Source organism: Vibrio sp. KUL70 (assembly GCF_059725515.1).
This window is the reverse complement of the sequence record NZ_AP045835.1, coordinates 1,095,080-1,152,750: the sequence shown is the minus strand read 5'-3', so window position 1 is coordinate 1,152,750 and position 57,671 is coordinate 1,095,080. Positions and strand designations below refer to the sequence as shown.

Below are 57,671 nucleotides of genomic sequence, written 5' to 3'. Positions count from 1 at the left end.
GTATTTCACGCGGGCGCACCATTCGCCAAATGATGGTTTCAATTAGTATCGTTGCTCCCCTCGTCACCTGTTTCTGGTTCAGCATTGTTGGCGGCAGTGGCTTAGCGTTTGAGTTAGAAAATCCAGGCGTAATTTCTGATGCATTCGAAGGTTTCAACCTTCCGGCTGTGCTGCTCGCTATTACTGCGCAACTTCCATTCCCGACTCTGATCGCGATTCTATTCCTTATCCTCACTACCACGTTCATCGTCACAACAGGTGACTCAATGACCTACACAATAAGTGTCGTGATGACAGGTACAACGGAGCCGAATGCAGCAGTACGTACCTTTTGGGGAGTTGTTATGGGTGCGGTAGCTATTGCACTTATCTCTATGGGTTCTGGCGGTATCTCTGCTCTGCAGTCGTTCATTGTGATTACCGCTGTTCCTGTATCATTTATCTTACTGCCATGTTTATGGCACGCACCTAAGATAGCGACGCAAATGGCAAAAGAGCAAGGCATCGCTTAATACCAACGCCGCCTAATCTAGGTTTCGTGTTTCGAACAAAAAAGCCACTCGCGTGATTCACCTGAGTGGCTTTATCTTATCTGTTCAATTGTTTCAACATCACAAAACAGGCGCGTTGTGGTTAAGGAAACAACACATCTTTGAGGGTTAGACATTGATTTTAAAGGGTGTAAATATGATCAGCGTAGCGCTTGCCACCAATGGTGTAAGCGTCTGGCACGACCTCTTTGAGTGAAAAACCACTTTTCAGTAACACTTTCTCAGACCCAATATTGCCCTCTGTTACAATGGCTTGAAATGACGTAATCCCTTGCTCTTTGGTTGCCCAGCTAATGAGAGCCTTTAAAGATTCGGTACCAAAGCCGAAGCCGTGAAACCGCGGCAAAATCAGATAACCAACTTCCGCAACACCCTCGACCATACGAAAGCCCGTCACACCGATCTTCTCGCCATTCTCTTTGTTTGTGATAGTAAGGCAAAGCCAATGTGTCGAATCTTTATTCCAAGCAGGCAATCGCGATTCGAAAGCTTCTTTAATATCGGCAGGCGATGGCTCATCGAAACACAGTCGGATCACCTCTGGCTCACGATTTAGAGACTGAAAAAGAGCCCAGTCTTCGGTTGTGATTTGAGCCATATTGAGTCTATCTGTTTGGATGATCATTGCGTCCTGTCCTTTTTGAATCACGATTAACAGGCAGAGTAAGCCTACTCAATTTCATATGCAACCTATAACATTTTTATTTTCTATATATAACAGATATTTAAACCCTCTCCTCGGCAACGCATGCTAACCATCTATAGGGATTAGTCAGTGTGAATTTCGCGCTTGAGCGTCTCTTTGATGGGCACGTATTGATAGACATCAAAAATTTGTAGCTAGATCGAGAAAGCCTCAACAAGTGGACCTTGCTGAGGCTTTTTGAACTTTGGGTATTTGCACAACTAACGTGAAGTTAATTGGTCGCTCATCTCTTTAAAAGAAAAGCTACTTGGTCGTATTAGTAAGAACGTAATCTGGACCCGCTGTTTCTGCTGTCACAATCGCAAGTTTAGAGACATCCGCGCCTCTACCTCGGTAAGCGTTGATGCCGTTTTCAACCGTTACTTTTGGCAGTTCAACTGAGTAGCTTCCGATCAATTCAGATTCAGTTACCTGACCAACGTACGTCTCATCACTGTAAGTTGCTCCAACCAATGGGAAATCTTGTGTTGCGCGAACACTCACAAACTCAGGTGTTTTTGAGTTATCAACCACGTTGTTGTTGAATGCGATGTCAACACCAGCATAAATACCCTCGACTTCTGCGTTGTTGAACAGGCTCACACGGTGGCTCTGATTTCCATAAACAATACCCCACTCAGTATCGACCAGAGAGTTGTTTTCAATGGTGATATTTTTCGGTGTCCATTGCTTATTAAGTTCCTTACCTTTCACCGATTGGTCAAGCTGCTCGCCGTTCGCTACATCAATAATGCCCGTATTAATTACAATACCACCACGCAAGTCTGCATTGCCCTCAATCACACCATCACGGCCACGAGTATTGGTAATGTAATTGTTACGAATAACATGATCTTCATCGTAGATACGAACACCGCCCGTTAAGCGTTTTTCGTTCCCAAGAATCATGTTGTTTTCAACGGTATTACCCTTACCATGACGAAGTGAAATGAGCGCTGTACTTTGGAAAATGGTGTTGCCTGCGATTGTGTTGTCACCCGATTTTATAGAGATAAGCTCGCGCTCACCATCCATATCAATCATTAGGTTGTTTACAAACTTAGAGCTTGAGTCCCACTGTGAAGACTTAGAGTCACCAATTCGGATCGCTTCCCAGCTATTTCCGTTGTAACGAATGGCTTCTTTGATATCGAATTCATTGAACTGATTCGGTTTCTGATCCATGAAAATATTATTCGCAATCAAATGATTATCTGGCGTGTCATCTTTTTGAACACCAATCAATGTACCGCGCTTTTGCTTACCTTCAAAACGGTTGTTGATCACTTTTCCATCTTTGCCCCACAGCGAAACCCACAAGAATTTAGGGTACTCAGAGCGGCGCTCATCTGGCTCGTACGTGTAATCATGGTTGAAATAGTAAAAGGTCGAATTTTGAAGGGTGTTGTTATTACCCATCATACGAACCGCACCAAAGCGCTCGTTTGGACCACCTTCGGTAAACACTAAACCGTCTAAGGTAATATCATTACCTTTTAGTTCGAATTGAACCAAACCAGTGAGCCACGCCGCACCCGCCTGCTCAGCTCTAATAGTAATATTGTTTGCAGTGATCGTCACTTGACCCAGATTTGTGTACTTTCCATCAGGGATAACCACTTCATCACCATCTTTCAAGTTTTCAAATTGCGCTTGTAGGGAAGCGACTTGCTCTTCTGATGCTACTGGAAGTGTGTTGCCATTCACCTCAACTAAACGATCACTGTTCAAAAGGTAGTTTCGATCGATGTCATTAATCACTGGAGCGGATTGATCTGCTGCACTCAGCACTAGTGATGTGTTCTCTTGAGTCGTACAGCCCGTAGCAAAAGCCAATGTAAGCGCGCTAACAATGCTTACCGAAACGAATTTTTTCTTCATCTTACTTCTCACATTAAATAATGGATTAACAAATTAACCGCCACCCAGACGGGTAAATCTTCTAATTACACTGCTCTTGTGGCTTTTTATTACTGCTTCTTTTTGAGAACAATATAGATAGATGACAAGATAATTTGTACTACAATACTTCAAATGCGTGACGACGATCCTGCAGTTTTAGAGTTGATTTATTGGCAATAGAAACCGCCTAACTGAATGGGTGATAGGACATGCAAAATCTCAATAACTGAGCTCTAAACTACACATTTTCTTACATTTAGACCAGAACGAAATACTTATTAATAAATTGATAGGATCTATCAAGACAAGCTTTTAAATAACTTAACTTGAGTGTTGGTCATGTAAATCCCCCACTTTAGTTTTGTATTACAAATAAAAGAGAAAAACCTACAACAGATACCCACTTTGTAGTCGCTATACGTGAAAAAGTCAGCCCTGAACGGAAGAAGTACAGAGAGAAATGGGGTTACACAACGATTTATACTGCTCTTGGCGTGATGTTAAAGTGGCGTTTGAATTCACGACTGAATTGGGATGGGCTGGAATAACCGACTCGACGAGCCGCATCGCTAATACGCACGCCTTCCAGTTGAATCAGCTCTTTGGCTTTGTTAAGCCTTACTTTCTTAAGATACTGAAGTGGTGATTCAAAAGTAACGCTACGAAAAGCACTATGAAAAGCAGAAACACTCATGTTTGCTTCTTCAGCGAGAGATTGAACGGTAATGGTTTGATCGTACTCTTCATGTACCTTAGACAAAGCTTTCGCCACACGAGCGTAATGTCCATCATGATGAGCAAGATCAAACAGAACACGCCCTTCTGATCCCGTGAGTGCACGGTAAACAATCTCGGTAACGATAGCATCACCAAGAATATTAGCTTCTATGTCGCAATGGAGCATTTTCACCAATCGCTTAAAACTCTCTAACATCGCCTCTTCCATCGGTGTGGACTCTAAACCACTCGCGTTTTGTTTGTGCTTGTTACAGTAGCTTTCTAAAAAGCCTTGGTCTTCGAGCTTTTTCACCAAGCTATGTAGCCGTTGGGAGTCAATATTAATCGATAAACCTAACAAAGGTTCATCATCAACAGGCAGTGCTTCACACTCTAACGGCATTGGCACACCGACAACCAAATAATCGCCTGCTGCATAAGTAACTGGCCTGTCACCTATGTAGATGTTCTTCTTACCTTGCCCCAACATGATGATGCCAGACTGATAGGTGAATGGCTGACGATGATTACCACGACTGCTTCTGTACAGCCAAACACCTTCGATACCCGTTTCTCTGATCCCCTCTAGATCATCCCAACCTTTATATTCAACGTAGGATTGTAGTAACTGAGCGAGAGTCTTCATAGATGGTTATTTCCCGTGCTGGTTGCGAGCCGATATCAATTAGAGAATAACAAGATTGTAGAAATAGGCAATTTATTTGGAGGATTTACTCTTCATTACACTAATTCACTGTACTAATATGCAAATATAGAAATTGAGCAATCAATCAGGATAACAAGTTCCGATTTACACAAGGATACAATGATGCAATTTACATACGTTAACCCAACTGTGATTCATTTTGGTAAAGGCCAGATCAACGCAATCAGCCAAGCTGTTGATACAGATAAGAAAGTACTTGTCATCTACGGTGGCGGTTCAATTAAGAAAAATGGCGTTTACGACCAAGTTGTGAACGCTCTAAAAGATCACTCTTGGATCGAGTTTTCTGGCGTTGAAGCCAACCCAACCAAAGAAACACTAGACAAAGCGGTTGCTATCGTTAAAGAGCAAAACGTTGAATTCATTGTCGCTGTCGGCGGCGGCTCAGTAATTGATGGCTCTAAATACGTTGCTGCAGCAGCAAAATATGACGGTGACGGCTGGGACATCCTAGCGGGTAAACACCAGATAACTGAAGCAACACCAATCGGTGCGGTACTGACACTGCCTGCAACGGGCTCTGAATCTAACAAGGGTGCTGTAATTACTCGCAAAGAAACGCAAGAGAAACTGTCATTTATGCACTCTTCTGTTCAACCTAAGTTTGCGGTAATGGACCCAGATGTCATGAAGTCTCTTCCAGAGCGCCAGCTTATCAACGGTCTGGTCGATGCATGGGTACACGTATGTGAGCAGTACATTACGATGCCAACAGAGGCGATGGTTCAAGACGGCTATGCAGAAACGCTACTAAAGAACCTACTTGTACTTGGTAAGCAATATGATGAGCGTGATAACGACTCATGGCGTGCAAACCTAATGTGGACAGCAAACCAAGCCTTGAACGGTCTGATTGGTACTGGCGTTCCTCAAGACTGGGCAACACACATGATCGGCCACGAGTTCACAGCGCTTTGGCATGTAGACCACGCGCGCTCACTAGCCATTGTTCAGCCTTCACTTCTACGTAACCAGCTAGAAGTAAAACGTGGCAAGCTGGAACAAATGGGTCGTAACGTGTTTGGCCTTGAATCTGGCGCAGATCTAGCAGAGCGTACCATTGATGCAATCGAAGCCTTCTACCACAGCTTAGACGTCGCAACTCAGTTCGACGGCTATGAAGCAAGCAAAGAAAGCGCAATTGATAACGTTATCGCTCAACTAGAGTCTCACGGTTATGTAAAACTAGGTGAAAACCAAGCGATTACTCCTGAGAAAACGCGTGAAATCCTAGAATCAGCGATTGTGTAGGCTATTATTTTAACGCACGCGTTGGGTTAATTCATAAAAACAAGTTCGTTGATACAAGGCGCGACAACGTTTTTTAATCAAACTGAATCAAACGCAGATTTCTTACGTTTCAGAAAAGCAGCTCCCAGTTTGGGCGCTGCTTTTTATTTAGCCGAATGATCTAACGAAATTCTCATAAGCTCTTAATTTTATGTGCAATCATTTTTTTATGTTGTTAAGTTAATTCATTCCGTAACTACAGATGAACTGCAAATTGAACGCAACTTCTCAGATGATTAAGTTTACGTCACTTAACAAGTGGTATGGTGATTATCATGCCCTAAAAGACATTGATTTAGCTCTCTATATCACTTGCTTATATTGCTCGCTCTTTCATCTAATCGTTTCCCCGTATCAAACTTTGTCAGCATTGCACCAGATAACGAATCCTGTTCGGATTCTGTATACATATTATTTTTTAAAAATGGAGTTATATAAAATAACAAATATTATACAAAGTAGAATAATAGGCAACCAGGTATTTATTAAAAGAAGTGATATATTGTCTGTACCCCGTATGAGTCCTGTCGTCTGGACAAAACTATCGACCTTAGACAATGACAAATAATCACCCCAAATACTGACCAAACCTAAAGTCTGAATACAAGAAATAACGAAAAGAATGGTGCTTTGCCTCCTGTTTATCCTCTCCATCTTTCTTTGATACGATCTTTCTATAAACTCTTTAAACGAAGATACATAGTTATTTATCTCATCTAAGGACTCCTTTATTGTCCAAGCTGATTCGATTTTTGAAAATACTGATTCACTATCAGATTCAAAGTACATTTTCATATCTTGGTTATGAATTCTAACCAACTCAAATTTATTTATATATTCATCTATTATGTGAATATTGCTATCATTTGAAAAGTCTCCCAACAGTACCTTCCTATTTAAGTCATCCATCAATGACGTAAATTGATGAACTGCACTCCATATAAATTGAGCATGATATAGTATTGGAAAATATCTATAATAGTCATCAAACTGACTTGATATTATAGTATGAAATCTACCATGAAAAGCGAACTCTACTTCACTGTTATTTAATAATGTTATTTTGTTGTTTTCAACCCTCTCAGCCATTTGATTAGAGTTTAAAATTAAGTTTCTATATTTCGATTTATTAACCTCTGATATTCCATCAACCATCAAAGATATATTCCCGGTGTTTTTATATATCTTGGGAGATTCATCTCTACTTAAATTCTTTTTGAATATTGATTCAATTTTATCTAAACAAACTTTTCTTACTTCTGAAGCCCAGTCTCCTATTTGACTAGAACTAGATTCTTGAACTAGGAGGTTTCTAACTGTGTTGTAGAAATTGTGTCTAAACTCATGGTCATAATAATTATCAGAGAACAAATGTTCTATACTTTCTTCATTGATATTAAAAGCAAATTCATAAATGAGAGTAAAACTAGACAACCGCTCATCGAACATTAGTGAAAAATTTACGGAGTCAGTATCTAAAAAATCAACTAGAGAGTACTGATCAAAAACTTTGAAACGACTTGATTTTAAATCATCCAAGAGAAGCTCTGATTTAAACTTAACTCCTGATATTATAGAGTTAAAATGTTTCGCACGAGAGTGAGTTTCCAAAAAACTCACAACCCAAGGAATAGAAATTTTTTCGTAAGACTTTACTCTCACTTTTCTGTTCACTAAGTGTTTGAAAAGCTCAACTGGTATGTCTATTGGTTGAACGCACATTATAGTAAATCTGACCATATTATAAGTACCTACCCTGAGAACCGTTGATGTAGTCGCTAGGAAGATTTTCTAGTCTGTAATCTAAAAACAACTCTTCATCTTTTTCCACATCAACTTTTGTGACAATAGACATTTTATCTTTGTTTATTTCTAAGTTTGGTTTTCTATTGTGATTTATATATGAATACTTAGTTCTTAATGGTCTTACAAGTAATTTTTCTTTTTCCATATAATTACATTCCATGAAGAAATAGTCACTATACCCAGGGATATTTTGGGAAATGCTATTTTTTATAATATCCCATTGATTTAAGGTCATTACCTGACCATCCAAAAATCCTAGCGTAGTCCCTTTATTTATCTTCTTCTTCGAAAACAATCCAAAGCCATGTACGCTCGATTTGGATATATATGTTTCAGATATATTATCCAATGTATTGCGAATGACAAATTTTAAATCATTAGTGACACTCACTATATACCCCTTTTTACCATCTTCAGGCTTAGATCAAAAAACAACAATCAGCATATTAAAACAAAGTCAATTAATTGTTAATTGACTACATAGGCATCTGTGAGCTTAAACACCTCTTTTACTTATTAAAAATGAAGGCTAGGTATTGCTTCAGCTAAAGAACCCTGTACGCGTGACAGGAAAGGCGAACTGGCTGGTTTTCAAATTGACGTGGTGAAACACCTAGGCGACAGGTCTGATCGCAAAGTGAAATTTGGCTTATTGTAGGTGCGGTCTATTTTGTCCTGTGCTTTGCCCTATCTCGCCTGTTTAAATGGATTGAATTTCGCTCTCGCGCCTATCTTAATCGCTAGACAAAAAAATGGCCTCAAGCTAATCGCTCAAGGCCATTTTGCCACAATTAAATTAACGTTCGTTTAGTGCCCAAGCCAACTCAATACTGATACCTATGAGGATAAATCATATTGAGTGAACGTTAACCTGCTTGCATGTATCCTTCTGATTATGCGCGACTCGTTTTGGTCGCACTGTTTCAAAACCCTACGCCGTTAGAACTGGTACGCGGCAGACAGTTTGTAGTTACGACCCGGTTCGTAATCGTCTAGCACAAAACCACGAGCTGTACCTGAACGTGACGCATGAGAGGTGTACAACTCATCGAACACATTATCTATACCGAACGTAACCGATAAACCCTCAACACTATTTGGCACCCATTGAGCATAAAGGTTGTGTACATCGTAGCCTTCTTTGATTGGCGCACCATCAGCCACGTTTGTTTCATCCTTAACAAGGATCGACGTCCAACCGAAGATTGTCTCTAAGGAATCCGCTTGATAATCCAACGTTAGCGCTATGCTGTCACCCATATCAATGCTTCGGCCATTACCACCCGGTACATAGCCACCTGTCTCTTTGTTTTTCGTATCTGAACGCGAGTAAGAGAGCTTACTATTGAACATATCGTAACTATAAGAAACGCTCGCTTCGAAACCTTTAATTTCAACATCGCCCAAGTTGTAGATTAAGTAGGACGAAGTAGCACCTTGATATGCCTCCGCAATATAGTCATCAATATCGGTTTGGAATACCGTCACATTTGCACCCAAGAAGTGATCTTCGATGTATTTGCTGAATCGAACGCCACCCTGCGTGTTCAGGCCAGTTTCAGCTTTAATATCTTCAGCGAGATACGCCACATCTTGGTAAGCGATAAAGCTCTCTAACAGCTCTGGGCCTTTAAACAGTGAACGTGCACTTGCGAACACGGTCCAGTCTTGTGTTACCCCCCATTCGGTTGCCAACGCCCATGTCACATCATCAAAATTATCAGTACCGGTTTCTGCTTTACGTTTATAATCATCAAAACGTAGACCCGCTGTTACAGAGAAATTGTCTGTGAAATAAAATTGGTCTTCTGCAAACAGCGCCGTAGAAATAGCAGACTCATCCATGAATTTACGGCTTCCGTAGTAAGAGCTTGACGTCTTATCCATGTAATCAAAACCATAGGTCACTGTATTGTCGAAGCTTGCGATACTAAAGTCAGATTGAATTTTTGCAGTCAAACCAAAGTTCTGGTTTTTTGCTTTGTTTTTCGATTGACGGTTGCCAGGCCATGCTGGAGCCATAACGGATTCGTCACGAACGATCTCTGTCATCGTGTTATAGAGTGTTACGTCAGCTTGATGCGTGTCGCCGCGCAACTCGTAGCCCAACGTGACCGTGTCACGATCATATTCCGTTGGGATGAGCTTATCGCTCGACAAGCCTTCGTTTGCACCACCAGACATGTCAGGACGCGGGCTATAGTCGCCACTATCTCTATAAAGATCATAAGCTAATTCAAAACGATGTAGATCACTCGGCTCATAGCCGATTTTACCTAGAACGTTATAGACATCACCTGCCGCGCCAAAGGTCTTGTTGCCGTCTCCGTCTTCGAAGTCATCACGTGTTACAAAGTTGCCATACAACATCAGATCAATGGTATCTGTTGGGGTGCCATAAACCGTTAATGAACCTTGTTGGCTGTCATTTGTCGCATAGCCACCATAAACGCGAGCGCCAAAGGTTTCATCGTAACGCAGCAAGTCCTTCGCATCTTTCGTTTCAAAGTAAACCGCACCACCCAGTCCATTTTGAGTCACTGAATTGTTACCCACCTGAATGTCAGCAGACTTTAGAATATCTGGGTTCAGAGTGAGGTTACCGATATGGTGGAACATATTCGCATGTTGAGACGCACCATCTAAGCGAATATCGAGATCCGTTTCGCTTAAACTACGTATCGTTATTCGTTGATTAACAGAGTGCGTGCCCCCAACATCAACACCAGGAATATCACGCAGTAGGTCAGACATATGATCCGCCTGTTTGAGTGACATGTCTTCAGACACCATAGACTCGGAGTTACTCGACACCTTAGTTCCCCAGACAACCACCTCTTCAAAGTGTGATGTTGAATCTTCGGCAAAAGCAGGGCTAGCGATAGCCGCGCCGATTGCGAGACATAATGTTGATCGCTTAATGGTCAAATGGATTGGGCTTTCCATAAATTCTTTTCCTAGATATAAATGATAATAATTCTCATATATAATATGAGGCGAGTTTATAAATGGACAGACGATTCACTTATGCAAAATCGCATAGGTGTTATGAGGAAAAGTCAAATGGGTGAAGTAGTTTCAAAACGAGCTAGAATTGGCAAAGTCACGTTGACAAAAAAATTAGAGCAAACAGAAAAGCAGATTATTGTCACACAGGGCCAACCTAAGCAGACTTCACTTGCTGAAGGGACCTTTCTTTCTTATCAATACAATGACCAGATCTTTGTGCATGGAGGGCGTTGTGTAGAGCTCGTGGATACTAAAATCGTCTCAACGGCGCATGCCGCTGTCTTAGTCACGATACTCTTGGAGGGCAAATTATCGTTTGGTTATGATGATCTGGAGTTCAGCCTTGACGCATCAGAAAAACCGCAAGGTGTTGTGGTAAATCTCGCTAAACCTGCGAATTTCCGCCGTGCCATGGTCGCCAATAATCATCTGAATAAGATTAATATCTTAGTAAAACCACAATGGCTTGAAGCTCGAATGAATGAAGACTGCACTAGTCGCGAATTTATTAAATCGCATACGGCAAACTACCCTCTAGAAATCACCGATCAGATCTTCCAGCTTGCCCAAACATTAACCACAAGTTCTACACCAGATGATTTCCACCAGAAACTGCATATAGAAGCCTTAACACAACAATTGTTGGCAAGTTCACTTTCACAACTTACCCTATCCTGCTGCCAAGTTTGTCAAAACCGTCCAGAGAAATTAGGCTTGGCAAACAGCTCAAGTGCAATACGAAACAGAAGTAACGATGAACGTATTGAGGCGATGATCAGCTATATTGAAATTCATTTGGATCAAGAGCTCAGCTTAGAGACTCTAGCGAAGAAGTTCTCAATGAGTGTTTCTAATATCCAAAGACGGTTCAAGCAGTCTTACAACATGACGATCAACGGATACATCCGCTTCAGACGACTTGAAATCGCGCGTCAACACCTGGAAAGAGGACTCGTATCAATTACCGAAGCCGCATACGAAGCAGGCTATCAGCATCCATCCAATTTCACTAACGCGTTCAAGAAGACTTTCGGCATGCCACCTCATGATATTGCTGCAAGAACATCGTAAACACCCGTTCAAAAACGACAAAATTAGAACATGAATGCCCGTATAAAACAGGCACCATGAGTTTTGATACTTATCTTTCCACTTTTGGGGAGTAGATTGAATAGGCGGTGATCTGCCCCGCGACAATAGCCGAGAACATAAATAGCGCTGACAAACCAATGCTCGGAATTGGCAATATGGACTGCTCAAAGACCGATTGGCTAGCACTTACCAATACACGACTGCCCGGAACCAGAATGATGATACCTTGGACAATATAGATTGAACCGGTGAGCTCCATCTTTTTGGCAATCCAAGTACCATATAGCGTGATCAATACGGTCGTCACCCAAGTGCCAACAACCCAACCACTATCGAAGCCTAGGTAGAATGGTCCCCACATTCCAAGTACTGCGACAGGCAAACCCAGCAGAATATCTTTTGGTCGAGCGTTGAACATCACACCAATGGACACTGAGATTAACACCAGACCGGATATATGCATCCATGTGGGCACTTCGTTGATGTATGAGATCGACACCGCTTGGCCCCATAATGCCTCACCAATGTTTAACCCCATGACAATGCCGACGAAAAGCTTGATCAAGGTTAACGCGCTCTGCCCTAATAAACTCGTCCCCGAGACCAAATCGTTGAACGCTAAACACTCTAATGAGTTAGCGATCGACAATCCCGGTACAAACAGTACAATCGAAGCAATACACAAAGCCCATACAGGAATCGGCAGCCCAGTGCTAGCGAGGAAGGCAACAAAAATACCGGTAATTAACGCAGCAATGAACTCGACTGCAATGGCGCGTCGCCCATGACAAATTTGCTGACACAACCACACCATCAAGCCTAACAGAACAGAAAAGCCCACGGCTTCCAAAGTACTGCCGACTAACATTAAGTACGCGGGTGGAATCCCCATGTTCGCTAGAGCTGTGACAAACTTCGAATAGCCTACGGGTTCTGGAACGGGTTCGCTGCTCGGTTGGTTAATACGAATGATGGTGTTCGCTAACAGACTCAAGTTAATTGAAGCAGGTTTAAGACGCTTCAAAATAACCGCATTATTATCATCAGGAAACTGGTAGTTAATTGCCGTTGGTGTCGCTTGGATCATCACATCAACACCATGTTTTTGGGCGTAGTGTTGTGTGTACTTTTCAAGTTTATAAGGAGCACAGCCACTGCGATGTAGAGTGTCGCCGATTTCAACAATTTTGTTAATTCGATACTGGGAAGGCATGGACGTTATCGAGGTGAATAAATATGGTGCAAATGTAACAAACGTGGGTCGAATTGACGAGCAATTTGGTAGCACTAGTCACTCATTTTTATGCTTTTTCTCAGTATAAAAATCACATTATACAAAGCCCCCTTCTGAAATGGTGACCAATTATATCAATGCCATATAGTTTGCTGAACCAATCCAAATAAAACCCTAATAACAAATGAGAGACTATTACAGTCGTAGTAAAGAGTTGCTCACCCTAGTTTGTAACAATGATTGATAACTGCGCTGAAGTTGCGAGTTGAAAAACCACTACTACCAAAACTCTCTGACCGATAAGAACCTCTTGTTTTCAAGCCTTTTCTGATCTCTTTTTCAACACAGACTCGAATGGGTATTACTTGCTAAATTGTGTACACAGTAGATCATAATGGACAAAAACAAAGCGTAACGGTGATTATGCGACCACTTAACATAAAAATTGGGAAAAAAAGGTTTCGTTTTCAGTCAGATGTGGCATTATCATTCTCGTTAAGACGATGTGCGTGCATCGTATAATGGCTATTACCTCAGCCTTCCAAGCTGATGATGCGGGTTCGATTCCCGCTGCACGCTCCAACTCTTACTCCTGCTTAGTCTTTCTCAATAAGACGATAAGCGTGCATCGTATAATGGCTATTACCTCAGCCTTCCAAGCTGATGATGCGGGTTCGATTCCCGCTGCACGCTCCAACTCTTTGTAAGTAAAATCCCAATTTAACTGTTTGTAGTGAAACGCTTTAGTGCGTGGTTTTGTGTGTCTGGAAGCCAGTTATTTTTGCCCATGAAGTCATACAACCATTGCTTAATGGATGACTAAATAAAATAGATAACGGCCTCATGAAGCAAATGATGGGCTGTCGACAATTATTGCCAAAAAGACCAATAAATAACATCCGGAATTTGTTGACCAATCTAGTATTACACTACTATTTCTCAATATGGGTGGAACGATTACCCGTCTCTGATAACTCGTATAAGGAATCCAGATGTTTAGTTCATGGATGAACAATGACCAATATATTTTAACCCTAATTCTCACGGCCATTGTTGCTATGTTCTTGTTCAGCTCTTGGCGTCACGACATGGTCGCATTTGCAGGACTAACAGCCACTGTTATTTTCGGGCTGGTTGCTCCTGACCAAGCTTTTCTTGGCTTTGGACACCCTGCTGTTGTGACCGTTGCGTGTATATTAATATTGAGTCAAAGCTTACAAAACTCCGGGGCGGTAGACATACTTGCACGTAATATCTTGCCTGAGAATGCAGGTAGAACCGTCAGTATTTTTGTTTTGATGGGCCTAGGTGCTTTTTTGTCTGGTTTTATGAACAATGTCGGCGCGATGGCTTTGTTAATGCCGGTCGCGATTCAGTTGTCACAAAAGCTACAGATGTCCCCAGGCCAAGTATTAATGCCTCTCGCCTTTGGTACGATTCTCGGAGGAATGACTACTTTGATCGGCACACCACCAAATTTGATCGTTGCCGGTTTTAGAGAGGAAGTCGGGATCGGCAGTTTTTCAATGTTCGATTTTTCACCTATCGGGATTTCTGTCGCGTTCGCTGGAATTTTATTTGTCGCGGCAATTGGTTGGCGTCTTGTTCCTGCAAGAGCTAAGGCTGAATCTGATGGATTTGAATCAGGGGCCTACTTGACTGAGTTACATGTAGGGTCAACAAGTAAAGTGGTTCGTTTGACCATAAGAGAGATCAAAGAACTCATCAAAGACATAGATGCGCAAGTTACGGGCATAGTTCGTAACCAAGTAAAAATTATCGCACCTAACCCAGGAAGAAGAGTACTGTCAGATGATATTTTAATTGTTGAGGCCGAAGCTGATTCGTTAAACGAGCTTCTATCAGTTTTAGGGCTCAAACTGTTGCACGAATTTGAAAACAAACAGGAACATGGCGAAGAAGTTCTCACTAATTCTGTTCAAAAGACGACATCTAAAACATCTAGTGATGACAATGATAACGAGACCAATGAACCTGATAGTGACAAATCAGACAGTGAACAAGATGAAGTTAGTTTGTTTGAGTTGGTTGTGAAACCATCATCTGTACTTTGTAACAGACGTGTTGGCGATTTAGAGCTACAAGCTAAATATGGGGTTAATTTACTTGCGTTATCTCGTGAAGGACACAAAAAGACACATCGCCTCAGAGCTCAATCCATCTTATCTGGGGACCTACTTCTTTTACAAGGCAATCAAGAGTCTGTAATGGCTTTTGCTTCTGATTACGGATGTGTTCCTTTAGCACACAGAGACCTGCGATTACCCAACAAACGTAATGCGCTGATATCTAGTACAATTATGTTGATTTCGATTGTAGTCGCAGCAATTGGTTTATTGCCCGCTACAGTCGCATTCTCAATCGGTGTCGTCGCCTCATTGGCGCTTAAAACGATTGCGCTCAGAAAGGTGTACGATGCCATCGATTGGTCTGTCATTGTACTTCTCGCGTCACTAATCCCAATTGCAACTACAATACAGACCTCTGGTATGGCGGATATCATCGCTCGTTTTTTACTAGACACGATCGCTCAAGGAAACGCTGTCGTTACATTGGTTCTAATCTTGATTGTGACGATGTTTCTGTCTGACCTAATGAACAACGCTGCTACTGCCGCAGTAATGTGTCCAATTGCGATTGGAGCCGCAACAGCGTTGAATGTCAGTCCTGATTCATTTTTAATGGCTGTCGCGATTGGAGCATCTTGCGCATTTTTGACACCAATCGGTCACCAAAACAACACCCTAATCCTCGGTCCAGGTGGGTTCAAGTTTGGCGATTACTGGAAGTTGGGACTACCGTTAGAGCTCTTAGTTATCGCCATCTCGGTTCCTCTATTATTGCTTATTTGGCCACTTTGACCCCCGTAACTAATGCCGTGTCGACGATTTAATATGATAAGTAACTACAAATCAATGCCTTACCGGATTTACTCTTAATTTATAAACACATCTCAGCGGAGAACAGCCTTTATCCTAACCTCAGATTGATATGAGACCACACTCGCAACATTGGCAGATTTCCGCTTTGTAGCGGCATTTCATAATCTCAATCAATCTACCGATTTGAACCTTGTGTTAGTGTTCGCGCATCAAAAGCAATGTCGTAATAACAAAAATGTTAAAAAATAAAGAGTTAAGCGTAGACGCCATTACAGTGGTGCTGACTAAAGTTGAAAATGCGAACAAGATTGAGCTCAATACGCTAAAAGGTTACGTCGCACAACAACCTACACAAGCGATCCGTAACTTCCAGGCATTGAGTGAAGCTGAGTCTATTGACGATAAGTTGAAAAAGATCATGACCGATATGCCTGATCTTAGCGACGAAGCGCACCATGTACTTGAAGCTTCTATCTTGCTTTGAGGTACAAACTCAATATCAAGAACAAAAGTGAAATTCTAGTCGTATCGACAAACGAAAAAGAGCAATCACCGTTAAAAAATCGATGGCTGCTCTTCATTGTTCAATGCGTACGTGATGCGAGTAACTTGAATAACAACAAACCAGAACCTTAATCTAGATTGAGGTCAATGCGCCCCAGCCAATAAACAAAGGCCGAGCCAGACCTACTTAAATTGCCTCGCCTCAAAAGCTCTCGGTTCTTCTCTGTTTCTCTCTCGCTGACCAGCAATGATTCTGTTTTTGCTCATCCCAACCTTGATCTGATACCAAGTCTCTAACATGAGTGCCTTGCCAGGACTTGTCCACCACGTTTTCTGGTACAATTTTTTGCTTGCGGCAATTGCGTCTGGGCTTCGATTAACGCACTCCAACGCCAAATTGTATGCTTCCATGTAAGGATCTGACGAGAGGTGAGTAACCAAACCGTAGCTTTTCGCTGTCTGGCTATCGATCACCTTTGCCGTCATTGCCATTTCCAATGTATGGTCTTGGCGCATCACTTCTCGAAAAGCAAGCGAGCCTCCCATGTCTGGGATCAATCCCCACTTACCTTCCATTATTGAAAAGTTTGAATCATAGCTCGCGATACGGAAGTCCCCACCACAGGCTAACTGCAAACCACCTCCCCAACACTTACCGTGAATAGCGAAAATGACGGGGCATGGAATCTCTCGCCATCCGGTTGAAAAGCGTTGTGCTGCATTCGCTTGGGTAGGCCACCATTTGAACAGCAGCTTTAATGCACCCATTTTACTCGTGAGTAGTGATTTAACATCGAGGCCAGAGCAAAAATCACTTCCGTTGGCAGTCACAATCACTGCTCGAAGAGTTTTATTTTTCTTTAGTTCTCGAGTGAGCTGGTTCACTGCCATAAACATATCCATGTCTATGGCGTTCAGTTTATCTGGTCGATTGAGGGTTACTGTCGCGATATTGTTGTCATCTATAGTGCAAGTTACACGATCTTGATTAGGCATAATGTAAGACATCCGATGTCATGGGCTTACTTTTAGAGTAAACATTTTATTAACATACTCAAATATCTATCGGTAAATTTGATACCTAATCAACGTATTCATGTTGATTCACATAAAAAGCAGTACCTAAGTTCTGCTAAGTACTAAATCATCACAATCACATGAGTCTTTAATCACGCCTTGCTTTTAACAAGAGGAAGATAAAGTAACTACCACCGATGACAGAAACCAAAGTCCCTGCGGCCAATTGATCGGGAAATACCACAATTTGTCCTAGCCAGTCGGCAAACAACATCAAGGTGGCACCAATGAACATAGACAATACAATTTGCTCTTTGACCGTTCGAGCGCCAACAATTGCCGCAATATGCGGTCCCAAAAGACCAACGAATGCAACAGGCCCCATTGTTGTTGTCACCACACCGCACAGCACCGCGACCAGACACAACAGCACTAAGTAAGCGGTTGAGATATTTAGTCCTCGGGCTGAAGCGAACTGACGCCCCGAGCCAATTAAAGTAACCCAACGACTTAATGACAAAACCGCGATAACGACCAGTGAGATGACTAAAGCAAGAGTTAACGCAGACTCAGGTTTCACACGATAAGTCGAGCCAGCAAGCCACGCCAACAAAGTGTATTTACCCTCTCCCACTCGTGTTAATGAAAACTGAACCAAAGCCTCTAATACAGCGGTTAACGAGATCCCGGTTAAGATCAAGATGGAAGGCGCGTATTGATGTTTCTTTCCGAGAAAAAGTAAAAGAGCAAGAGCGCCTAAACTACCCGAAAACGCGACCCAAGGACTTAATGTATGGATTGAATGACCAAACAATAAGCTGCTCAAAATCAACGCTAATACCGCCCCCGACGATACCCCTAGGATATCTGGGCTCGCAAGCGGATTGTAAACCAGTCGCTGGAGGATCACCCCAGCCACCGCTAGACCACCACCAGCAAAAATAGCCGTCAGCATACGTGGCCAACGAATTGACCACTCAAACGCATCTGGAACCTGAAAGTAGTGTTCGCTAGATAGCGGATGTGAAAAAGAACTCAATCCAAGCAGCACTATCATTACCGTACCTATCGCAAGATAGACGTTAGCACCCGTTTGCTTTGCTCCTTTCGGCATCGAAAAGAACATCTGATCTTGTGCGGTTAGCTGCTTTCTTGCAATTAAAATCAGCGCGGGAGCACCAATAACGGCCGTCGCTGTACCGGTCGGGATAATATCTAATGACCATTGCCCCATGAAGATAGCAAGACTATCCGTTGCGCACAGAAGTAAGGCGCCTAATAACCCACTCGCGTATAACTCATGCTTCGCCTTAATAGCACCAAGATAACGAGCAATATTTGGTGCAATCAAACCTATAAAACTGATCACCCCGACTGTAGTAATTGATACAGAAACCAGCCAAACACCGATAAACATCAACAAAAAGAACGTGGTACCGATGTTTAAACCACGAGCCGCGGCACCTTCAGTTCCGATCGATAACAACGTCAATACTCGCGGTGCAAATAGGAATATAGCAACAATAGGTAGAAGTTTAGGAAGCAGCCACTCAACTTGCTCCCAACCATTCTGGCCGAGATCGCCCGCACCCCAAATAAATAGATTTTGTGCATATTGGTCGTTGAGCAGAATAATCGCCGTCGCAAATGCGCCAAGTAGCAAGTTGACGGCCATACCGGCCAATACTATCGGCAAGCCGCTCATGTTTTTCAGACCCACAATCGCGACAATCAGCCCCATCGAGGCCAAAGCACCCGACAGTGCGAAGAAGACGGAATACTGCCCAACTAACATTGGCGCAAAGACATTGAGCAGCACCAGCCCAAGCCAAGCACCTGCTGATGTACCCAGCGTCAATGGTGACATCATTCTGTTTTGAGTTAATTGCTGAAATAGGCTACCAATAGTACCTAGAGAGCCGCCCACCAATATCGCCATCACCAAACGCGGTAAATTGACATCAATAAACCCCATCAGCTCAAATGACTGCGCATATAAGTCTTGTAGAGCCGACCAGCTTCCTGCCGCCGCTACCTCATTCATTAATAAAGATACCGGCCCAAAATCGCTCTGCCCTAGCCACAAATGAATGGTGGCTGCGAACAACAATACAGCCACAACAATTAACCCGTTATATTTCATTACTTCTCAGCGAGCTCCAGCATTGATTCAGCTATCGCTTCCGCGTTGTAAAGAATTGACATCGCACCGCCATAACTCCAACTTGGTGCGACTGAAGCAACTTGTTTGTTCTTCACAAACGGCATGCTCTTCCATACTGGTGAACGATTTAGCTTCGCCGTGTAAGGGAAAGGTTCGAAGTACAGTGCAATACCATCTTTTACGTGCTTAAGCTCTGTGATTCGTTTCTGAGTGATACCCCATTGGCTTGCTGGTAATTGAATCGCATTTTCGAAGCCCAACTGCTGTAAAGCGTATTGTGGGATAGAGTTATCACCGTAAATGAACACCGAGTTGGTGCTCGCGAAGCGAAACGAGGTTACTTTCGGTTTGTCTGCCGGATATGCTTTATCGAGCAGGCCTTTAAGTTCAGCGATTCTTTCATTCATCGCTTGCAGTTTTTGATCAGCCACTTCTTCTTTACCAAGGACATGACTGATTTTCTTGAAGTTATCGATCGCTGCGCGCGCGTTATTGTGAGTTTCGCTGTATGTCTTATAGTAGAGAACAGGTGCAATTTCAGATAAACGGGATTCGAGATCTTTCTGCGGTGAAGCGATCAAAATCACATCTGGCTTTAGCTGCTTAAGAACGGAGAAATTCGGTTCTGTGCGTGTCCCAACATCTTGCACCCCTTCTGGGATGGGAGGCTGAACAACCCACTCGTTGTATCCAGCGATATCTGGCACGGCAATAGGTGTCACTCCGAGCTCAATCACCTGCTCTGCAATATCCCAGTTGAGTGCGGCAATTCGTTCAGGCTGTGAAGGTAAGGTTTTAGCGCCTTCACTATCTTGTACTTCAAACTTGGCGAATGCTTGTCCTGAGCATAGGAAAGCCATAATCGATAAACCAATTCCTACTTTGGAAAGTCGTAAGCCTTTATTTATTAATTTCATTTTGTTCTCTATCGGTTTTAGTTGTATGTTTGAATCGAGTAGGAGGAGGCCTCACGGCCTCCGTCCTCTCACACCACCGTACAAGCGTGTATCGCATACGGCGGTTCCAAGGTAGACTAACTTACGTTAGCTTAAGTCCACTATTTAACTTTAACGCCAATGTGGCTTGTCTCTCTTCGCTAGCAACAGATCCGTTTCCGACTTCACCATCATTATTAGCGGAGTTGTAGGGGTTCTACTTTTGACTGAGACTCCATACACACTGAGAATCTGTTAACTGTAGCCTTAAAACCTTGGTTCAGGCCTTCCCCACATTGTAGGTACTATGCCCTCTGCTGACTTCTTATCAATCTTCGTCTAGCATCACTGCTAGCCTAGTCTCGCGGACAATTGATAAGACCTCCCGAGGTAAGATGTCACCCTTTCCCATAGCTCTGCCTGATTTACATAATCACACTTCTGTTCGAGACTTTGGGCTATTCTATCTGTTGCTAGGTTACCCAAGTTGATTATGCCTACTATCAGATTTCTGTTCGTCAAAGCTATGTTTTGCCATTTGCTTCCTTCAGATTCCACCTCACGATGGACACCCTTGCATAGGCTAACGCTTCCTGCTCGACAAGGCGCGTAGAGGACTTTCACCTCCTAGGTTGACACCATGCTCGGCGCACAACGACAAAAGCAGCCTTCTCAGGCTGCTTGATTGTTTGGGTTACTTTAACCCTTTAGAATTCGTAGTTAACACTCAGCTCGACAGACTGCTCTTCGCCGAACCAACAATTACTATTGTCGTAACAGGTGTAATACTCTTCATTAAATAGATTGTTGACTAAGAAGTTTGCAGACGCTCCTGAAAGAGAGTCTGACATCATGCCTAAATCGTAACCAATCGAGATATCAACAACAGTGTAAGATGGCACCATACCTTGAGTATTCGAAGCATCCATTTGCATCTCGCCCATGTATCGGGCACCAGCACTAAAGCGTGTTCCCGACAAAACTCCATCATAAACGTTGTAGTTCCCCCATAACGTGGCTGCGTGTTCAGGGACATAAATAGGAGTCGTACCTTCAAGAGCTGGATTTACATCTTCTGTCACTTCCATATCCAAGTAGGTATAACTTGCCTGAATATCTAGCTCTTCAGTAACAAACCATCGTCCTTCAAGTTCCAGACCTTGTGAACGAACTTCACCCAGCTGAATTTTAGCTCTGTATGAAGGATCTGAAGGGTCAGCAACAATGGAATCTTGTTTAGTGATATGGAAATATGATGCAGTGAACTGCTTGTCCATATCAGGAGACAGGTATTTCACACCGACTTCTACTTGTTCACCTAGCTGAGGTTTCAGAGATTTACCATTAATATCTGTACCAGCAGCTGGCTCAAAACTTGTTGCGTAACTTACAAATGGTGACAAGCCATTGCTTAACTCATATAGCGCCCCAACACGATAAGAAAACTGATTATGATCGGCTTCATCTTTACCATCGTAGGTTGGTAAATCACTTTGTTTATCATCCATCGCTTTAAACATGTCATAACGACCACCCGCGAGTAAAACTAGCGCATCGTAACGAACTTGATCCTGGAAATAGAAACCTAGCTGCTCTGTCGAAATATCATGTGTTTCACGATAACTCTCTTGGAGGTTGTCACGATCCAAAAGATCATTGTTAGGGTTATACACATTGAAGCCGTAGAAGCCTGCACCAGGATTAACGGTATACTCTTTGTAGAGAGAGTCCCCATCTAACTTAATGTAATCAACACCAAAGAGAAGGTTATGCTCTAGCCCACCAGCCAAAACAGTACCTGAAACTTGATTATCAATTGCGAAGCTTTGTGACTCTTCATCGGTACTGTATACATTTCGAATCATCGCGCCCGTAGCAGGGTTAAAATTTGTCGAACGATGATATGTATTCTCTTGATATAGAGAAGCATCGGTATAACGAGCATTTTGCAAGAACGACCAATTGTCATTAAATTGGTGATTGATTTTGTAACCCACCATAAGTACTTCACGCTCGAAAGTACTCCAATTTTTATCCCCCATCGACACAGATGGATCATGATATTTGATCGCTTCTAATGGCATCGCAGAGTTTGTTCCCATTGCAGGATCATTCTGATAATAAAGGTTGAAATTAATCAGTGTGTTATCGGATGCTTGCCAATCCAAAGAAGGCGCAATTACATAACGCTCTTCTTCAGCGTTATCTACTTGGCTGTCTTGTTTGCGCGCCAACGCTATCAAGCGGTATGAAAGATCGCCGTCACCAATCTGTCCGGTTGTGTCAATCGACGCTTCCATTAGGCTTCGTGAACCTGTCGAAACACCAACCTTAGTAGAAGCCTCACTTTGTGGCGTTTTGGTAATCATATTAACCATTCCGCCAGGTGGCATTGCACCGTATAAAACCGATGTTGGCCCCTTAAACACTTCTACTTGTTGAATTGCGATGGGATCAATCTGTGGTTGTAAGTTCCAACCGGTCAGGAATGGCAGTACCAAACCATCGTAGTAGCTTTGATTATTAGTAAAACCTCGAATCGAGAATGTGTCGTACATCGTCACTGACGCACCCTTCTGCTCTGTAACCACACCCGGCGCATAACGCAGTGCTTGGTTGAGTGACTTTACACCACGCTGCTCAAGCTGCTCCCCTTCGATGACTGTAATACCTTGTGGGGTTTCTTCCGGCTCCAAAGCAGATTTTGTCGCAGTATTACGATACGCCTTGCCGAGGATCGTTACTGTTTCTACATCTTGCTCAGAGTTTGCTTTCGACTCTTCTGCATATGCTGGAGCGGATAAAGCACTAATGAGCGCGACAGTTAATGCGGAATACTTGAAATGAGTGTGGGTGTTCATGAGTCCCTCAGATACCAATGCTTAAGTTAAATAATAATAAATCTCATTTGCATTGTATGTATCTAAAGGCGTGATAGTTAACAATTTGGTGCAAATATCTATAAAAAAGGTCAATTGCTCAGTAAAAAGCAATTGACCCTTCAATAAATATGGTCAAATTTTGGGTTTCCCCATAAAAAATCAGAGATTGATTAGGCTTTTACTATGGGAACCCAGTACTCCATCTCAGCATCTAGTGACTGTGACTGATAATCCTTTGGATAGACTTCTAGTTCGTAGCCGTCAATTCCGCGATAACCTGAGGATGGAAACCAATTAAGAACAAACCAAGACAACGTATTAGGCAAACCTTGAATAGGTCCTTTATGTTTCACCACTGCATAAGTCTGCTTAGGTACGGTGAGTATCTCTAGTTTTTCTGAAACGACGCTCGGTAGGGTTGGCATAGAGACATTTTCATCTAACACGACACCAGCCCAATATTTCAGGTTCGTGCCGTCAAAATTAGCTTGAGTGATATCGACCACCCCAATAAAACGCAGGTCTTGTTGTTTAGGCAATACCACTTCTTGTTCAAGGCGTGACCACAACTGTGGCACCTTTTGAGAAAAATCCTGCGTGAGAGAAAACAACCCACTGATTTCTGTGCTCATGCCTTTGATCAGGAAAGCATCCTTCTCATCAATTTTTACCTCTACAAAACGAGCGCAACTCCCTTTTTCTAAAGCAGTAGACAACTCCGACACCTCAATAGGCTTTTTTAAACCAACCCTTTTGCCGTTTTTTCGATATTGGCTGGGGCTAATCTCGAACATCTGCTTAAACGCTCTGCTGAAGCTAATCTCTGAGTTGAACCCCAGAGCAATCGCGATATCGATGACTCTTTGGTCTTCATCTAACAACATTTCGCCGGCTCTGCTCAACTTAAGTTCTCGAACATAGTTCGCTACGGTCATTCCTGTCTCTGACTGAAAGACGCGCTGCAGTTGCCAACGAGACCAACAGCTCTGGGTCGCTATCTCTTCTAAAGAGAGTGGGCTACTAAGGTTATTGTGAATAAAACCGAGAACCTTACTAATTCGCTCAAATGCAGGGGTATTCTTATTCAACGTTTATACTTCTTCGTCTTGAGTGGGTTATAAATCGACACGTTATATTCGCCTTGCAAATATTAGTATCATTAACCTCGATTCGGGTCACGCACCGTTTGTTACTGATTCCAAAAGATCCATTTCAAACGACGTCAATGCACCAATTTGTATGGTGAAGTGCGCTTTGTTTGGTTATGATAACGAAATTGATTATCATTTATTACGTTCTTATGTTGGCTCAAATTCACGACATTGTCACCCGTAAAAAAGCCCCGCCTCTTCATCAAAAAGTATTCTCCCTTTCAAAAGAAGTCACCCCTTTCTTAAAAGGTAGCTTCGGGCCCATTAACGGCAAGAGTATTGTGATCAGCAATCCAGAAAGTCACATTGAGATCAAACGTGTTTATGATATCTTGGCCAAAAACCACCCTGAAGCGGGGAATCCATATTGGTTGACTCGCACTTGGGATTTACTCAGCTGGCAACCTATATACGTCTCCTTTATTTCCATTTATGCGTTGCACTCACTGCCTGATATCCAGAATATTGGTCAATCACGCTTAAAAGGGTTTATCACTGGCTACCGTTTTAGCACGGATGCACACCAACATGGTAAGCCTGAAACCTTGATCCCCGAAGCCGGTAAAGCGCTACTGGCTTTATCCGAGTTCTACCGAGAGCAAATTAATAGCTGGACACGCATTCGTCCGGGCTTTACACAGCATTTGCTGGCTGATCATCTTCTAGCGGCACTCATTAAGGTTCAACGTCACCATAATGAGTTCAGCAACGAATATATACGTGAGCAAGCGAGGCTGTGGTTAGAGGCTTGTGAGCTACCCGATCGCCATTTAAGCAGCCTTAAAACCGATCCTGAAACGGGAATGTTGAAGTTGATCAGAACGAGCTGTTGTCTCGTCTACAAGTGTGACTCTCGTAAACTGTGTGATGATTGCCCTCGACATCCAGATAATAAACGTCGAGCAGCTAAATCTACAAAATAACAAGCGGCGTAGAGCGTCACCCCAGCAAAAGTTATTTATATTCCAGTTTTTTTGTTGAAGTGATTCACGATGTTCTCAGCATTGTAAATGCATGGACACCGTGTATGAGTAATTCATGAAATCAGATAGGCAGTAGGCTATCCATTTACCTGCTGCGCTTCTGGGCTATTAAAACCACGAGTGATATTAAAGAGTGTAATTAAAGTAAACACAGCAATCACAATTGACAGGTGCCAAGTTTGGCCTAACCCCAGTTTAACCAACCCCATACTCACTAACGACGACACCACCATTTGCCCTCCCCCAGACATCGCTGCCGCCGCACCCGCATTCTTTTTGTATGGAAGCATCACGAGAGCTTGAGCACACGGCAATGCAATACCGTTACCAAGGATCATCAATAACTGTCCAAGCATCAGGTATAAAGGCTCTAGAGGGCACACAAACAGCCAAACAGCCGCGCAGATATGAAGAACAGGGGTAATCAGCAGAGTTTTCTTACTGCCGAAAATAGGTCTAATGCGGCTACACAGACTGGTGCCTCCTAGCATACCCAACGCAGGTATCACAGCCCACATTGCGTATTGATCCGATGTCATGCCAATTTGATTCTGCATGATAAACGGCATCACTGAAACGGTTGTAATCATCAGACTGAAGTTGAGCCAGCCGATACTGGCAAAGCTGATGAAGTATCGGGAACTCAGTAGTTCCTTATATTGAATCGCCATACGCTTCGGTGAAGGGATCTTCGAAAACTGATTGACCGTCTCCTTGAAACGAAAAGCGATCACAAACCACACTAAACTCACGTAGCCAAGCAGCGAGATAAAGACCATACTCCAGCCAAAATGGAAATTGATAAATCCACCAATCACCGGAGCAATCAACGGTGTAATCGACGCTACCATAGCAATATAAGACATTGCTATGGGTAACTCAGAACCCGAATATCTATCACGGGTTGTCGCTCTAGCTAATACCGCGCAGCACCCCGTTCCTAATCCTTGCAAGAAGCGGCCTAGTACAATATTCGAGAATGAGTGACTCAGGAAAATAATCACGAGCAGTCCCATCAAAGCGATCAGGAGGCCGGTCAATAACACTTTTTTACGCCCTAAAGCATCGGAGATTGGGCCATACAAGAATTGTGAAGGTCCAAAGCCAAGCAGATAGACACTGACCAACAACTGAGCCTGCTCCAGTGACACATCAAAGTCTTTGGCAATCCAAGGTAGTGATGGAAACACCAAGCCCATGCTAAGTTGACCAACGCTGATGATCAAACAAGCGAGCAAGATAGTTTTAAATTCAAAACTGGACTTCATGGTTGCGCAACCTAATTTTGATAAGTGTAACTAGAGCGATAGAAACAATGCTTGCATAACAAGCCATCGTGTCAGCATGGTTGTTAAACATCGTGAGGAAAGACGAGATAACATACGCCACCGAGTTTATTCATACAATACTGTTTACATTTATTTTCGAAATAGTCACTTTTCACAAACCATAGTAACGCTACACTAAAAGACAGGGACTATTTGGAGAAACCATATGAAATTAACTCATTGTATTACCGCGGCTTTGAGCTTCGCCATTGCGTTGCCCAGCCAAGCACTTCAAGTGGAGAAGATCACCGATGGGTTATTGATTCCTTGGGGGCTTGCGTATGTTGACGACAAAACAATGTTAGTGACCGAACGCGAAGGAGTCATTAAACAAGTTAATCTAAGTACCGGCGAGCAAAAAACGCTTTTTCGTCTGCCTGACGTTTGGGCTAAAGGTCAAGGTGGCGCTTTAGATATTGCTCTATCTCCTTTTGAAAAAGACAAGATTTATGTCACCTACAGTAAAAAGCAACAAGGTGATGCCGTTACTGCTCTCGCAAGTGCGACCTATAACGGAACACAGATTACCGACTGGCAAGACGTGTTCGTCTCTCAATCCCTAACGGATACAGGTCGTCACTTTGGCAGCCGCATTACTTTCGATAGCAACAGTCTCTATTTCTCTATTGGTGATCGCGGTGATCGGGACAACGGCCAAGACACGCAAACCCATGCGGGTTCTATTTTGCGGCTAACCCCTGACGGACAGGTACCCAAAAACAACCCTTTTGTGAAAAACAAAAACGTGCTGAATGAAATTTGGAGCTACGGCCACCGAAACCCACAAGGTCTTTTCTATGATCAAAAAACCAACAAGCTTTGGTCGATTGAGCATGGACCACGCGGCGGTGACGAGATCAACCTGATAAAGAAAGGCGCAAACTACGGCTGGCCAATCACATCTCACGGTAAAGAGTATTGGGGCCCCATTAAGGTTGGTGAAGCAAAAACCAAAAAAGGGATTGAGTCACCTATTAAGGTTTATATTCCTTCTATCGCTCCGGGCAGTTTAGTGCTTTATCGAGGTGATAAATTTCCTGAACTTAATGGCAAGCTATTGTCGGGCGCATTGAAGCTCGCTCACATTAACGTTGTCACTCTGAATAAGAACAACCAAGCGGTAGCCGAAGAGCGGTTGTTTGAAGATATGGGAGAGCGAATTCGCGATATTGAAGTCACACCAGAGGGTGATATCTACTTTAGTACCGACAACGGCAATTTATATCGCATAATCCACTAGGTTTGTCGCTAGGGTAGGATATTGTAATCATTTTGATGTGATATCTGCCTTGGAGATTCGTTTAGATAAAGGTGTAAATTGTCTAGTTACTCCAATAATTCTCGTTTCTGATCTGTTTTATGCCTCACATTTCACCACTACTATTGACATAAATAACTGTTGAATTAGTGCTATGACTCCAGTTTTTAATCAAAAATCACACTTATTTGTCACAAAAAGTACAACAAAACACCATGCCACTGTAACTCCATGATATCTAAGGAATGGAAAGTTTGACTGCCCCCAAAGTTCTGCAACCTTTAGCACAGTTCCCATTGACACAGACCCTGTTTAATTTAGACTCGATTTCGGCTAGAAAGAAAGTTCTTTGTATATAAACATATCGTTGGATTACTAGTAACTCCCCGTTGTGTTGTACGCAATAGCAATAAACTTTTCCACGCTATCGGTGCCGCAATAGGCTCAAATAAAAAATAATTTAGGATATCATCATGTCTAACACAGTTACTGGTACAGTAAAATGGTTCAACGAAACTAAAGGTTTCGGTTTCATCCAACAAGAAAACGGTCCAGACGTATTTGCACACTTCTCTGCAATCGTTGGTGACGGCTTCAAAACTCTTGCTGAAGGCCAAAAAGTTGAGTTCGTAGTATCTCAAGGTCAAAAAGGTCCTCAAGCAGACAGCATCAAAGTAATCTAATTGATCGCTTAACGCATTCCTAAAATAGCCAGCCGATGCTGGCTATTTTTTTTACCCAAAATTCATTCAGTTAAGGTAAGATAGAGCCCAATTTATCATACCAGACTCTGCTAATGGCTCTTAAACCTACAATCTACAAATTTCGTATCTCACTCACAGACATGAATCGAGACTACTACGACTCGTTCAACCTCACTATCGCACAACACCCTTCTGAGACAGAACAACGCATGATGGCTCGTATCATGGCGTTTTGTATCAATGCATCACCAGAGCTTCAATTCACTAAAGGTTTGTCGACCATTGAAGAGCCTGATCTATGGCAAAAGTCTCTTGATGATCAGATCTTAGAGTGGATCGATGTTGGTGAGCCGGATCCTGAGCGCGTTAAAAAAGCCACTCGCTTAGCAAAGTCAGTCAAAGTATTTAGCTTTAACACCAAGTCGAATGTTTGGTGGGAACAAAACCGCGGTAAGTTTGGCTACTTGAACGCTCAAATTGTTCGCCTGAGCAATGAAGGTATCGAGCAAATGGCTGAAATGACGGAACGTACGATGGATTTGTCAGTGATGCTAACGGGCAATTCAGCCTTTGTGAACAGTGATACCAAGTCAGCTGAAGTGACCTGGGAAGAGCTACAAAGCAACGAATAGTACCCGTACGATGAGTAAACTCGAACACTGTTTATCAGAAGCAGGCTTTGCACAGATCCAGGCCCTAAAAATTGGGTTTGAGCACGAGTCGAAAGACTTTATCCAGAGCAATCAGTCATTGTTCAAACATGCGTGTGAAAACAAACCTGACAACTCCAGTATTCAAACCCTACTTGGCTTGCTGACGAAAACGCACATCGATGCCAGCTATGAATTTAGCTCTGACAAAGATGCCAGCGAAGCGATGCAGCAGGTACTAGAAGAGACGGTTGGCCAAGAGCACAGTCAGAAATTCAGCCACTCAAGTTCAAAGAAGCTGCAATTCATCACTCACCTTTGGTTATTTGTTCAAGGTCGTATGGGAATGGATTACAGCCTAGCGAACGATCATGCAGCCGCGACAGCTGCCCTACTTTGTCGAATCGTAAGACAAACCGAAGATGAGATTCGTGTCTCGTTTATGGGTAGCTTCTACGATGGATTGAGCATCTATCAAGCTCAGAATAAACCATCAGGTTTAATTCATACTCTTAAGCGTTTGTTTAACCTGTCTTAATCACTTCAAACTCAAATGAAAATGCGCTTTACTGCCTGTTGAGCGCATTCATTTCAAATCATGCCTTCGTAAATGATTCCCTACGATGCTTATTCCTCGTTTTCGCTTTTTGGAGAATGACGTAGAGCGAATACAAAAAACCCCGCAGACTGCGGGGCTTCAAATATTTCTTGTCGATTTAAGTAGTGAAATCAAACTTATCTAATCAATCGTAGATTAGCGTAAACCGTGCAAGAACTCATGACGAGTTGCTGGGTTTGACTTGAAAATACCGCCCAGTGCCGTTGTGGTCGTTTCACTGGTTGCATCCATCACGCCACGAGACTTCACGCAGTAGTGAACTGCATCCATTGTTACCGCAACATCATCGGTCTCAAGCAGAGTTTGAAGTGCAACTAAAATTTGCTGAGTCATGCGCTCTTGAACTTGTGGGCGCTGAGCAAAGAAGCGAACAATACGGTTGATCTTAGAAAGACCAATGATTTTTCCACGAGGAATATAAGCAACCGCCGTTTTGCCATCAATCGTCACTAAATGATGTTCACAAGTGCTGGTTACCGTGATGTCTTTCACACGTACCATTTCACGAACGCCCATTTTGTTTTCGATCACGGTGATTTTAGGGAAGTTGGCGTAATCCAAACCAGAGAAGATTTCATCGACATACATTTTAGCAATACGATGTGGTGTTTCTTCCAAGCTATCATCGGTTAAATCAAGTTCTAGAAGAGTCAGAATCTCACGCATATGGTGTTCGATTCGTTCCTTTTTCTCTTCACGGCTTACCTGATTCGGGCTCATTGGTGTTTCTAACCCGCGGCTCGCTAGCGCATCTTTAACCAACTTCGCTGATTCGCTAAGACCTGACATTGAACTTCCTCTTCTATTACCCCTTTTGGATGGCAGACAAGGATACTCGGAATTTTGAATAATTACACCCATATTTTAAGGGAGGTCATTATTTACGGGCCTCAAACTATGCTAAAGTGGCATCAATTTCGTTGATACCGATGTACCAACAAACAAATCAAAATAATAACGATCAAAGGAATTCAATTATGGGCTGTTGCGACGCTCCGGGCTTAATGCCAATTGAAGAAGCACTTGATAAGCTGCTATCACCAATTACCCCAATTCAAGATACACTATCACTGCCATTGGCAGATGCTCTAGGTTACGTTCTTGCTGAAGATATTCTCTCACCTATTTTTGTTCCTCCTTTTGATAACTCAGCAATGGATGGTTATGCCCTTCGTCTAGCAGACCTAGAAAATGGCAATACTCTCCCACTCGCAGGTAAATCATTCGCGGGTCAACCTTTTGAAGGCGAATGGCCACAAAACACCTGTGTGCGCATTATGACTGGCGCTAAGATTCCAGAAGGTTGCGATGCGGTCATCATGCAAGAAAATACGCGTGAAACCGAAAACGGCATCGAAATTCAACAGACTGACATCAAGCCGAACAACAACATTCGTCCAACGGGTGACGACATCAAGCAAGGTGACGTTGTACTGAGTAAAGGCGAACGTCTGACGCCTCGTGATATTCCAATGATCGCGTCTTTGGGTATTAGCCACATTCAAGTGCTGCGCAAACCTAAGGTTGCTTTCTTCTCTACTGGTGACGAGCTTAAACCTCTAGGTCAACCATTAGAAGATGGTCAGATCTACGACAGCAACCGCTACGGTATTAAACCACTGATTGAGGCTTTCGGCTGCGAAGCCATTGATTTAGGCATCATTCCTGATTGCCCTACTACGCTGAAGCAAACATTCGAAAAAGCGCAAGAGCTCGCTGATGTTGTCGTAACTTCTGGTGGCGTGAGTGTTGGCGAAGCGGACTACACCAAAGACATCCTTGAAGAGCTTGGGCAGATTGGTTTTTGGAAATTGGCAATTAAACCGGGTAAACCCTTTGCATTTGGCGAACTAGAGAACGCTTGGTTCTGTGGCTTACCAGGTAACCCAGTATCTGCGGTTCTGACTATGTACGTACTTGTACAACCTATGCTCGCTAAATTGGCTGGCAACACCGCTTGGAAAGCACCTGAGTCGATTCCCGCGACAACACGTTCTGCATTTAAAAAAGCGCCGGGACGTACCGACTATCAACGCGGCATCTACACTATCGAGAATGGTCAGTTTGTTGTCGAAACAACAGGTAACCAAAGCTCAGGCGCGTTCCGATCAATGAGCCTCGCGAACTGCTTTGTGGTACTTGAACGTGAGCGTGGTCGTGTCGAAGCAGGTGAAACTGTTCAAATCCAACTGTTTAATTCAACACTCTACTAACGAGGCTTGTTAATGGAAATTCTGTCTGATGCGGAGATGCTTCGCTACAACCGCCAGATCATTCTTAAACAGTTCGATTTTGAAGGGCAAGAAGCCCTCAAGCAAAGCTCTATTCTAGTATTAGGAGCCGGCGGCTTAGGCTGTGCAGCGTCCCAATATCTGGCTACAGCGGGTATTGGCAAGCTCACGCTCATCGATGATGACGTAGTAGAGCTATCTAACTTGCAAAGGCAAGTGTTGCATACCGATGCTGACATCGGAAAGAAGAAGGTCGAGTCGGCATCTGAATCACTTAAACTGCTGAATCCTCACTTGACGGTAGAGGCAGTCGACCGACGTCTGTCAGACGATGAACTAGATGGCCTGATTCGATCTCACACATTAGTGCTGGATGCGTGTGACAACGTAGAGACGCGTAATCAACTCAATCGATTGTGCTACCAAGCAAAGGTTCCATTGGTCTCTGGTGCAGCGATTCGTATGGAAGGTCAAATCAGTGTATTTACCTACCAAAACGAGAACGCTCCGTGCTATCAATGCTTAAGCGCGCTATTCGGATCGGCTGCACTTAGCTGCGTAGAGGCTGGCGTTATGGCACCGGTTGTAGGTATGGTCGGCGCTGCACAGGCTTTGGAGGCCATTAAAGTGATCGCGCAATTTGGCTCTCCAAAAGAGGGGAAGCTGCTGATCTTAGATGCGATGTCACACAGTTGGCGCGAGATGAAATTGATGAAAATGCCGACCTGTACCGTGTGTGGTGTCTCCAAATAAACATCACACTACAACGCACTTCCTATTAAGAGCTTCATCCCTGGATTTGAAGCTCTTATTCTATTCACTTCCCCTTATTTTCATTTTGAAAACTCTCTACGCGACTTGGCCTATCTCGACTCCAATTCAATTCTCATTTTGAGAAAGCCAAAAAATGAAAACACAAACCTAATAAATACAATAACTTAAAAATGGCATAAGAATTGATACTCATACGTTATCTTCCATCACAAGGATGCTGCTATGAGAATTCCAACGTTAAGTTTGCTACTCGGTGCACCGCTTCTAGCCCAAGCTGCGCCTTTCGATACATGCCCAAGTCAGGCGTATCTTTTCCAATCTACACCGGTTCAAGTATACGGCGTTAACCTAGTCACTGGGTCGACCACGCTATTACAGTCAGATACAGGTATTAACGCTAACATTAATGGTGTCGGCTTTAGCTTTGACGACCGCTATATCTATGGCTATGACACGACCAATAAACGCATCGTTAGGTTAGGCTCAGACTTCCAAGCCGAGGTTGTTAACACCAGCGGTCTGCCAACCGACCACACTTTTTATGTCGGTGATGTTTATAACAGCACTTACTACCTATACCGAACCGGAAAAGGCTTGTTCACGATTGATCTTACACCGCTCGCGTCAAACCCCAACGCAGTCCTACCTGTTGTGAAAGTATCTGATGTTGCTACGGTTAAACTCACTGACTTTGCGTTTCATCCGAGTGACGGCAAGCTTTACGGAATCGACAACAATTCTGGTGTGCTCTACTCCTTCGATCCGAACACCGGCGCTACAATATCAATTGGTGATACCGGAGAAACAGGAACCTTTGGTGCCGGCTATTTCGATGTCAATGGCAACTACTATGTTTCACGTAACCAAGACGGCAAAATCTACCGTGTAAATCTATCACCAGATAACTCTGCCAATATCGCTGCCGGTATCGTGCCTGCCATTGAGTTTGTATCTAACGGCCCTAGCTCTAATCAAAATGATGGTGCACGCTGTGCCAATGCTCCAGTGATTAATGAAGATTCAAATATCGACTTCGGTGATGCACCAGATAGCTACTTGACACTGCTGAGCAGTAATGGACCGCGACATGAATTAGACGGTGTTACATGGCTTGGTAGCGAAGCCCCAGATGGCGAGCAAGATGGTTTCGAATCGCCACAATCTGATGAAACAACCGGCATAGACGATGAGTGGACTAACGGCGGTATCGGATTTGTTACCGCTCTCGAAGCTGGTCTTGATTCCAAAGTCATGATTGAAGCGTCAACTACAGGTTACCTATCCGCTTGGATCGATTGGAACCAAGATGGCAGCTTTGATGGCGAGAACGAAAAAGTGTTCTCTGACTATCATCTCTCCACTGGTGAAAACGAGCTATTCCTAAATGTCGATGTTAGCGCTTTGACGGGTACAACATGGGCTCGTTTCCGTTTCAGCCAACAGACCAACCTAGAGTATTACGGTGGCTCTACGTCCGGTGAAGTTGTTGATATTCAAGTCGATGTACTGAATGACGGAGCTACCGCTCGATACTTCCCAAGTGCATCGGGGTACGCCACGCTCGCTTATGAAGATAATTGGCCTTACAAAGCTGACTACGACATGAATGACGCTGTACTTCGCTATCGCATTACAGAGATCGTAAAAGATGGCAAAGTCGTCAAATCAACGATTGATGGTCGCTTAGTAGCGGTCGGGGCGGATTACCTTAATGGCTTTGCTGTACGTCTTCCAAACTTAGCGCCAAGCTCTGTAAGCACTGGTAACTCTTACATGAAAGAGAATGGTGTGTTCACGACTCTCAATATGGAAAGCGGTCGCAGTGAAGCCATTTTTGTTGTCGCTGAGAACCTGACTGAAAAAATCGCCACCAGCTGTGATTTCTATCGCACACAAAATGGCTGTAAAGACGATGAACAATTTGCCTTCCAAATTGGTATTTCATTAGAAGGAGAAGGCGTTGACGCGAACGCTTGGACGGATATGCCATACGACCCATTCATCTTCGCGACTCCCGGTCATTACCATGGTCCAAACTTACCTTTACATCCAGGTCGTAGTTGGGAAGTTCACTTAGCTGACCAAGCCCCCACCGAAGCCTTCGATAGTGCAAACCTATTCGAAACTGGCCTAGGTGTTGATGACAGCAATCCAAGTGAAGGCAAGTACTTCAAAACTGCAGAGAACCACCCTTGGGCATTAATGATTACGTCAACAGCCGAGTGGGAATGGCCACAAGAACGTGTAGACATCGTAACGGCATACCCGCAATTCAAGACGTTTGCAGAGTCTGGCGGCGAAGAGGCCACAACCTGGTTCCAGTCTCCTGAAGCTGGCCAATGTTACGACTTGAAATCTGAGGAGTAATCATGATGAACAGACAAATGAAAGCCTCACAACCACATATTAGCGACAACAACACAAACTCATCGGCACAGCAGAAGCGTCTACAACAAGGAAGCGGAGTCATGGTTAAACAAGCATCATTAATAATACTACTCGCCACCACTACATTAATCTTTGGTTGTGGTGGAGGTGGGGGCGGCGGAGGTGGCGGTTCAACGGCTGCGCCCGCTCCGGCAGTGGCAAGCACGATGTCCGACTTAACCGTACCCGATGGTTTTGACTACAACCCAGTCGAGCAGCATGACCTTAATATCGACATCAGTCATATATCGACGAACCGTTCATTCGTATCTGTGTACAGCCGCTATTCTGAACGAAGTGACGCGACTTTTAAGCCAGACTATTCAAGCCGATTACTAGCGGGGTCATTAAACAACGGACAATTTAGCTCTTCATTTACCGCTCCAATCAGCGAGGAGAACATCCTGATTGAGATCTGGTTCTATGATGGTCAAGCGCCGCTTCAGCAAGTGGTTTCATCAGATGTGATGCAAGTTACGTGGTAGAGACCTAACCAAATACGAGCGAGCTCATATGGGCTCGCTTTTTGTTGTTAGTTATCTCACGAACTTACTCGGAGAAGTTCGTAATTGAGTATAATTGGCGTATCTTAAAACTAACCGCACATAGTCTAGGAACCCAAACAACTCTATGAAACAGATAAAGTTAGCGTTTGTTATTCTAGGTTTGGGGGTTGTAGTTTTAGTGGCGTTAATTCAGTTAACCGCCCCTTCCTCTGTTCCTGTAGAAAAGCGAGCGATCGTCATAGCGAATACCATTACCCAATCGCTTGATGGCCACCGTCGTTACTTAACCTTAAAACTTGGTGATGAGCCAAGCTTTCGATTGTCAGTCCCTGCAACTCTTGAATGCCCCATTGATTCTATAGTGATTATTGATGCATTATTGAATCAAACTACTGGGCAACAAAGCTATAAATATCAGCACTGTATTGCCGCAGACAGCACCCAATAGCTTGCCCGAAGTTCATCTTTTTTAAATATCTCAAATTAAACAATAACAACACAGGAAGTGGAGTACTATGACTCAACCTCTGATCACACCCGCTCAGTTGCACGAGCTGCTACAACAGCAAGACATTATTCTTCTCGATGCCAGTATTGAATTTCAAATCCCAGGCGAAACAAAAAAAATTACGGACCAGTTTATTCCGGGCTCAGTGAGATTCGACTACGACAAAGACTTCTGTCATAAACACACCTTGCTTCCGCACATGTTCCCTACCGAGAAACACTTCAACGAACGTGCTCGAGCGCTTGGCATAAACAATAACAGTACCGTTGTGGTGTATGACAATGCAGGTACGTTTGCCTCACCACGCGCTTGGTGGATGTTCTTAGCTATGGGCCATACCAATACTCTGATTCTAGACGGTGGTTTACCTGCATGGATAGAGAGTGGCTTCGAGACCGTTTCAAACTACACAAGTGCCGACACTTTGGGTGACTTTGAAGGCACCTTAGATGAACAGTACTTCATCGATGCTGATCAAGTAAACGACTACTCGAAAACGCAACAAGCCAATATTCTTGATGCACGCTCTCAAGCTCGTTTCGACTCAAAAGTACCAGAGCCTCGTCCGGGACTAAGAAGCGGTCACATTCCACACTCTGTTTGTCTCCCATTTTCTCAAGTCATGGAGCAAGGGCGTTTAAAATCAGAGCAGGAACTCAAAACGGTCTTCAGCGATTTAGACATTCACCAACAGTTACCTATGGTCTTTAGCTGTGGTTCCGGGGTTACAGCTTGTATTATTTTGCTCGCTGCGAAAATGGCGGGATACCACAATCCCATGAGTGTTTACGACGGTTCATGGACAGAATGGGGATCCAATGAAAACCTGCCGATCGAAGTGACCAAATCATAAAAGTCAGCTCAAAAAGTCATCCCACTCAACCAAATAACAGATGATTTTGATCGAAATTATACTCAATCAATATGTGTTTTGTTACTATACAACAGAACAGGTACGGTGCTCTTTTTTATAATTTCGATTCAAGGTTTCTCAAAATTGGCCGTTACATGAGTGTTATCTAGATCCAAAGGCGTTGTATGGCTGTATTCAAAAAAAATATCTGGACGTTGTACGTATTAATCGTACTGCTGACTTTGATACTTTTTTCTGCGTTTGGGATTATCAAATGGCAAACTAACCGAGACGACTTTACGCGCCAGCAGCATATGCAACTGGAACTGTTTTCGAACTCTATCGAATCTCTTCTTACTAGCCAAGAAGCGCTACTGGAAGTCGTCGGCCATCAACTACTCCAACAATCCGATTTTACTCGTACAGCCGCAATCCAGATCCGTCCTATCTTGGACAAGCTACTTGACACTCACCCAGCCATCGCCGCCTTCGGCTTGATCAATCCTCGAGGAGAATATTTAGCCGTTAGCTCGAATTTGCTGCTGGCTGAACAACCCAATCTTCTCAACTATGACTACACACGCGACTCATTTTTGGAAGCGATTGAAAGCCAAAAAATGGTTCTAGGTCGAACCTACTTTCAAGACTCCTTAGGCACACTGGTTATCCCTATTCGTAAGTCAATTTCCATCAACGGCACTGATGTAGCCGCGGTAATGACGGCTGGGTTAAAGCTCAATAGCACCATCCTATTTAAAAAGAACGTTAATACGGCTGAATATAATAGTTTAAGCCTACTACGTGACGATCTATATCAACAATTCTACTCAAAAGATGTGGTTTCGCTGAGACCCTACTCGACTCCCGTTGATCGGAATATGGTCGAGCATATCAACAATAGCTTTGCCAAGTCGCACAAAATCACGATCCAAGATGCCAAGGAAAGTGGAAAAATTTATTCAACAATCGTGGAGCAACAGGGCAACAATAGCATCGTAACCAAGAGGTACCTAAACGATTACAAACTTTGGGTTATCGGTACAACAGAACTTGCTCATGTCGATCTAGTATTTTGGGAAGAATTTAGTATCTACATTGCCGTTTTCTTGCTGCTACACGCTGGCTTTTATGTATTGGTAAAATCGATTTCAAAGAGCGAGCTTCGCACACGCAAGCAACTTATCTACCAAGCGAATCACGACCCGCTGACCTCTTTACCTAATCGATTCTATATGCGTCAAAACATCAGCAAGTGGCTTGATGATGAAAAACATCCGTTTACTTTGCTATTTATCGATATCGACAACTTTAAGAGTGTGAACGACACGCATGGCCATGATTTCGGCGATAAGATTCTCAAACAAATAGCCCTACGCCTTAGTCGCTTCCAATCACGCTTAAGCCTCGTAATAAGAGACGCAAGTGATGAGTTCTTATTCTTAACCCCTCTTTCCAATGAGAGAGAGTTGCAACGCTTGGCGGAACGAATTATTGAGGTGTTATCGAAACCTTATGACGTAGACGAATCACAGTTCCTGTTAAGTTGCAGTATCGGGATCGCTCAGTTCCCACAGCACGGCACAGATCTAGATAGTCTTCTGCGTTCGGCTGATATCTCAATGTATAAAGCGAAACAGCAGCAAAACTCGTACAGCATGTTCACTGCGGAGATGCAGGAAACTCACCTATACAAAATGAAGGTTGAGCAAAAACTGAGAGTTGCTGTTGAGAAGCAGACCCTCTTTATGGTGTTCCAGCCGCTTCTACGAGCAAATGGCACTGTTCATGGCGTTGAAGCACTGGTGCGCTGGATCGATGATGAGCTGGGATTTGTGCCGCCTGACGTCTTCATTCCCATCGCTGAAAAAACGGGGTTAATGCCTAAATTGGGTGAGTTCATCATTGAATCCAGTATTCAGCAGATTGCACACCTGCATCGGATCGATAAGTTTAAGCTGGGTTTATCAATCAATATTTCTGTGCGCCAGTTTATGCACGCTTCATTTACAGAACACCTATTAGCGACGCTTGAAAAATACCAGTTCCCAAGTGACTATCTCACGCTGGAGATCACCGAGAACTTATTTATAGAAGATGTACAACAGGTACGCCCTATATTTGAATCACTCTATGACAAAGGCATTAAGATCTCACTGGATGATTTTGGTACGGGGTACTCTTCTCTGAGCATGTTGAAGGCATTACCTATCTATGAATTGAAGATCGATAAGAGCTTTATTGAGAACATTAACTGCGATACCCAATCTCTGACGATGGTTCAAAACATCATCGCCATTGGTAAAAACTTTGGCATGGTGGTACTGGCAGAAGGCGTCGAGACCAAAGAGCACTTCGATGTCTTAAAGGCTTGCCACTGTGACTTAATGCAAGGCTATTACTTTGCTAAACCAATACCATATGAAGAGCTTAGCCAATACCTAAAGCGATATACACCTTCAGTTGAGGAAGAGTGCGAAGCATAAAAAATGGAAGCCGACGCTTCCATTTTTGTTTATTTTACCCAAGTAAGTCTGATCGAATGTCGCTAACTAAATAAACCCACAAATGAGTTACTTAGCACTTCCACCCTTTTCTGCATATTTCATCTGCTCATCCAAGTTGAGAACAGTCAATGCGTTGCTTACGCTGGTTGCAATCACATCCACAACACCAGTACGAAGTGCACCAAGCAGTGCAAGCGGCTTACTATTCTCAGCAGCAATAGCAATCACCTCTGCAATCGGGCGAAACTCTTCCAAACCCAAGCCGATAACACGGTCACTCATTACCGTATTCGCTGCTTTACCGTGTACATCGAAGAAATCATAACCTGCAAAATCACCAACGACACCTTGTAGCAAACGAGATTGAACCACCTCACCCGCTGTAAACCAGCCTAGATCCACCATGTAGCTGTTTTCACTCATATCACCAATGCCGACTAATGCTACATCAGCTTTTCGGGCAAGGTCGAGAGTTTGCTTAACGGTACTATTTTCCATAAAGGCGGTTTTTTGTGCTTTGTTCTCGGCATAAGCGGGGGCATACAAGGTTTCCGATGAACCACCGTACTTTTTCGCTAACTGACGGCAAATATGGTCGGCATTAAACATCCCCCCTCTTGGGTGAATACCTCCGATACCACATACGAACTTACAATCACGTGGCGTAATTACACCAGTGTAGTGCGCCACAGACGATACGTTACGCCCCTGGCCTACTGTCACTACCATGCCGTTTTTTAAGGTACTGGTTAGGTAACTAGATACTAAACCTGCGACTTGTTGTCGTTGTTGCTCTTCATTCGGTTGATCCAGCGCAACAAGTGCGCGCTTAACACCAAAGCGCTCAATTAAGCGCTGCTCAATTTTGGCACTAAACACCGGGTGGTACTTTACCGTAATTTCTACGATACCTTCGTCTCGCGCTTGCTTGAGCATTCGACCAACCTTTGCACGAGAGATTGAGAACTTTTTCGATATCTCTTCTTGTGTCGCACCGTCTTGATAGTAGGCAACCGCCACTTCAGTGAGAAGATCAGTATTTTCTTCCGACACATCTTGAATATTCTTACTCATATACCACCCAACAAGTATTTAACAATTTATTCACCTAAATAAGCAGCAAATGCCCGATAGCAAAGCAACTGTCGCATCAGTTTACATCATGAACATTTGTAATGGTAGAAAACAAATACTCACATAGAGCTTTGTCATCAAAGAGTCATTAAACGGCTCAACACACAAGCATTAAACGTTTGCTTTCAGACCCCGTGTTTATTGGAGTAAATTATATTTGATTAAAGTCACTTTACTGCACTACTTCCCATTGACTTTAGCGCGAGATCGGATAAATATGGCTTCATCATTTACTCAGCCAACGAACATATGTTCGAAGCAAATGTTCGTCAGCTCGAAATTTTAAAATTAATGAACAACTGAACCAATGATTTGGTGATGAGTCGTTTATTAGCTAGCTTGCAAATGCCCACATCTCCCCTCACACGAGATGTTATGCGATAGATAGGATGATCAAAATGAGCAACAAATTAGAGCAACTTCGTAAACTAACGACAGTAGTAGCAGACACTGGTGAAATTGACGCAATCAAAAAGTATCAACCAGAAGACGCAACAACTAACCCTTCTCTGATTCTTAAAGCGGCTCAAATCGCAGAGTATGCACCGCTTATCGATGCTTCAATTGAATACGCTAAAGCACAAAGCTCTGATAAAGCACAACAAGTTCAAGACACTTGTGACATGCTTGCAGTAAACATCGGTAAAGAAATCCTGAAAACAATCCCAGGCCGTATCTCTACAGAAGTTGATGCGCGCCTTTCTTACGACACTGAAGGCAGCGTAGCGAAAGCTCGTCAGCTAGTAAAAATGTACAACGATGCTGGCATCACTAACGATCGTATCCTAATCAAACTGGCTTCTACTTGGGAAGGTATCCGCGCTGCTGAAATCCTAGAGAAAGAAGGCATCAACTGTAACCTTACTCTTCTATTCTCATTCGCTCAGGCTCGTGCTTGTGCTGAAGCTGGCGTATTCCTAATCTCGCCATTCGTTGGTCGTATCATGGACTGGTACAAAGCGAAAGAAGGTCGTGACTTTGAAGCTTCAGAAGATCCAGGTGTAATCTCAGTAACTGATATCTACAACTACTACAAAGACTACGGCTACAACACTGTTGTTATGGGTGCAAGCTTCCGTAACATCGGCGAGATCCTAGAACTTGCTGGTTGTGACCGTCTAACTATCGCTCCTGCTCTTCTAGCTGAACTAGAAGCGGCTGAAGGTGAAGTTGTAGAGAAGCTAGTTGACTCTAAAGGCTCTAAAGAGCGTCCTGCTCCAATGACTCACGCTGAGTTCCTATGGGAGCACAACCTAGACGCTATGGCAGTTGAGAAAGTTGCAGAAGGTATCCGCAACTTCGCCGTTGACCAAGGCAAACTAGAAGACATGATCGCAGCTAAGCTGTAATCACACAGAATAAAAAAAAGGGGGAACGTTTGCGTTCCCCTTTCAATTTCCAATTTCAATATTTAAACACTGGTAGTAATTATGGATCGTAAACATTTAGCTAATGCTATTCGTGCTCTTAGCATGGACGGCGTACAACAAGCAAACTCTGGTCACCCTGGCGCACCTATGGGTATGGCTGACATTGCTGAAGTTCTTTGGCGTGATCACCTAAACCACAACCCATCAAACCCAGAGTGGGCAGACCGCGACCGTTTCGTTCTTTCAAACGGCCACGGCTCTATGCTGATTTACTCTCTGCTTCACCTAGCAGGCTACGAGCTATCAATCGAAGATCTTAAGAACTTCCGTCAACTGCACTCTAAGACTCCGGGTCACCCAGAGTACGGTTACGCACCAGGTATCGAAACAACAACTGGCCCACTAGGTCAAGGTATTACGAACGCGGTAGGTATGGCGCTGGCTGAGAAAACTCTAGCAGCACAATTCAACAAAGAAGGCCACGACATCGTTGACCACTTCACTTATGCATTCATGGGTGACGGCTGTCTGATGGAAGGTATCTCTCACGAAGCATGTTCTCTAGCAGGTACGCTTGGTCTTGGTAAGCTGATCGCTTTCTGGGATGACAACGGTATTTCTATCGACGGTCACGTTGAAGGCTGGTTCTCTGATGATACGCCAAAACGTTTTGAAGCTTACGGCTGGCACGTAATCCCAGCAGTAGATGGTCACGACGCTGAAGCGATCAACGCAGCGATTATCGCCGCCAAAGCAGATCCACGCCCTACTCTAATCTGTACTAAGACTATCATCGGTTTTGGTTCTCCAAACAAATCTGGTTCACACGACTGTCACGGTGCACCACTAGGCGCTGAAGAAATTGCAGCTACACGTAAAGAACTTGGTTGGGAGCACGGTCCTTTTGAAATTCCGTCGGAAGTCTACGCAGAGTGGGATGCGAAAGAAGCAGGCGCAGCTAAGGAAGCAGCGTGGAACGAGAAACTTGCAGCTTATGAAGCAGCACACCCTGAGTTGGCAGCTGAATTCAAACGCCGCGTAAACGGTGAACTTCCTGCACAGTGGGAAGAGAAAGCAAACCAAATTATTGCTGATCTTCAAGCTAACCCAGCAAACATCGCATCACGTAAAGCGTCTCAAAACGCACTAGAAGCGTTCGGTGCTATGCTACCTGAGTTCCTAGGCGGCTCTGCTGACCTTGCACCATCTAACCTAACTATGTGGTCTGGTTCTAAGTCTGTTTCTGCTGAAGATCCAGCGGGTAACTACATCCACTACGGTGTACGTGAATTCGGTATGACGGCGATCATGAACGGTATCGCTCTGCACGGTGGTTTCGTACCATACGGCGCTACTTTCCTAATGTTCATGGAATACGCTCGTAACGCAATGCGTATGGCTGCTCTGATGAAAGTTCAGAACATTCAAGTTTACACGCACGACTCTATCGGTCTTGGCGAAGATGGCCCAACTCACCAACCAGTTGAGCAAATGGCTTCTCTACGTCTAACTCCAAACATGAGCACATGGCGTCCATGTGACCAAGTTGAGTCTGCAGTCGCTTGGAAACTGGCTATCGAGCGTAAAGACGGCCCAACGTCTCTAATCTTCTCTCGTCAAAACCTTGCACAGCAAGAGCGTAGCGAAGAGCAAGTAGCTAACATCGCGAAGGGTGGTTACATCCTGAAAGATTGTGAAGGTAAGCCAGAGCTTATCCTTATCGCTACAGGTTCTGAAGTTGAGCTAGCGGTTAACGCTGCGGCTGAACTGACAGCTGAAGGTAAGAAGGTACGTGTAGTATCTATGCCTGCAACTGACGCATTCGACAAGCAAGACGCGCAGTACCGTGAATCTGTACTTCCATCTGACGTAACAGCTCGTATCGCTGTAGAAGCTGGCATCGCTGACTTCTGGTACAAGTACGTTGGCTTCGGTGGCAAGATCATTGGTATGACAACATTCGGCGAATCTGCACCAGCAGGTGAGCTATTCAAGATGTTCGGTTTCACTACTGAAAACGTAGTAAACACAGCGAAAGAGCTTCTAGCTTAATCTCTACATCTGGATACTAAAACGCCCCGCTACAGTTAGCGGGGCGTTTTTTATTGGATCTAAGTTAAAAGGTAAAGGCGAGGTTGCCGCCGACACCAAATTGGTTATCACCAGCATAACTCCCGGCAATATCTAAACTAACTAAATCCCCAGGACTAATGCCAATACCAGCAGTGATTGAATTATCTAATGTATCTTCTAGATCAATTTCATACCCTGCACGCAGTTGTGCCCAACCCCATGCATTACCTTCAACACCAAAACGTAAAAACTGAGTATCATCGGCCAATTTAGCAAAGCGTTCTTGCTTCGTAACATCCCAATCGACAGTTGCAGTAAATAACTCCAATGCATAGGCACCAGAGAGCGTAATCTGTGTATCTAGGTTATAAGTATCAGTGCCATCGAAAGTTTTTACTTCTTGTGACAACAAGTCTTTAATTGCAATGCCCACACGGTAATTATTGAGCATGAGCACAGCACCTAAATCGACGTTGAAAGCAGTCTCGCTTACTTCGCTTTGATCATAATCTTCGAGATCAAAGTCATCAATGTTTGCCGAGTCTTGGTATGTCATCAACTTCTGATATTTAGGCGTAATACCAAAAGAAACGTCATAACCTGCGAGGTTGACTCGCTTCGCTAACGCTAAACCAAATTCGGAATAACCAAAGGCCACCATATGTACTTCCGAATCTGCTACCCTCTGAGCGGTTGTGCTACCCGAAGTATCTACATCCGGTACAGCAATCACTTCTGCATAACCGCGAGTGAAGAGGTTTGCTGAAAGAGCCTTAATTGGGAAAGCAACAGCTAGACCAGCTCCTGCCGTTACCGCAACAGGCGAGTTTCCTTTAATTTCGTTCAACAGGCGATCAACTTCAGGGTCATTGACACTCCCTGGGTTTTTATCGATCGCATCTTGTAAGTCGTCGATCAACGACAATGTTTCATCGGTATCTTTAGCGGTTAGCCCAACTGAAGGTACTAATAGTCCAAAGTCGTCTTCTTCTCTATGAACGGCAACAAGTGCAGGGTTATAGAATGGAGCAAGAAGAAAGTCTGCGGACGTTACGCCTGTATTCCCCATACCATTGCCTCGTCCATCTGCAATGATATTAGCCGAACTAGCAGAGAATGCTGCTAGCGATAGAGCCACTGCTAGTGACGTTTTTGCCATATTTTTCATTTTAATATTGTCCTTTTTATTATGTTCGCATTAGCACAAATAAGCATCAATGCGAATAAAATGTTAACTCATAAAAACAATATATGTAAATGGATTATGTATATGCGTTCTATTGATCGAGTTTTCCTGACTAAAGAAAAGCCCCGCGAGTGCGGGGCTTGATATTCTATGGATGCCAAACTGAGCTATTGTTACTTCTCTTCAAAACGCTGCGCAAGCATGTGGAACTCCCCGACTTGATTCTTAAGATCATCTGAGTTCTCTTTAACTGAATGTGTCGCCGCTTGGTTTTGTTCCGCCGTCGAAGCAATAGACTGAATATGCAGGTTCACATCGCTAGTAAGCTGACGCTGTTGGTTAGCAGCATTCTCAACAGACTGCATCAATTGATTCATCTGTCCCATTAACGTCTCAACCTCAGAGAGTCGTTCAGAACTTACCTGAGCAGATTCACCACATTTTGCGGTTTGCGCTTGGTTATCCAAGATATCACGCTGCCACCCTTCAATGGTGTGTAGCATAGTTTCAATGCTCTCTTTGATCTGTACCGTCGCTTTCGAAGTGCGACCTGAGAGCGCACGAACTTCATCGGCTACCACAGCGAAACCACGCCCCTGCTCGCCCGCACGCGCCGCTTCAATGGCAGCGTTCAAAGCCAACAAGTTAGTCTGTTCAGCAATACCACCAATCTCTTCCATCATTTTACTGACGTTCTGAGCTTGGTCGCTTAACTGATAAGTCGTTTGAGTCGCCTTTTCAGCCTGTACATTCAAACTATCAAGGTTGCTGTGCGTTTGGTCGATGCTCTCTTTTGCACTTGCACATGTCTTGAAGGTGATATCTACGACCTGGTGCGCTTCTTGAGTTGTCGATGACACTTCATTCGCCGTCATTTCTACTTCAGCTGTCGCTTCACGCACTTCAAGGATGTCTCTGGTTTGTTGATCAAGCGCTTCCGTTACTTGATAAGAAGTCGCGCTCAAGTTATCTGCCAAATCTTGAATTGGCTTCGCTGAATCGGTCATTCGACCTAATACAGTACGAATACGAGCCGAAGCCAACTTAAGATGGAAATCGGCAACCGAAAACTGGCTATTGCCCGAATACACTAAACGACTAACACTATCAAACTTAGATTGAAGCTTTTTAAGCTCGCGCGGTGTATCGATAAGTTCTTGTCTAAATAACAATGCGAGTGCAGAAACAGGCAGTAAGCTACACAACCACTGTGCTGCCTGACCTAGATCCATCATGTTCGATAGCACTGGAGCCGAAAGCGAGCCTAGAAGAATCGCATAGCGAACACTGTCACTGATTTGTAATGACCACTGGCGACCACTCTTCTCAGCCTTTAATAAACCTTGGTAAGCTTTATCTGCAACTTGTACCCATTGAGCTTTAGGCTTCACACGAACCGACTGGTAACCACTAATTACACCATCATCGTAGATCGGCGTTACGTAAGCATCTACCCAGTAATACCCTCCAGACTTGGTTTTATTCTTAACAATACCACGCCATGCCTTACCTTGTTTAAGGTTAACCCACATGTCGGCAAAGGCGGCTTTGGGCATTTCATCATGACGAACAATATTATGATTTTGGCCCAAAAGTTCATCTTGTCCGTATTCTGCAATGCGACAAAACGCCTCATTGCTATAAGTAATCACGCCTTTTAGGTCGGTCGTCGATACCAACTGATCAGTATCGTTTAAAAGTGTTTCCCGTTGTTGAGAAGAGAGGCTGGCAGTCATTATCCGTTGCTTATTAGTATTTATAATTTTAGCAGGCGAATATAAACAATTATTGAAATTATGACAAAATATGAACGTCACATTTTAGATAAATGACGGGACTTTATTCGTTTCTTACCGCAATCGCTCACAAATACAACAAAGCCTCAGATTCAACCCGAGGCTTAATAGAAATGATCACAGGACTATGCGTTGTGACTTTATTACACAAATAGACTATGCATAACGACAAGGACCAAGATGATCTTCAGGCAGCGTCTTGTACCTTCTGTGTAACCACATCCAAGCACAGATGTCTTTTAGGATTATGCGTTCGATTTCTTGGTTCATAACTTGCGCTGCAACTTCTGGCTGCTTACGTGGGAATTTATCGCTGAAATCTTCGCTGATCTGTAGCTCATAGACACCACCTTTTCTGACACTAACTCCTGACATTACTGCGCACTTAGTTGCATCAATTAAAAACCCTGTGCCCGCTGTCGTTGAAGCTTTATCGACACCAAAGAATGGCACAAACACAGAAGCGTTTGCTCCATAATCATGGTCAGGTAGATACCATAAGCGATTGCCTGATTTAAGCACTTTGAGCATACCTTTTAAATCAGAACGATCGATCATTTTATGCCCTTTACGCGTTCTACCATAATGCTGAATAAACTCATAGGCAGCATTACTGTGCGGTCGATATACACCGTAACCCGGTGCAAATAGGCTAAAAATTCGGGCTGTCATTTCTAGATTAAGAAAATGACCACATGCCACCAGCACACCGCGCCCATTCTCTTCTTGCTCAAGAATGAGGTCTTTCCCCACTACACGCATGTGACGCTTCACTCGCCAATCAGGCCAGAACCAAGCCATGCCGGTTTCAATCAAAGCCATTCCTGCGTATTCAAAGTTTCGTCGAACTAATTTCTCAACTTCTTGAGCAGACAACTCAGGAAATGCTAATTCAAAGTTACGTCGTGCCACCTTCGCACGCTTGCTGATAATCAACCTTGCAAGCTGACCAACGCCCTCTCCGATAAAGACCAAGACTCGATAAGGTAGAAGATTTACTAATAAAGCTAAAAAGCCAAAACCAAACCAGACACACCAATATTTTGGCAACAACAAAGACAACGTTAACTTTGGACGATCTACTACTTTCATTACGCCTCCTTGAATAAAAGCAGCGTAATTATACATACGATTCATAAAAAAAAAGTAAATATCGAATAAAGCTATGTAAAGAAACTATCGAATAGGAAACTGCAACCTACACATCCAATACAATATGTAGAAATTATGAACTTTTGGCTCTATATCAGATAGGTCACGATAAAAAATCACAATCAAAGTGCTCGTCCAAACCGAGCGAGCACTTCGCTTAAAAGCTTGATGTTTACTGCGTTACTGATGGGCTGCTTGCTTTCTTTGCGCTGAACGCAAACACCATGATCACCAGCAACACAAACGGCAATACGTAGATATTAAGCATTTGCCAACCAACCGTAGATTCAAGCCAACCTGAGAGAAGTGCCGTAACACTAACACAGCTAAAGACCACAAACTCATTCAGAGCCTGTGCTTTAGATTTGTTCTTCGCTTGGTAAGATTGGCTAAATAACCCTGTCGCCGCAATAAACATAAAGTTCCAACCAACCCCGAGCAACACTAGCGCCGATCTGAAGTGCCAAATTGACTCGCCGTGTATATTGATAGCAATACACAATAAAAACAGTACTGCGCCAGCTAAAATCATACGTTTGGCGCCAAACTTCTCGATTAGCCCACCCGTAAAGAATGCAGGAACGAACATACCTAATACGTGCCACTCAATCACGCCAGCTGCTTTGGTAAAATCAAAACCACATCCAATCATCGCAAGCGGAGTGGCCGTCATTAAAATGTTCATCACCGCATAAGAGACCATAGCAGCAAACACAGCGCCAACGAAGTTAGGTGCTTTTATCATGGTGCGCACTGGGTCTGGCTGAACTTGTTGGGTTGTTAGGTTGAACTTAGGAAACTGAACTGTCTGGAGAATAATCAATGCCAACACGTTCAACCCGATTAGTGATGCGAAAGCACCAATATAGAGACCATCTTGTGACCACTGCTGAGACATTACCGCCAAGTTAGGCCCCAATACGGCAGCTAAAACCCCACCCGCCATTGAAATGGATATTGCGCGGTGACGTGCGTCTTCACTACACACTTCAATCGCAGCAAATCGATACAAAGTACCAAAGCCGATCCCAATGCCGAGTAAAAAGGTTGCAAAGCAGAACAGGTAAAAGTGGTGAGTTGAGAGCGCGAAGGTCGCTAAGCTCGCACCAGAGATACCGACTATATTACCGATACTAAAGCCTCGCTTGCGCCCCAACTTCCCAGAGATGAGAGACGCAGGAATGGTCGCCGCCATTAGACCAAGAAATTGCAGTGCCACAGGCAAAGTGATCATACTTTGACTCGGCGCGATCTGTTTTCCGATCAAGCCAATCACAGAGATAAGAAGAATATTGCCAGTCATCAATAGAGCCTGACAGAGGGAGAGTATCCAAACGTTCCTGTTCATTTTGCCACCTTTTATGCATCAGGTGGCAACTACAACAAATCAACAACAAAGTTGCAACCCTTTAATCGCTGACACTTATAACGATATCCTTATCAATTCTGACCACTATGACTTATGATAATTAGAGATTGTGATAATGATTTGTTATATAGGGCGCGTAATGATTAATCCGCTTTGGCTTAATACTTTTAAAACACTTGTGGAAGTGGGTCACTTCACTCAAACGGCAGAAAAACTCTATATGACTCAACCTGGAGTCAGCCAGCACATAAAGAAACTCGAACAAGCCTGTAACTGCTCCCTGCTCTCACGAGAAAACAAAACCTTCGAGCTAACCGAGCAAGGTCGAATTATTTATCGCTACGCGCTTAAGCTAAACAAAGAGCAAGAAGAGTTGTTTGAATCTCTTCGGTTTGACAACCCTTTTGCAGGTCAATGCAACCTGTCGTGCTCTGGTACCCTTGCTCTTCAGCTTTACCCCGACTTTCTCGAACTGCAAGCCGAGCATCCAGAACTCAGCATTCACGTCGAGGCTTCACCCAACCAACGAATATTCAACGATGTGTTACAAGGAACGATTGATGTAGGCATCGTGACTCAACTACCGAACGATCGAGTCTATCAAACAGAAATGATTGGTAAGGAAGCCTTGTGTCTGATTACTCACAAGAGCTTGGAAAACGTCGAGATTACTCCTGAAAAGCTCCACGAGTTGGGCCTAATCGCTCACCCTGACTCAACCCATTATCTCTCTCTGTATTTCGATTTATGTGGTGATGATGCGCTGAAAAAGCTCAATATTAACGAACTTCCTAAGACGGGATACATAAACCAGCTTCATCAAATTCTACTACCCGTCTCCAAAGGACTTGGTTTTACAGTGCTGCCTGAAGGCGCAGTCGAAAACTTCCCGCATAAAGATCAACTGCACGTAGTTCCACCCAAGGTCAAAGTGGAAGAGGCACTCTACTTAGTACAGAAGAGAAACCGTACCCTGCCACGTCGATACGACACTGTGATTGACCTGATTAAACAGACCTTCATCGACAGTTTGTAAGTACATAAATAATTCAACCAGCGATTTAGTAAGTACAGGTCACAATTTAGACGCCTTTTAGAAAGATGCAAAGTCCTGGCTACTTCCTTTATGAACCCGTCATTGGTGCTATTTACTCCAGCGCCTCTCCGTTTTCAAGACGTAAAAAAGCCGCTCAATTTGAATTGAGCGGCCTGATGATTTTACTGGCTCGTATTAAGCCGTGGTTTCTTGTTGCGCACTTTCAACTGTGTCGTCAACAGCTTTGACTAGAAGTAAGCCTACTAAGAAAACGATAAGTCCACACAGTACGAAGACTAAACGTCCCCACATTGGGTTTGGCAATACAAACATCGTCATAACACCAACACCCGCAACCGCAATAAGTGAACCCAACATACGACGTTGTTTATTATCTAGTTTCTTCTGCTCAGTGCTCTCTGCAACCAATGGCGTTGCTAGGTTGTCGAAGAACTTGTCTACGTCTTTCTCACGATGTTCAGCAAGAGGCTTGTAGAACAGCGTTGATAGTACGAAGAAGCCAGCAGTAAACACGATGTGACCAATCAGGCCAATAGCCACTTTAAGATCGGCCCACTCACGACCAGTAAGTTCGTTCAAACCAAACCAGCCTTCAACCATCTCCGCCGTGATAACAAAACCGACGAAGTATGATACGAAACCACCAACAACCAATGTACCCCAACCTGCCCAGTCTGGTGTCTTACGAATAAAGAAGCCACAGAATGCTGGAATAGTCATAGGGAAGCCAATCAAGGCACCGACATACATCATCGTATCGAATAGGCTCAGACCCTTCAGCGAGTTAATGAACAGAGCAACAAGGATGATAGAAATACCGAAGAAAGTAGACGTTAGCTTAGAAACAATCACCAACTCTTTTTCATTCGCATTTGGACGTAAAATCGGCTCGTAGAAGTTCTTAACAAAAATACCTGAATTACGGTTTAGACCAGAGTCCATTGAAGACATAGTTGCCGCAAACATCGCTGCAATCAATAAGCCCACCATACCTACAGGCATGTACTCCTGTACAAAGTATAGATAAGCGAAGTCAGCCGCTTTGCTACCTGCTTCTGGGTATTGAGATGCTAAATCGACACCTTGACCTGCAATGAACCAAGAAGGCATGAACCAGATGATTGGACCAAGCGTCATTAACACACAAGCCAGCAGAGCAGCTTTACGCGCGTTGTTCGAGTCTTTAGCCGCAAGGTAACGGTAAGAGTTCAACATGTTGTTGGTGATGCTGAACTGTTTTAGGAAAATGAAAACAGCCCAAATACTAAAGATGCTCAGGTAGTTAAGGTTATCACCGGTAATGAACGAATCCGTTGGGAAGTTATTAACGATATTGGTTACACCACCACCGTGGTACATAGCAACAACAGCACAAGTGACCGTTACAGCCATAATGATGACCATCTGCATGAAGTCAGATGCGATAACCGCCCAAGAGCCACCCGTTACTGACATCACCAATACAACCAAACCAGTAAGAATGATGGTTGTTGTCATATCGAAACCGAATATGCCTGATGCAATGATTGCAAGACCGTTCAACCAGATACCAGCAGAGATAACACTGTTAGGCATACCAGACCAAGTAAATACCTGCTCATTGACCTTACCAAAACGCATACGAATTGCTTCAATAACAGTCACCACACGTAACTGTCTGAATTTTGGTGCAAAGTATAAGTAGTTCATTAAGTAGCCGAACGCATTAGCGATAAAGATGATCGCAACAGCAAAGCCATCGGTAAACGCTTTGCCCGCAGCACCGGTAAAGGTCCAAGCACTAAACTGAGTCATGAAAGCAGTAGCCCCAACCATCCACCAAAGCATGCTACCCCCTCCTCGGAAGTAGTCACTTGTCGTACTAGTAAACGTTCTAAACATCCACCCTATTGCAATTAAGAAGAGAAAGTAGATACCTACTATTAATGTATTGAGTTCCATCGTGGAGACCTTCTATTTGTTTTTTTGTTGCCTCGACTATAGATATAGACAACCAACATTTGTACTACAATACTTCAAATGCGTGATTCAAATCTTAAATTTGGACAAGTAAACACGTGTTGAGTGATCGAGCTCAAATTCATCAGACGATAGAGAAAATAAAAGCTTTCCAGATGCCAATTGAAGATAAAAAGTGTGAATTTTCGAAGATAAATCATATAAAATATCGATATCATACTTAAAAGCCAATATTCGAATTTGAAATATCAAGTAAGATTACTGATCTAAAACGGTCTAATTGATTCATTACATTAGAACCCTGCCATTCATAATGACCAAGATTAAGTAATACTAATGAGTCTATTGGTATCCAATTGACATCTGGATGTTTCTTAATACACGAGCTGAAAAGCGAAGACTTGAGGGGTGTTTAGCTTAATTAGGAGGTTCAATTAAGCAAAAAAAAACGCCCATGTAGCCTGTATCAACATGGGCGCAAAGGCAGTATTGCCACCACCTTCTTCTATATCAACAAAGTTCAACAGAAGTCGTCATTAGTATAGTTGGGAGCAAGAATTGAAATACCGGTGTAAGGCATTTCAATCAATGCCTAAGATCCGATAGCCAAAGCGAATCAATCAAACTGCAACATACCGTTGCCAAATGCTTCTCCGCGCCAGCCGCAATAATATTAATGTATTACAAATAAAAATAAAGCGGTTATTCTAATTTCCATGATTGAACGCACAATTCTTAAATATCTATTTGCCAATTAAACTTCTGGCAAACTCACCAACACCCTATAAAACAGATGCTTAGCATATTTATTTCAGAGTGTAACGGTTTGTTACCGCCCATTTTGTCATCACAAGTTGATCTAATTCACAGATCACATTGAAAATAATGAGATAGCATATTTGTATTATTTTAAACCCAAACTATAAGTCCCCTACGGTGGGTGAATCCCCCATGACAATTTTAATTAAGTGGAACAACATTATGATTTCTAAAAATAAAATTGCTTTAGCGATTACAGCAACTCTTTTTGCTGGCAACCTTTCAGCTGCTTCATTAGATGCTCGTCAAGAGTACAAACACGGTTCGGAAGAGTGGGCGAGCCGCATCAAAATGAGTGGTTCAGTAGACAACCACTTCTTCGGTGCAGAAATGAAGCAAAAAGGGAAGCCATTCTCAGACTGGGAAGCTGCTGACAATGAGTTTGAATACGGCTACCAAATCAAATTGAATGATCAATGGATGATCCAACCAAGTATGCCAGTCACTTTTGGTTCTGAAAGCATCACTTATAAACCTCAAGTTCGTGTTCAATACTCGTTCGATTCGGGTTTGAAGGCGAAGCTACGCTACCGTCATGAGTTCCGCGACTACACATCTGATTCCTTAAAAGAGAATCTCAACCGTAGTAAAATCACCGGTAACCTAGATTACAACTGGAATGCGTTCCAGTTTGGCTTTGAAGCAAACTACGCAGAAGATTTTGCCAATAATAAATGGACCGCTGGCGGCGGGGCAGACTACGAATGGGACTACAACATCAAAGTCGGTTACAAAGAGGCTGACTGGAATTGGCGTCCGTATGTAGAATTCGGTAACGTACAAGACGGCAGCGACCGCCAGCTACGTAGCCGCGTTGGTGTTAGCTACAGCTTCTAATTTGTCCGAAGCTTGTCACCTATATAAAGCTTGAAACAAAAAAACAGAGCCAGCATTATGAATAAAATTCATTGTATGCTGGCTCTGTTATTTGTATTTAATTAGGTGGGGAACGAAGCTTAACTCGCTGCTGGCAACCTGTGTTTCGACTCTTGTAGATGATTTGCAGAAGCAGCACGTGCTTTTTCACTGTTACCAGCCATGATCGCATCGTAGATCTGACGGTGTTCATTGATACAAGTGCTACCCTCTTCCGAAGAGTGGACAATAAAGTTAACAAACATCGTTGTTAAGATATTGCCGAATGGAAGATAGAAATCGTTACCTGTTGCATTAAAGATCAGGCTATGGAATCGCATGTCTACATCTGTCCAACGCTCTTGGTCGAAAACTTCAGCTTCAGACACTTCGACCATCTCTTGGAATGTTTCCGAAAGCTCAATGCGCTGTTCAGCTGACGCGTTCTTCGCAGCCAGTGCGCAAGCTTCAGGCTCTATCGCACGACGTAAGCCTAAAAACTGGAAACAGAATTCGTCAGTATCTGCTAGACCGTCCATCCAACCAATGAGTTGAGGGTCTAGGAAGTTCCAATACGCGCGATCAACAACACGAGTACCCACTTTTGGGCGAGACTCTAAAAGACCTTTAGATGTCAGCAATTTTACCGCTTCACGCAGTGCTGTACGACTAATACCAAATTGCTCACAAAGCGCCATCTCACCAGGGATAATAGAACCTTGAGCTAACTGACCAGACAGAATACTACGAGCAATTTCACGAGCAACTTGCACGTGTAGGCTACGCTTTGACCCTGCGATTGAATTGAATGTTCCGACCATATGTTCACTTGTTGTTATTTATGTATTATTTAATCCCTACTATATCACTTATGTATTCAACTACCAAATATCGTTACTGCGCTCCGCCACAGATTTAGCCAAAATAAATGGTATAAACTGAATAGGATAAACTCGATACTCAACTCGAACCCATCCACTCATCTATAATAATTCTCACTTGCATTTAATGGATTGTTTGTATGACTAATGTCACATATATGGACTCTTTTTTCTAATTAATGCCACACGTAGTCGATTTTGGCACCGTACAGCTTGATTCAAAAAGATGCTATTGTATTATTAATTGGCGGCAGGTTTTTCATATTGTCAATTTCGTCTAGTAGCGTTCATGATGATCGATCGTTGCTACGGTTTCTCAATACCTATCTTGAAAGTCAGCCAATAATTTTACAACAACGTCGGTTCCGTTTATGGACCATCAATGAGATGAGACTATCGCATCTCGCTAATTTGCAGTGGTACGTCTAAATACTCACACTGAGTACCTCAGGTGGTCAGCAGTATATTGAAATGGTGAATTTGGTTGAGCTAACTCTCTTTATCACGTCTTATCCTGATTACCCTACCTAACACTGAAGACGTAACACTGATACCCCAAAGCCAGTTAATTCTGGCTTTGCCCCTTTTGATATAGGTGATGTACATGTCAGTATTCACACTGGTGGAAGATTCTAGCCGCCGCATTCATGTCCAAGTTGCAAGACAAGTCGCCCGCAAGATCTTATCTGGTGAATTAAAAGAAGAAGAAAAGCTACCCAGCGAAATGGAGCTTTGTGAAATCTTTGGTGTAAGTCGTACTGCGTTGAGAGAGTCAACGAAACTGTTATCGGCCAAAGGGCTGATCGAGTCGAAACCCAAAGTTGGCACTCGTATCATGCCTCGCTCTAATTGGCATTTTTTAGACCCGCAGCTCTTAGATTGGATTCAAGATCTCGAAGACACTAAGCCATTTCTGGCTCAATTCTTAGGTCTTAGAAAAGCAATAGAGCCAGAAGCTTGTGCACTTGCAGCCAAGAATGCATCGGTTGAACAACGTAAAGAGCTTTCCATACTCTTTCAAAAGATGACGCTCGCGGCAGAGAGTTTCGATTACGGAAGTTGGACCGTCAACGACCACCTATTTCATCGAACAATATTCCTCTCAACAGGCAATCAATTTTATATTCCATTTGGCAATATTTTGTCAGCGATCTTCCGACAGTTTATTGATCATTCAGCAGAAGGCGGACGTTTCTGCTTAGCCGAGCATAAAGCGATTTATGATTCCATTATGTCTGGAAATAGTGAAGGAGCCCGGTTAGCCTCACACGGCTTACTAAACGACGATAATCAAAAACTATCCAAAGTACCTTTAAGGCAAGTGGCAATAGCTTAACACTAGCGACTTCACTCACTAAACATCCGGTTTGAAACACTCATGACATAAATCGCTTGTGTCATGAGTTTGCTCTTTACGAGGTTACTGTGCTTTCTCAATCTTACGTCAAAAAGAACCTTTCTCTTGCCTGGCCATTAGCGCTTAACGCCCTGTTGATGCAGTCCATGCTGATGATTGACACACTTCTGGTATCGCCACTCGGTGAAGTTTCTCTTGCTGCTATGGGGATTGCGACGACAGTTATCGCATTTATACTTGGTATCCAAATGGCGCTGGCAAACGGTACACAGTTGGTACTAAGTCGTGCCGTAGGCTCTGGTATTCAAGCAACATTATCACGCTCTTTTTTAGCGGGGATGCTGATAAACTTTGGCGCAGCTTTTTTCTTTTTCTTGGCCCTGACCTTTTTTGACGACTCGCTGATAAGCTCATTGACGGACGATACGTCTCTACACAGCGAAATTGCCATCTACCTCAGTTTTTCTAAGTACATTGTTCTATTCACCGCAGTGACGCAAGTCATCATTGCGCTGTTTAACGGCTTGGGCAAGACCAAAGTGCCATTTAGAGGTTATCTGATTGAGCTACCAATCAACGCTCTAGTCAGCTACATCTTTATTCATGGTTGGTCGAACTTTGAAGGTTTAGGCGTTCAAGGTGCCGCCATCGGTAGTTTAGTAGCGATCATCATTCGTACTCTTTACCTCTACTTATGCATTCGTTTCGAGAACTGTGTTGAAGTATCTTTCAATGCATTTGGTTCCAAC

The 57,671-nt window shown here is 43.5% G+C and carries 44 protein-coding genes, 2 tRNA genes and 2 pseudogenes (2 of these 48 running past the window's edge); 27 read left to right on the top strand and 21 right to left on the bottom strand.

What is annotated here, in order from left to right:
- Positions 1–512, top strand: the final stretch of a protein-coding gene (locus AC6I7V_RS19105; RefSeq protein ID WP_498011912.1) for a BCCT family transporter. 1,075 nt of this gene lie to the left of the window's left edge; only the last 512 of its 1,587 coding nucleotides appear in the window; its start codon lies off the left edge, out of view; its stop codon occupies positions 510–512.
- Positions 513–672: 160 nt separating this feature from the next.
- On the opposite strand, the gene AC6I7V_RS19100 is transcribed toward AC6I7V_RS19105, so the two are convergent.
- From AC6I7V_RS19100 to AC6I7V_RS19090, 3 genes are all read right to left on the bottom strand, one after another.
- A complete protein-coding gene (locus AC6I7V_RS19100; protein ID WP_498011911.1) occupies positions 673–1,176 on the bottom strand; it encodes a GNAT family N-acetyltransferase in 504 nt (167 codons plus the stop codon).
- A 324-nt stretch (positions 1,177–1,500) separates the two neighbouring features.
- Positions 1,501–3,117, bottom strand: coding sequence for a polysaccharide lyase 6 family protein (locus AC6I7V_RS19095; RefSeq protein WP_498011910.1), 1,617 nt, complete (start codon positions 3,115–3,117; stop codon positions 1,501–1,503).
- A gap of 499 nt (positions 3,118–3,616) precedes the next feature.
- Positions 3,617–4,501, bottom strand: coding sequence for an AraC family transcriptional regulator (locus AC6I7V_RS19090; protein ID WP_255231952.1), 885 nt, complete (start codon positions 4,499–4,501; stop codon positions 3,617–3,619).
- Positions 4,502–4,684: 183 nt separating this feature from the next.
- Between AC6I7V_RS19090 and AC6I7V_RS19085 the strand changes: the two genes are divergently transcribed.
- Both AC6I7V_RS19085 and glnQ read left to right on the top strand, forming a co-directional pair.
- Positions 4,685–5,833: an iron-containing alcohol dehydrogenase gene (locus AC6I7V_RS19085; protein ID WP_498012378.1), complete on the top strand. Its 1,149-nt coding sequence runs from the start codon at positions 4,685–4,687 to the stop codon at positions 5,831–5,833.
- 241 nt (positions 5,834–6,074) lie between these two features.
- A pseudogene (gene glnQ, locus AC6I7V_RS19080) lies at positions 6,075–6,176 on the top strand (glutamine ABC transporter ATP-binding protein GlnQ); the annotation flags it as partial.
- Between the two features lie 107 nt (positions 6,177–6,283).
- On the opposite strand, the gene AC6I7V_RS19075 reads toward glnQ, so the two are convergent.
- Entirely contained in the window at positions 6,284–7,534 is a 1,251-nt protein-coding gene (locus tag AC6I7V_RS19075) for a hypothetical protein (RefSeq protein ID WP_255231953.1), read from the bottom strand.
- Between the two features lie 79 nt (positions 7,535–7,613).
- Complete coding sequence (locus tag AC6I7V_RS19070; protein ID WP_498011909.1) at positions 7,614–8,069, bottom strand: SET domain-containing protein-lysine N-methyltransferase; 456 nt, start codon at positions 8,067–8,069, stop codon at positions 7,614–7,616.
- 248 nt (positions 8,070–8,317) lie between these two features.
- Here AC6I7V_RS19070 and AC6I7V_RS19065 point away from each other — a divergent pair.
- Positions 8,318–8,422 (top strand): annotated as a pseudogene (locus AC6I7V_RS19065) (amino acid ABC transporter permease); the annotation flags it as partial.
- Between the two features lie 195 nt (positions 8,423–8,617).
- On the opposite strand, the gene AC6I7V_RS19060 reads toward AC6I7V_RS19065, so the two are convergent.
- Positions 8,618–10,624, bottom strand: a complete 2,007-nt coding sequence (locus tag AC6I7V_RS19060; RefSeq protein ID WP_498011908.1) for a TonB-dependent siderophore receptor — start codon at positions 10,622–10,624, stop codon at positions 8,618–8,620.
- 21 nt (positions 10,625–10,645) lie between these two features.
- Between AC6I7V_RS19060 and AC6I7V_RS19055 the strand changes: the two genes are divergently transcribed.
- Positions 10,646–11,758: a helix-turn-helix domain-containing protein gene (locus tag AC6I7V_RS19055; protein ID WP_498011907.1), complete on the top strand. Its 1,113-nt coding sequence runs from the start codon at positions 10,646–10,648 to the stop codon at positions 11,756–11,758.
- Positions 11,759–11,828: 70 nt separating this feature from the next.
- Here the strand turns inward: AC6I7V_RS19055 and AC6I7V_RS19050 are convergent, their stop codons facing one another.
- Complete coding sequence (locus tag AC6I7V_RS19050) at positions 11,829–12,992, bottom strand: threonine/serine exporter family protein (protein WP_255231956.1); 1,164 nt, start codon at positions 12,990–12,992, stop codon at positions 11,829–11,831.
- A 528-nt stretch (positions 12,993–13,520) separates the two neighbouring features.
- On the opposite strand from AC6I7V_RS19050, the gene AC6I7V_RS19045 reads away from it, so the two are divergent.
- From AC6I7V_RS19045 to AC6I7V_RS19030, 4 genes are all read left to right on the top strand, one after another.
- Positions 13,521–13,595: transfer RNA gene (locus tag AC6I7V_RS19045), tRNA-Gly, on the top strand.
- 39 nt (positions 13,596–13,634) lie between these two features.
- Positions 13,635–13,709, top strand: a tRNA-Gly gene (locus tag AC6I7V_RS19040).
- A gap of 311 nt (positions 13,710–14,020) precedes the next feature.
- Entirely contained in the window at positions 14,021–15,895 is a 1,875-nt protein-coding gene (locus tag AC6I7V_RS19035; protein ID WP_498011906.1) for an SLC13 family permease, read from the top strand.
- Positions 15,896–16,151: 256 nt separating this feature from the next.
- Positions 16,152–16,400: a hypothetical protein gene (locus tag AC6I7V_RS19030; protein ID WP_498011905.1), complete on the top strand. Its 249-nt coding sequence runs from the start codon at positions 16,152–16,154 to the stop codon at positions 16,398–16,400.
- Positions 16,401–16,603: 203 nt separating this feature from the next.
- On the opposite strand, the gene AC6I7V_RS19025 is transcribed toward AC6I7V_RS19030, so the two are convergent.
- The 5 genes from AC6I7V_RS19025 to AC6I7V_RS19005 all read right to left on the bottom strand — a co-directional run bounded on the left by AC6I7V_RS19025 (position 16,604) and on the right by AC6I7V_RS19005 (position 24,506).
- Positions 16,604–17,416: a crotonase/enoyl-CoA hydratase family protein gene (locus tag AC6I7V_RS19025; protein WP_498011904.1), complete on the bottom strand. Its 813-nt coding sequence runs from the start codon at positions 17,414–17,416 to the stop codon at positions 16,604–16,606.
- A gap of 169 nt (positions 17,417–17,585) precedes the next feature.
- A complete protein-coding gene (gene fhuB / locus AC6I7V_RS19020) occupies positions 17,586–19,580 on the bottom strand; it encodes a Fe(3+)-hydroxamate ABC transporter permease FhuB (protein WP_498011903.1) in 1,995 nt (664 codons plus the stop codon).
- Positions 19,580–20,461: an iron-siderophore ABC transporter substrate-binding protein gene (locus AC6I7V_RS19015; RefSeq protein WP_498012377.1), complete on the bottom strand. Its 882-nt coding sequence runs from the start codon at positions 20,459–20,461 to the stop codon at positions 19,580–19,582. Before AC6I7V_RS19015 ends, fhuB begins: the two co-directional genes overlap by 1 nt.
- A gap of 782 nt (positions 20,462–21,243) precedes the next feature.
- Positions 21,244–23,397: a TonB-dependent siderophore receptor gene (locus tag AC6I7V_RS19010; protein ID WP_498011902.1), complete on the bottom strand. Its 2,154-nt coding sequence runs from the start codon at positions 23,395–23,397 to the stop codon at positions 21,244–21,246.
- A 191-nt stretch (positions 23,398–23,588) separates the two neighbouring features.
- On the bottom strand, positions 23,589–24,506 hold the full coding sequence (locus tag AC6I7V_RS19005) for an AraC family transcriptional regulator (protein ID WP_498011901.1): 918 nt from the start codon (positions 24,504–24,506) through the stop codon (positions 23,589–23,591).
- A gap of 212 nt (positions 24,507–24,718) precedes the next feature.
- Between AC6I7V_RS19005 and AC6I7V_RS19000 the strand changes: the two genes are divergently transcribed.
- Positions 24,719–25,492 carry a siderophore ferric iron reductase gene (locus tag AC6I7V_RS19000; protein WP_255232799.1) on the top strand — a complete coding sequence of 258 codons (774 nt, stop codon included), beginning with the start codon at positions 24,719–24,721 and terminating at the stop codon, positions 25,490–25,492.
- Positions 25,493–25,629: 137 nt separating this feature from the next.
- On the opposite strand, the gene AC6I7V_RS18995 is transcribed toward AC6I7V_RS19000, so the two are convergent.
- The gene (locus AC6I7V_RS18995; RefSeq protein ID WP_498011900.1) at positions 25,630–26,820 is read right to left on the bottom strand and encodes a multidrug effflux MFS transporter; all 1,191 of its coding nucleotides are present in this window, start codon (positions 26,818–26,820) and stop codon (positions 25,630–25,632) included.
- Positions 26,821–27,046: 226 nt separating this feature from the next.
- On the opposite strand from AC6I7V_RS18995, the gene AC6I7V_RS18990 reads away from it, so the two are divergent.
- From AC6I7V_RS18990 to AC6I7V_RS18975, 4 genes are all read left to right on the top strand, one after another.
- Positions 27,047–28,120 carry a PQQ-dependent sugar dehydrogenase gene (locus tag AC6I7V_RS18990; RefSeq protein WP_498011899.1) on the top strand — a complete coding sequence of 358 codons (1,074 nt, stop codon included), beginning with the start codon at positions 27,047–27,049 and terminating at the stop codon, positions 28,118–28,120.
- 491 nt (positions 28,121–28,611) lie between these two features.
- On the top strand, positions 28,612–28,821 hold the full coding sequence (locus AC6I7V_RS18985) for a cold-shock protein (RefSeq protein WP_032552737.1): 210 nt from the start codon (positions 28,612–28,614) through the stop codon (positions 28,819–28,821).
- A 113-nt stretch (positions 28,822–28,934) separates the two neighbouring features.
- On the top strand, positions 28,935–29,474 hold the full coding sequence (locus AC6I7V_RS18980; protein ID WP_255231968.1) for a YaeQ family protein: 540 nt from the start codon (positions 28,935–28,937) through the stop codon (positions 29,472–29,474).
- 10 nt (positions 29,475–29,484) lie between these two features.
- Positions 29,485–30,030 carry a hypothetical protein gene (locus AC6I7V_RS18975; protein WP_255231969.1) on the top strand — a complete coding sequence of 182 codons (546 nt, stop codon included), beginning with the start codon at positions 29,485–29,487 and terminating at the stop codon, positions 30,028–30,030.
- A 216-nt stretch (positions 30,031–30,246) separates the two neighbouring features.
- On the opposite strand, the gene folE is transcribed toward AC6I7V_RS18975, so the two are convergent.
- Positions 30,247–30,900: a GTP cyclohydrolase I FolE gene (folE, locus tag AC6I7V_RS18970; protein ID WP_150870299.1), complete on the bottom strand. Its 654-nt coding sequence runs from the start codon at positions 30,898–30,900 to the stop codon at positions 30,247–30,249.
- Positions 30,901–31,088: 188 nt separating this feature from the next.
- On the opposite strand from folE, the gene moeA reads away from it, so the two are divergent.
- The 7 genes from moeA to AC6I7V_RS18935 all read left to right on the top strand — a co-directional run bounded on the left by moeA (position 31,089) and on the right by AC6I7V_RS18935 (position 39,893).
- The gene (gene moeA, locus AC6I7V_RS18965) at positions 31,089–32,324 is read left to right on the top strand and encodes a molybdopterin molybdotransferase MoeA (RefSeq protein ID WP_255231970.1); all 1,236 of its coding nucleotides are present in this window, start codon (positions 31,089–31,091) and stop codon (positions 32,322–32,324) included.
- 12 nt (positions 32,325–32,336) lie between these two features.
- A complete protein-coding gene (moeB, locus tag AC6I7V_RS18960; RefSeq protein ID WP_498011898.1) occupies positions 32,337–33,095 on the top strand; it encodes a molybdopterin-synthase adenylyltransferase MoeB in 759 nt (252 codons plus the stop codon).
- A 243-nt stretch (positions 33,096–33,338) separates the two neighbouring features.
- The gene (locus tag AC6I7V_RS18955) at positions 33,339–35,483 is read left to right on the top strand and encodes an LruC domain-containing protein (protein ID WP_498011897.1); all 2,145 of its coding nucleotides are present in this window, start codon (positions 33,339–33,341) and stop codon (positions 35,481–35,483) included.
- A 5-nt stretch (positions 35,484–35,488) separates the two neighbouring features.
- Positions 35,489–36,028 (top strand): hypothetical protein, encoded by a 540-nt coding sequence (locus tag AC6I7V_RS18950; RefSeq protein ID WP_255232800.1) that lies wholly within the window; start codon positions 35,489–35,491, stop codon positions 36,026–36,028.
- Positions 36,029–36,173: 145 nt separating this feature from the next.
- The gene (locus AC6I7V_RS18945; protein ID WP_498011896.1) at positions 36,174–36,497 is read left to right on the top strand and encodes a hypothetical protein; all 324 of its coding nucleotides are present in this window, start codon (positions 36,174–36,176) and stop codon (positions 36,495–36,497) included.
- Between the two features lie 67 nt (positions 36,498–36,564).
- Positions 36,565–37,410 (top strand): sulfurtransferase, encoded by an 846-nt coding sequence (locus AC6I7V_RS18940; protein ID WP_498011895.1) that lies wholly within the window; start codon positions 36,565–36,567, stop codon positions 37,408–37,410.
- A 185-nt stretch (positions 37,411–37,595) separates the two neighbouring features.
- Positions 37,596–39,893 carry a putative bifunctional diguanylate cyclase/phosphodiesterase gene (locus AC6I7V_RS18935; RefSeq protein WP_498011894.1) on the top strand — a complete coding sequence of 766 codons (2,298 nt, stop codon included), beginning with the start codon at positions 37,596–37,598 and terminating at the stop codon, positions 39,891–39,893.
- A gap of 87 nt (positions 39,894–39,980) precedes the next feature.
- Here AC6I7V_RS18935 and AC6I7V_RS18930 read toward each other — a convergent pair whose 3' ends face one another.
- A complete protein-coding gene (locus tag AC6I7V_RS18930; protein ID WP_498011893.1) occupies positions 39,981–40,988 on the bottom strand; it encodes a sugar-binding transcriptional regulator in 1,008 nt (335 codons plus the stop codon).
- A 458-nt stretch (positions 40,989–41,446) separates the two neighbouring features.
- Between AC6I7V_RS18930 and tal the strand changes: the two genes are divergently transcribed.
- Both tal and tkt read left to right on the top strand, forming a co-directional pair.
- The gene (tal, locus tag AC6I7V_RS18925; RefSeq protein WP_171759474.1) at positions 41,447–42,397 is read left to right on the top strand and encodes a transaldolase; all 951 of its coding nucleotides are present in this window, start codon (positions 41,447–41,449) and stop codon (positions 42,395–42,397) included.
- A gap of 81 nt (positions 42,398–42,478) precedes the next feature.
- On the top strand, positions 42,479–44,470 hold the full coding sequence (tkt, locus tag AC6I7V_RS18920) for a transketolase (protein WP_498011892.1): 1,992 nt from the start codon (positions 42,479–42,481) through the stop codon (positions 44,468–44,470).
- A gap of 64 nt (positions 44,471–44,534) precedes the next feature.
- Here the strand turns inward: tkt and AC6I7V_RS18915 are convergent, their stop codons facing one another.
- The 4 genes from AC6I7V_RS18915 to AC6I7V_RS18900 all read right to left on the bottom strand — a co-directional run bounded on the left by AC6I7V_RS18915 (position 44,535) and on the right by AC6I7V_RS18900 (position 49,973).
- Positions 44,535–45,659: a conjugal transfer protein TraF gene (locus AC6I7V_RS18915; RefSeq protein WP_498011891.1), complete on the bottom strand. Its 1,125-nt coding sequence runs from the start codon at positions 45,657–45,659 to the stop codon at positions 44,535–44,537.
- A gap of 191 nt (positions 45,660–45,850) precedes the next feature.
- The gene (locus AC6I7V_RS18910) at positions 45,851–47,413 is read right to left on the bottom strand and encodes a methyl-accepting chemotaxis protein (RefSeq protein WP_498011890.1); all 1,563 of its coding nucleotides are present in this window, start codon (positions 47,411–47,413) and stop codon (positions 45,851–45,853) included.
- 216 nt (positions 47,414–47,629) lie between these two features.
- Positions 47,630–48,565, bottom strand: a complete 936-nt coding sequence (gene lpxL / locus AC6I7V_RS18905; protein WP_498011889.1) for an LpxL/LpxP family Kdo(2)-lipid IV(A) lauroyl/palmitoleoyl acyltransferase — start codon at positions 48,563–48,565, stop codon at positions 47,630–47,632.
- A gap of 232 nt (positions 48,566–48,797) precedes the next feature.
- Positions 48,798–49,973 (bottom strand): MFS transporter, encoded by a 1,176-nt coding sequence (locus tag AC6I7V_RS18900; RefSeq protein ID WP_261883567.1) that lies wholly within the window; start codon positions 49,971–49,973, stop codon positions 48,798–48,800.
- A gap of 160 nt (positions 49,974–50,133) precedes the next feature.
- Here AC6I7V_RS18900 and AC6I7V_RS18895 point away from each other — a divergent pair, with 160 nt between their 5' ends.
- Entirely contained in the window at positions 50,134–51,030 is an 897-nt protein-coding gene (locus AC6I7V_RS18895; protein WP_498011888.1) for a LysR family transcriptional regulator, read from the top strand.
- A 195-nt stretch (positions 51,031–51,225) separates the two neighbouring features.
- Here the strand turns inward: AC6I7V_RS18895 and AC6I7V_RS18890 are convergent, their stop codons facing one another.
- On the bottom strand, positions 51,226–52,992 hold the full coding sequence (locus tag AC6I7V_RS18890; protein ID WP_255231982.1) for a sodium:solute symporter family transporter: 1,767 nt from the start codon (positions 52,990–52,992) through the stop codon (positions 51,226–51,228).
- Between the two features lie 999 nt (positions 52,993–53,991).
- Between AC6I7V_RS18890 and AC6I7V_RS18885 the strand changes: the two genes are divergently transcribed.
- Positions 53,992–54,666, top strand: coding sequence for an oligogalacturonate-specific porin KdgM family protein (locus AC6I7V_RS18885; protein WP_498011887.1), 675 nt, complete (start codon positions 53,992–53,994; stop codon positions 54,664–54,666).
- Between the two features lie 119 nt (positions 54,667–54,785).
- Here the strand turns inward: AC6I7V_RS18885 and AC6I7V_RS18880 are convergent, their stop codons facing one another.
- Complete coding sequence (locus AC6I7V_RS18880) at positions 54,786–55,505, bottom strand: FadR/GntR family transcriptional regulator (protein WP_255231984.1); 720 nt, start codon at positions 55,503–55,505, stop codon at positions 54,786–54,788.
- 664 nt (positions 55,506–56,169) lie between these two features.
- Between AC6I7V_RS18880 and AC6I7V_RS18875 the strand changes: the two genes are divergently transcribed.
- Together AC6I7V_RS18875 and AC6I7V_RS18870 are read left to right on the top strand one after the other, a co-directional pair.
- The gene (locus AC6I7V_RS18875) at positions 56,170–56,901 is read left to right on the top strand and encodes a FadR/GntR family transcriptional regulator (protein WP_255231985.1); all 732 of its coding nucleotides are present in this window, start codon (positions 56,170–56,172) and stop codon (positions 56,899–56,901) included.
- A 158-nt stretch (positions 56,902–57,059) separates the two neighbouring features.
- Positions 57,060–57,671, top strand: partial view of an MATE family efflux transporter gene (locus AC6I7V_RS18870; RefSeq protein ID WP_420833821.1) — the 5' portion only. It continues 678 nt past the right edge of the window; only the first 612 of its 1,290 coding nucleotides appear in the window; its start codon is at positions 57,060–57,062; its stop codon lies off the right edge, out of view.

What these genes read in the sequence shown, in the direction of transcription:
- AC6I7V_RS18935 (WP_498011894.1), top strand. Translation starts at nt 37,596, where the DNA reads ATGGCTGTATTCAAAAAAAATATCTGGACGTTGTACGTATTAATCGTA.
- AC6I7V_RS19000 (WP_255232799.1), top strand. Translation starts at nt 24,719, where the DNA reads ATGTTGGCTCAAATTCACGACATTGTCACCCGTAAAAAAGCCCCGCCT.
- AC6I7V_RS18955 (WP_498011897.1), top strand. Translation starts at nt 33,339, where the DNA reads ATGAGAATTCCAACGTTAAGTTTGCTACTCGGTGCACCGCTTCTAGCC.
- AC6I7V_RS18975 (WP_255231969.1), top strand. Translation starts at nt 29,485, where the DNA reads ATGAGTAAACTCGAACACTGTTTATCAGAAGCAGGCTTTGCACAGATC.
- moeA (WP_255231970.1), top strand. Translation starts at nt 31,089, where the DNA reads ATGGGCTGTTGCGACGCTCCGGGCTTAATGCCAATTGAAGAAGCACTT.
- folE (WP_150870299.1), bottom strand. Translation starts at nt 30,900, where the DNA reads ATGTCAGGTCTTAGCGAATCAGCGAAGTTGGTTAAAGATGCGCTAGCG.
- AC6I7V_RS19085 (WP_498012378.1), top strand. Translation starts at nt 4,685, where the DNA reads ATGCAATTTACATACGTTAACCCAACTGTGATTCATTTTGGTAAAGGC.
- AC6I7V_RS18945 (WP_498011896.1), top strand. Translation starts at nt 36,174, where the DNA reads ATGAAACAGATAAAGTTAGCGTTTGTTATTCTAGGTTTGGGGGTTGTA.
- AC6I7V_RS19100 (WP_498011911.1), bottom strand. Translation starts at nt 1,176, where the DNA reads ATGATCATCCAAACAGATAGACTCAATATGGCTCAAATCACAACCGAA.
- AC6I7V_RS18980 (WP_255231968.1), top strand. Translation starts at nt 28,935, where the DNA reads ATGGCTCTTAAACCTACAATCTACAAATTTCGTATCTCACTCACAGAC.
- AC6I7V_RS18985 (WP_032552737.1), top strand. Translation starts at nt 28,612, where the DNA reads ATGTCTAACACAGTTACTGGTACAGTAAAATGGTTCAACGAAACTAAA.
- tkt (WP_498011892.1), top strand. Translation starts at nt 42,479, where the DNA reads ATGGATCGTAAACATTTAGCTAATGCTATTCGTGCTCTTAGCATGGAC.
- AC6I7V_RS19055 (WP_498011907.1), top strand. Translation starts at nt 10,646, where the DNA reads ATGATAATAATTCTCATATATAATATGAGGCGAGTTTATAAATGGACA.
- AC6I7V_RS18900 (WP_261883567.1), bottom strand. Translation starts at nt 49,973, where the DNA reads ATGAACAGGAACGTTTGGATACTCTCCCTCTGTCAGGCTCTATTGATG.
- AC6I7V_RS19010 (WP_498011902.1), bottom strand. Translation starts at nt 23,397, where the DNA reads ATGAACACCCACACTCATTTCAAGTATTCCGCATTAACTGTCGCGCTC.
- AC6I7V_RS19015 (WP_498012377.1), bottom strand. Translation starts at nt 20,461, where the DNA reads ATGGCTTTCCTATGCTCAGGACAAGCATTCGCCAAGTTTGAAGTACAA.
- moeB (WP_498011898.1), top strand. Translation starts at nt 32,337, where the DNA reads ATGGAAATTCTGTCTGATGCGGAGATGCTTCGCTACAACCGCCAGATC.
- AC6I7V_RS19095 (WP_498011910.1), bottom strand. Translation starts at nt 3,117, where the DNA reads ATGAAGAAAAAATTCGTTTCGGTAAGCATTGTTAGCGCGCTTACATTG.
- AC6I7V_RS19060 (WP_498011908.1), bottom strand. Translation starts at nt 10,624, where the DNA reads ATGGAAAGCCCAATCCATTTGACCATTAAGCGATCAACATTATGTCTC.
- AC6I7V_RS19025 (WP_498011904.1), bottom strand. Translation starts at nt 17,416, where the DNA reads ATGCCTAATCAAGATCGTGTAACTTGCACTATAGATGACAACAATATC.
- AC6I7V_RS18995 (WP_498011900.1), bottom strand. Translation starts at nt 26,820, where the DNA reads ATGAAGTCCAGTTTTGAATTTAAAACTATCTTGCTCGCTTGTTTGATC.
- AC6I7V_RS18930 (WP_498011893.1), bottom strand. Translation starts at nt 40,988, where the DNA reads ATGAGTAAGAATATTCAAGATGTGTCGGAAGAAAATACTGATCTTCTC.
- AC6I7V_RS18915 (WP_498011891.1), bottom strand. Translation starts at nt 45,659, where the DNA reads ATGAAAAATATGGCAAAAACGTCACTAGCAGTGGCTCTATCGCTAGCA.
- AC6I7V_RS18910 (WP_498011890.1), bottom strand. Translation starts at nt 47,413, where the DNA reads ATGACTGCCAGCCTCTCTTCTCAACAACGGGAAACACTTTTAAACGAT.
- lpxL (WP_498011889.1), bottom strand. Translation starts at nt 48,565, where the DNA reads ATGAAAGTAGTAGATCGTCCAAAGTTAACGTTGTCTTTGTTGTTGCCA.
- AC6I7V_RS19035 (WP_498011906.1), top strand. Translation starts at nt 14,021, where the DNA reads ATGAACAATGACCAATATATTTTAACCCTAATTCTCACGGCCATTGTT.
- AC6I7V_RS18885 (WP_498011887.1), top strand. Translation starts at nt 53,992, where the DNA reads ATGATTTCTAAAAATAAAATTGCTTTAGCGATTACAGCAACTCTTTTT.
- AC6I7V_RS19090 (WP_255231952.1), bottom strand. Translation starts at nt 4,501, where the DNA reads ATGAAGACTCTCGCTCAGTTACTACAATCCTACGTTGAATATAAAGGT.
- AC6I7V_RS19030 (WP_498011905.1), top strand. Translation starts at nt 16,152, where the DNA reads ATGTTAAAAAATAAAGAGTTAAGCGTAGACGCCATTACAGTGGTGCTG.
- AC6I7V_RS18990 (WP_498011899.1), top strand. Translation starts at nt 27,047, where the DNA reads ATGAAATTAACTCATTGTATTACCGCGGCTTTGAGCTTCGCCATTGCG.
- AC6I7V_RS18880 (WP_255231984.1), bottom strand. Translation starts at nt 55,505, where the DNA reads ATGGTCGGAACATTCAATTCAATCGCAGGGTCAAAGCGTAGCCTACAC.
- AC6I7V_RS18895 (WP_498011888.1), top strand. Translation starts at nt 50,134, where the DNA reads ATGATTAATCCGCTTTGGCTTAATACTTTTAAAACACTTGTGGAAGTG.
- AC6I7V_RS19050 (WP_255231956.1), bottom strand. Translation starts at nt 12,992, where the DNA reads ATGCCTTCCCAGTATCGAATTAACAAAATTGTTGAAATCGGCGACACT.
- tal (WP_171759474.1), top strand. Translation starts at nt 41,447, where the DNA reads ATGAGCAACAAATTAGAGCAACTTCGTAAACTAACGACAGTAGTAGCA.
- AC6I7V_RS18950 (WP_255232800.1), top strand. Translation starts at nt 35,489, where the DNA reads ATGAACAGACAAATGAAAGCCTCACAACCACATATTAGCGACAACAAC.
- AC6I7V_RS18890 (WP_255231982.1), bottom strand. Translation starts at nt 52,992, where the DNA reads ATGGAACTCAATACATTAATAGTAGGTATCTACTTTCTCTTCTTAATT.
- fhuB (WP_498011903.1), bottom strand. Translation starts at nt 19,580, where the DNA reads ATGAAATATAACGGGTTAATTGTTGTGGCTGTATTGTTGTTCGCAGCC.
- AC6I7V_RS18940 (WP_498011895.1), top strand. Translation starts at nt 36,565, where the DNA reads ATGACTCAACCTCTGATCACACCCGCTCAGTTGCACGAGCTGCTACAA.
- AC6I7V_RS18875 (WP_255231985.1), top strand. Translation starts at nt 56,170, where the DNA reads ATGTCAGTATTCACACTGGTGGAAGATTCTAGCCGCCGCATTCATGTC.